Origin of the sequence: Janthinobacterium sp. OK676, from assembly GCF_900103595.1 — a bacterium.
Lineage (GTDB): Bacteria > Pseudomonadota > Gammaproteobacteria > Burkholderiales > Burkholderiaceae_D > Janthinobacterium.
The window spans coordinates 280,937-335,287 of sequence record NZ_FNHA01000001.1 but is presented as its reverse complement, the minus strand read 5'-3'; the positions used below and the strand labels follow the sequence as shown (position 1 = coordinate 335,287).

Sequence of the window (54,351 nt, the reverse complement as noted above, 5' to 3'; positions counted from 1 at the left end):
ACCAAGCGCACGCGCGTCAGCCTGGGCCACGACGTGGTGCTCAAGGATTTCGCCCTGTTCGACCGCCTGACGTCGAAAGTGTATCTGCAGAATGCAAAAACCGAAGACCAGACGCAAGGCCTCTACACCTTCGGCAGCCCGGCCCGCCGTTCCATCGAGACCAACTTCAAGAACGACAGCATCGGCTTGAGCTCGGAAGCGTTCAAGCAGCTCAATGCCGACAACGCGCTGCTGTACGGCGTGCAGCTGGAACAGCTGAAAACGCGCCGTCCGTGGCGCGAAGACCGGGTCATCGTTGCCACGGGCCAGCATCAGGTCACCAACAAGAATCGCATGGCCGACATGGACACGAGCAAGCTGGCCCTGTACGTGCGCGACGATCTCAGTTTCAATCTGGCCGGCAAGAAAGCCGTGCTGACGCCGGGTCTGCGCGCCGATTACCGCAAGAACGAGCCGAAAAACCTGCAAAGTTATGCGATCGCCGTGCCGAACGCGGCCAGGGAAGTGCGCAAGGAAAGCGACACGTATTTCACGCCCAGCCTGAGCCTGTCCGTGGAAGTGCTGCCGCAGATGAACGCCTACGCCACCTTCACGCGCGGCACGCGCCTGCCGACGGCGGCCGAGCGCACGGGCACCTACGATTCCTTCAGCTATACGGGCGCCGGTACCGGTTATGCCGTGCTGGGCAATGCCAACCTGCGCAAGGAAACGAGCAAGGCCTATGAACTGGGCTTGAAAGGCGACGTCGTCAAGGGCTTGAGCATGCACGCCTCCGTGTACCAGACGGAATACACGGACATGGTCGACTATGTGATGCAAAAAGACGATCCGGTGAACTACCCGACCATCACGCGTGGTTTGTTCCGCCCGGAAAACATCGGCAATGCCCGCACCTGGGGCGCCGAGCTGACCCTGCGCGCGGAACTGGGCGTTTGGGCGCCGGCCATGCAGGGCTACCACGTCGACCTGGCGACGGGCGTGGCCAAGGGCCGCTCCTTCAATACGCGGACAGGCGAGAGCGGTGGCCTGAACTCGGTGGCGCCGGCCAAGTCGGCATTGACCTTCGGCTATGACCATGCGAACCAGCTGTTCGGCCTGGCGCTGACGGCCGTGCATGCGGGCGCCAAGCAGGCGCCGGAAAACCTGCTGATCGGCGATGCGGGGCCTTTGTTTACGGTGCCGTCGTACACCATCTTCGACCTGTCGACCTATTGGAACGTGCACAAGAACGCGAAGATCGTCGTCGGCGTGTACAACTTGACGGACCGCAAGTACTGGGATTACGCCGCTTCGCGCAGCCTGGCCGCCGGCACCACGGCCGCCAGCCGCGCCGAGATCGAGCGCTACGCCAAGCCGGGCCGCAATGTGGCGGCCAGCCTGAGCCTGAACTTCTGAATTTTTACCGGGGAGGGGTGCTTGCCCCTCTGTTTTTCCATGTTTGATTGAATGGTCTCTCTATGAAGTTATCCAAACTCGTTCTATCCCTGCTAGGCAGCCTGCTGATCGCAAACGCATACGCGGCCCCAGCCACTTTGGCGGAACGCTGGTCCACCTTGCGCACGGAACAGCCGAAGCTGCAGATACGCGACGCGGCCCGCGCGCTGGGCGTGTCCGAAGCGCAATTGCTGGCAACCAATATCGGCAAGGGCGTCACGCGCCTGCAGGCCGACGGCAACCAACCGCGCGAAATCATGCGTGCCGCGCTGGACCTGGGCATCGTGCAAGCGATCACGCGCAATGAAAACGGCGTCATTGAAACGACGGGCGTCGCCAGCAAGTTCAAGCAGGCAGGCGACAAGTCGGAACAGGCCGACGCCAAGCAGGATCCGGAAACGGAAGCGCGCCAGCGCAATATCGCGGGCGGCTACCTGGGCGGCCAAATCGACCTGCGTTTCCACTTTGAAAACTGGAAATATGCATTTGCCGTGGAACAGGCTGGCCGCGATGGCAAGCCCACGCGCAGTCTGCAATTTTTTGACGCCAACGGCACGGCCGTGCATAAAATCTACCTGCGCAACGAACCCGGCGTGGCCGTCTACGACAAGCTGGTGGCGACGTTCCGCATGCCGCAGCAAAGCGCGGAACTGAACGTGCTGGCCGTGGCGCCGAAAGCGGCGGAAAAGCCGGACGCCGAGATCGACGTCAAGGAATTCCAGCTGGCCTGGAAAGACATGACGGACGTGCACCAGTTTGCGCAAATCATGCGCGAATTCCATTTGTCGCGCGAACAGGCCTTGCGCCTGGCGCCGGCGGGCGTCGTCGAGCGCGTGAAGCCTGAAGCGCTGCGCACGCTGCTGGAAAACGCGGCCAAGGACCAGGTCGCCATCATGGTGTTCCTGGGCAATGACGGCCTGACGCAGATCTACAGCGGCAAGATCGAAAAAACCATGGCCGCCGGCGGCTTCTTCAACGTGCTGGACCCGGACTTCAACCTGCACATCCGCGACACGGCGTTGCGCAGCGGCTGGGTCGTCAAGCGCGGCGGCGTCACCTCGGTCGAATTCTTCGACAACGACGGCACGCAAGTGGTCTCCTTCTTCGGCGTGCGCGAACGGGGCAAACCGCAGCCGCAAAGCTGGGTGAATTTGGCCGATTCCTTGCCTAAGGCCAAGTAAGTTGCAGCACAGTTGCCGCGCGCCGTATCGGCGCGGCAACACTTCAGTGTGAGTGCCGCGTGCCGGTCTCATGTCTGAAGCACAATAGTGGTATGCTGCTTGCAAGGCCGCAGCGATCGTGCCTGCGTGCTGGTTCCTGTAAGAGAGGCAATCATGGCAACCATCATGGCGAACGGCCTCAACATAGCTTATGAAAGCCACGGCGACCCCAACGATCCGTGCGTGCTGCTGGTCATGGGACTGGGCATGCAACTGATTGCCTGGCCGGCGGACTTCGTCGAAGGCATCGTCGAGCAAGGCTTTCGGGTGCTGCGTTTCGACAACCGCGACAGCGGCCTGTCGAGCAAGATGGCGCAGGCGGGCAAGCCGTATCTGCCCCTGGCCTACGTGAAAAACCTGCTCGGCTGGCCCCTGAAAACTTCCTATACCTTGAACGATATGGCGGACGACGCGCTCGGTCTGCTGGCGGCCCTGCGCATTGCACAGGCGCACGTGATCGGCGTGTCGATGGGCGGCATGATCGCGCAGGTGATGGCGGCGCGCGCGCCGCAGCAGGTGCTCAGCCTGACGTCCATCATGTCGAGCAGCGGACGGCGCGGCCTGCCCGGCCCCACGCGGGCCGCGCGCAATGCCTTGCTACAACGCCCGAAACGCAATGCCAGCCGCGCCGAACTGATGGCGCACATGGCGGCCACCGTGCGCGTCATCGGCAGTCCCGCCTATCCCGTGTCGGAAAAGCTGCTGTACCAGCGCATCGAGGCGGCGCTGCAGCGGGGCAGCTGCCCGGAAGGCGTGGCGCGGCAGATGGTGGCCATCGCCGCCTCGGGCGAGCGCACGGCCTTGCTGCCAACCATCAGTTGCCCGGCGCTGGTGATTCATGGCGCGGCCGACCCCTTGATCCCCGTCGCCTGCGGCATCGATACGGCGGCGCTGATCCCGGGCGCCCGGCTCGAGGTGATCGAAGGCATGGGGCACGACATGCCGCCCCAGCTGATCGAGCGCCTGCTCGCCTTGATCGATGTGCATCTGCAAGGTAAGATGGCGCCCCAGATGCGCTCCCAGCCAGCCTAGGCGCGCCACCATTTTTTTAAGGCACGGGCATTTTGAAGACACCTGAGATTGGCATCGCCATCGTCGCGCCGGGCGGTTATGCGCCCGACGCGGCGGCTTTGGAACGCGGCATCGCCCGCTTGCAGGCGCAAGGCGCCACCGTCCACAATTACTACGATCCCGAGCACACATTCCAGCGCTTCGGCGGCACGGATGCGGGCCGCCTGGCGCAGCTGAACGCGGCGGCAGCCGACCCGGACGTGCAAGTGGTGATCGCCTTGCGCGGCAGCTACGGTATCAGCCGCATCCTGCCCGACATTGATTTTCAGGCCATGGCCGATAGTCGTAAATTGTTTGTCGGCTACAGCGACTTCACGGCCTTCCACATGGGCTTGATGGCGAAAACGGGCCGCGCCAGCTTTGCCGGCCCCATGGTGTGCGACGATTTCATCCGTGACGAGCCCGAACAATTCACGCTGGACCAGCTGTGGTCCTGCCTGGCCGGTCCCACGCATACGGTCACGGGTACGGCGGCGGGCAATCCGCAGGTCGAACTGCAAGGCAAGCTGTGGGGCGGCAACCTGGCCATGCTCGTGCATCTGCTTGGTACGCCGTATTTCCCCGAGATCGATGGCGGCATCTTGTTCCTGGAAGACGTCAACGAACATCCGTACCGGGTCGAGCGCATGCTGCTGCAATTGCTGCATGCGGGCGTGGTTCAGCGCCAGCAAGCCGTGGTGCTCGGCGACTTTTCCGCCTATAAATTGAGTCCCATGGATAACGGTTACGATTTCGACGCCATGCTGGCCTACGTGCGCGAACGCCTGCCCGTGCCCGTGCTGACGGGACTCGAGTTCGGCCATATCCGCCGCCGGGTCACCTTGCCGTTTGGCGGCCATGCGCGGTTGCAATCGGATGCGTCCGGCTTCAGCCTGCAGATCACCGATTACCCGACCCTGGCGCGGCCCTGAACTCACTGAGCGTCAAGCCCGGCAGGTTGCTGCAGCTCGACGTGCTGCGCGGCATCGCCGTGTTCGGCATTTTGCTGGTGAATATCTGGGGCTTTGCCTGGGGCACCTTGTCCCTGCGCTACGGCACCTTGCCGGCAGAGCCGCCCGTGCTGGACCAGCTCGTCATTTTTGGTGTGGCGGCGCTGGCGCAATTCAAGTTCTATCCCATCTTCGCGTTTCTGTTCGGCGCCGGCTTTGCCCTGCAGACACGTTCCCTGCAACGCCAGCTGGGCAGCTGGGAGCAGGCGCAAGCGGCCTATCGGCGCCGGCTGCGCTGGCTGCTTGTGTTTGGCCTGCTGCATGGTTTCCTCATCTGGAGCGGCGACGTGCTGACCTCGTATGCGGTGGCCGGCATGCTGATCCTGCCGCTGGCAGCGGCCAAACTGAGCCGCATACGCAACCGCGCCTGGCTGGTGGCGGCCGGTTTTCTGCTGTTCATGTGCTTGCTCATTCCCGTGGGCCAGCAGGGCGGTGCGCCGGACATCGCGCGCGACCTGCAAGGCTTCGCGGAACGTTACGCGATCTACACGCAAGGCGGCGCTTGGGCCGTGGCCAGGCTGCGCGCCAACGATTTCCTCGTCTCCCTGCTGTACGCGGCCGTCATGCTGCCGCACATCATCGTGCTGTTCCTGCTGGGCATCTTGTCCGTGCGCTTGGGCTGGCTCACGCAGCCGCAGCGCCACCAGCGCCTGTGGCGCCGCGTGCGTGCCGTGGGGCTGGGCGTGGGCTTGCCGTTCAACCTGCTGGCGGCGGGGGCCGTCGCGTGGCAGGTGGCCGATCCATATCAGACCGTGCTCGATACGGCCCTGTTCGAAGTGGGCCTGTTCGCCGGCGGCCCCGTGCTGGCGGCCGGTTACGTGGCGGCGCTGATGCTGGCCGGCCCCTTCCTGCTGCGCTGGCTGGCCGCATGGCTGGCGCCCGTGGGACGCATGGCGCTGAGTAATTATCTGCTGCAATCGCTGATCGGCACGTGGCTGCTGCAGGGGCCTGGCCTGGGCTGGGGCGCAAGCCTGCGTCCGGCCGAGATGCTGGGCCTGGCGATCGTGATGATGGCAGGGCAACTGCTGCTGAGCCGCTACTGGCTGCGGCACTTCCGCCAGGGGCCGATGGAAGCGCTGTGGCGCCGCCTGGCGCGCTTACCTTAATCCGTTCCCCAGTCGAACGCGCCTTGCGCCGCGGCCGGTGGTGGCGGCTTGGCCTTGGCCGATGGCACGAGGGGATTATCGACGGCATGCCACTCGAACAGTTCCGCATCGAGCATGCAGGTGCGTGCCAGGTGCAGCGCTTGCTCGGGTGTCAATGCGGGATCGAGCCAGCGCTGCGCGTCTTCGCGGCTGACGGCGACGGGGCGGCGGTCGTGGATGTCGACCATGCCGCCCAGGCTGTCGGCCGTCACCAGCACGAAGCCCGCTTCCTCGCGATTGACCTTGTAGGGACCGAACTGGGCCAGCGCCAGCAGGAACAGGGGCGCGCGGTCCTTGCGGTGGATGTGCCACGGCTGCTTGCTGCCTTTTTCTCCCGTCCATTCATACCATCCGTTCACGCAGACGATGCCGCGCCCCGCGCGCAGCAAGGGCTTCCAGTAGGCGCCCGCCAGTTTTTCCAGGCGGGCATTGATGGCGATGGGAATTTTTTTCTTGCCGGGGGCGGGCACGGCTTGCGCGGCCCAGGCGGGGCGGTAGCCCCAGAACACGTCGTCGACCTTGTGCACGCCATCCTGGACGTGCAGCACGGGCCGGTAAGTGCCGGGCGACACGTTCAGGTGCGGCTCGGCCTCGCTGTTGAACACCGCGTCGGTCCAGCCGAACGAGGACGCCAGCACGGGCGCCGTGTCATGTTGATCGAGTCGTCCACACATGGCCAAATCATACCTGATCGCCGAAAGCCGCGCGGGCAGGCGTGCGTGCTTCCTGTGTGTGATCAAACGTACAGACTGCTTGGACGCACGGGCGCACAGTAGGCTCTCGCCTCGGAGGAAATATGTCTTTTGAAAATCCCACCATCCACAAAGGTTTTATCATCAGCGCCACGGCCAGCCAGCGCCGCGATGGCCGCTGGGTCGGCTCGTATATCAGCCAGAACCAGGCGTGCGGCGCGTATGCGGATACCTGCGATTACGACGATTGCAGCAACGAGAAAGAGGCGCAGCAACTGGCCCTGTCGATCGGCTGGCGCCTGGCCGATGGCGTGCAGCTACGCTAAAGCGGCCTTAGCGCTTGCCTCGCAGGGCCAGCAGCAGACCTGCGAGCGGGAACAGCAGGGCGGCACCCAGGCGTACGGCGGTCAGGGAAGCCGTCTCCACGCCCAGCACATGGGGCAAGACCAGCAGTAAAAAGGGAGCGGGCACGGCAATCGCGAAGAAAAACAGATACCACGAGTAGCCGTTTTTCTTGGCCAGCAAGGCGATCAGCGCGCAGCCGACGAGGAAGACGAGCGGTAAATTCACAAATTCCATGGTGTTGAGTTTTCATCCGGGAAAGCGCGTCATTATACGCGCCGCCCTGGCGGAACCAGCGTCAGTTGCCGACGAAATCCGGCGGCTGCGGCGCCTGTTTTCCGGCGGCCGGCGCCTCGGCTGGCAGCAGCGCCTGGATGGCGCCGTTATAGATCAGTTCCTGGGCATACGCCGATGCCTCGATCAAGGCCGCATGCACGGACTTGAAACTGCTCGGTGTTTCAATCAGCACGGGCTTCGCATACACCTGCTGCGTATCGCCGCGCTTGCTGACCAAAATCATGCCCCGGTACCGCCCATCCTTCTCCAGCGCCCCCGCCACATGAAATTCATACCCCCTGATCTGGTGCTTTTGTTCCTGATCCATGTCTCCCGCCTCCAGACCTGATTGTGGTGGCCCAGACCTTGTTAAGCGTATCGAACAGCTGAGTGTTTGATCTGAATCAATGCCCACATTCTTGACCACCTTCCAACGTACGTCACGACGCTTGCTGCAAGCGTAGCGAGCGTCGGTGATGTGTGGCCGAGAAGCGCAACCGCACTTTGGTGCGGTGAGCATCGCCAGCCGCAAAGCGCCCCGCGCAGTAGCTTGCGGCAAGCGTCATCACCCAGCGCGAATGGCGCGGATCTGTTGTGCGGTTTCTTCGATCTCGCGATACGCTTCCTGGATATAGCCATTGATCGGGTGCCCATCCATCCACTCGAAATAGGCGCGCTCGTCGTGTTTGATGGCAAAAGGGACGTGGTGGTCGCGTATCGATTCGGCCGTTTCGCGCACCAGCGAGGCAAAAATCAGCTCAATAGTTTCCATGATGGTCACCTTGTGAGACAGGAATGCAGAGTGTTGAATGTAGCACAAAGCGCGCCGCCGGGGCCGCGCGCATCGGCCCAGGCTTCAGGCCGGGTGACCGATATGCTCGTATAAGATCACGCAGCCGATGACGATCAGTACCAGGCCGCCCACCAGTTCGGCGCGCCGTCCCGCCATCGTGCCCAGCACGCGGCCCAGCATCACGCCCAGGGTGACCATGACGAAGGTGGAAAAACCGATGGCGGCGGCCGTCACGACGATATTTGCCCCCAGCAAGGCCAGGCCGGCGCCCACGACCATGGCGTCGATGCTGGTGGCCAGGCCCGTGACGGCCAGCACCCAGAACGAGTGCGATTGCGCCGGCGCTTCCTCCTCGTCGCCATCGCCCAGGGCGTTGCGTATCATCAGCAAGCCGATGATGCCCAGCAGGCTGAAGGCGATCCAGTGATCCCACGCTTCCACGTAGGGCGCCGCCACGCTGCCCAGGGCCCAGCCGATGATGGGCGTGATGGCTTCGATGACGCCAAAGATCAGCCCCGTGCGCAGCGCCTCGCGCCATTGCGGCTTGTGCAGGGCGGCGCCCTTGCCCACTGCGGCCGCGAAGGCATCGGTGGACATGGCAAGGGAGAGGGCGGCGGTGGCGGCGAAATTCATCGTTGGCTTTCTGTAAAACTTGGCTGGGATGGTAAGTTGCAAACTATAAACCCGGCGATTTTACCCTACGTACAAGACGACCAAGGAAGCGGCCAGACAATACGCGCCAAAGAAATGCCAGCGGCCCTGTTCCAGCCAGCGCGACAGCCAGCGCAGGGCCAGCAAGCCGGCCAGGAACGAGAGCAGCATGCCCAGCAGGCTGGGGCCGAGCAGGTGCAGCACGCTGTTGCCGTGTTCCAGGTGATCCAGGCTGCCGTTTGTCACGGCCTGGTAGAAGCGCCAGCCTTCCTTGACCAGCACGGCCGGCGTCAGTACGACGGCCAGGGCAAAGCTGAATTCTTCGGCGCGGCGTTGCGGCACGCCCATGGCGATGCCGGCGGAAATCGTGGCGCCCGAGCGGGAAAAGCCCCGGAAGGGCAGGCACAGGCCTTGCACGGCGCCGATCACCATCGCCTTGCCGACGGACAAGGTGCCATGCTGGCGCGCCTGCTGGCGCGACGACACAATGATCAGCACGCCTGCGGCGGCCAGCGCGGCGGCCATCAGTTTCGCGTTGCCGAACAGGTGTTCGATTTCAAAACCGGGCGCATCCTTGCTCATGACATGCGTAATACCCTTCAGCAAGCCGAAGCCGACGATGCCCGTCAGGGCCGTGGCGGCCACGAGCAGCAGGATATTGCTGCGGAAGGCGCTGGCCGAACTGAAATACGTGGCGCGCCAGGATTTCCAGAAATACACGATGACGGCGAACATGGTGCCCGTGTGCAGCATCACCAGCAGCATGGTCAGTTCTGGCGACGTGGGGTCCAGGCCCATCAGCTTTTCCGCCATGATGACGTGGGCGGAGCTGGACACGGGCAGCAGCTCGGCGAAGCCCTGGACGATGGAAAGGATAAATAATTGAAGAAAACTCATGGATATCTGTAATCGGGCGGGGAAAGAAGGGCCGCCGATTTTACCCGCCAGAAGTGGCGGGCACGCCCGTGCCAGATTACAGTTTGTCCATGTCTTGCTGCCCGGCCGCTTATTGCGGTTTGAACACGGCGCGGAAAGCCTTCAGGGCGGCCGGGTGATAGATGGTGCCGTGTGTCTCTTCCGACATCTTTTCCACATGCCATTGCAAGCCGGGTGGCGCCTGTTTCTGCAGCACCTCGGCCAGGCGCTGCACTTCGATGGCGATGCCCGCTTCGCTGCTGGCTGCCAGGTACAAGCTGTGCTTGCCTGGCTTGCCCCTGGCCATCAGCGTGGCCGCCTGGCGCGGCAGGGCGCCCTGATTCCACCACAGGCTGGGGTCGAACGCCAGGTAATGGTTGAACAGCTGCGGTTCCAGCAGGTACGTTTCCACCACGAACAGGCCCGCCAGCGATTCGCCGACGATGGCCGTCTCGCCCGTCGTGCGGTAGCGGCGCTTAATTTCCGGCATCAATTCATCGCGGATGAAGGCCCGGTAGGCCGCCGCGCCACCCACCACGGGGGCGATCTTGCGGTCTTCGGCGCTGTCCGTCGGCCCCGTCAAATCGCGCCGGCGCTGCGTGTTTTGCATGCCCACCAGCATGAAGGGACGCATCGTGCCATTCGCTACCGACACCTGCAGCAGGCCGGCCACGTGCAAAAAATCTTCCGCCACGCCGCCGTCCGGCATGTACAGCACGGGCAGCGGTGCATCGGGCGGCGTATCCCAGGCGCGCGCCATGTACACATTGATGTGGCGCTTTTCCTGCAGCGCTTGCGAATCGATGCTGAAACTTTCGCCGATGACGAGCGGCGTGGCCGCGCTGGAGGTCGCGGTAGCGGCGGGCGCGGCAGTGGCGAGGTGGAAGGGGCAAGACAGCAGCAGGGCGGCGGTGAGGTGCAGTGCAAGGCAAGAGCGGCGCATGTTTTCCCGTGATAAGAGTTTGATCGATGACATGTACGCGTATGGACATGCCATCGGGCGATTCTATCTTATCTTTGAGGCAGCATTATTTTATCGTCAAGAGTTGCCGATCGCGCACAATACCGGCCTTGTCGATCGTGTAGGCGACCAGCAGCGCACCATCCTCGGCGCAGGCGTGACAGGTGATCAGGGGCGTGGAAAACAGCAGGCGCTGGCCGCCATCGTCGGTAGCCGTGCTGCCGATGAAATCGGCGGGCGCAAACGGGACGGAGTCCGGATGGGCGGCGGTAAACGCGCGCCAGGCCGGTGTGGCGCGGTCTTCCTCGCGCACGGAATCTTCGTCGACGTCGATGGCCGCGCCATCGCTGCCGATCAGCAAGGTGCCTTCATTCGTGTTGGCGCGGAATGGATAGGTGACGGTGGCCAGAGCCGCCTTGCCCATCGGGCGCCAGTCGGAAATGAAACCGGCCTTGTTTGCCTTGATCAGCATCCTGGCGGCGGCGATGGCTTGCGGACGCGCGCCGCTGCGCTGCATGGTGCGCAACAGGCAGACGTCGGGCGCCGTGGCCGATTGCTCGCTGCGGCAAGCCGACAGCGAACGCTCCTGCCAGACGGCGCGCGCGTCGACGGGGCCGATGGGCGGGAGGTCGGCCGCCTGCGCGGCCGCCAGGCAGGACAAGGTCAGCATGGCGCAGCTGACTGCGTGGCGGGAAAATCGTGTGGACATGGCGTCTTTCAATAGCGGAAGCAAGAGTTGCCGATTATAGGAGGGAGCCGGCGTGCCTGCGCGCACGGAACGTCCGGCTTGCGCCTCGATCAGCGCTTCTTTGCCGCCGCCTGGCGCAGGGCCTTCGCTTCCTGCTTGTTGGGGATGTGCGGGCGCGTGGCCAGCTCGGCCTTGACGGCGGCGATGGCGGCGCCGAACTGTTGTTCGGCCTGCTCGACGCTGGCGCCCGCATAGTGCTGCTGGTTGGACTGGGCGGCGCGCAGCCGGCGCAGCAGCGCCAGCAATTGCTTACCGTGCAGGGCGTGCAGATCCTGCGCCAGCACTTGCGCGCCCAGCGTGACCTCCACATGCTCGGGGGCTAGCATGCGCAGCAGGGCCAGGCCTGCGGGCTGTGGTGCCGGAGTCAATTTATCCATCCAGCCATTGTAAACGAGGCCACGATTACAGGTATTCCCAGATTTCATCGAACGTTTCGCGCGCGAAATCGTTGCGCCAGGCTTCCGAGTTCTTTTCGCGGCTGACGGCAAACACGGCGCGCCACGCCTGCTTTGGCGAGCTCGTGTAGGTGGCGGCGATCTTTTCCAGGCCGGCCTTGCATTGCTCGAGCTTGCAGCCGCTCTTTGCCAGTTGCTGTGCGGCGGTCGCCCATGTCACGGGCACCTTGACGACCTGGCATTCGAAGCTGACGGCGGCCGTCTGGATGCCGTTTTCCACCGTCACCGGGGCCGCCTTGGTAGCCTGGCATGCGGCGCCATTCTTCGCGGCGATGACGTTCGCCGCCAGCTGTTCGGCGGCCGGCGTCACGGCCGCGCGCATGGCGGCGGGGAAGAGGTCGGCGATCAGCTTGCCCGTTTGCGTTGGGAACTTGGCATCCGCTTCCTTCAAGCCGCTGTACGACGCGTATTCTGCGCTTTGCTGGCCCGCCAGGCGGGTGGGGCGCAGGTAGGCGTTGAGCTTGGCGACGCTCGCTTCATCCTGGTTGATGATGGTCTTGATGTACAGGTTGGCCACGTCGACTGGCGCCAGTTCCGCGGTTTCGGCGGCGACGGCGGGCTGCATCAGCGCTGCGGCGAAGGTAGCGGCCAGCATTCTGGCGGCAGGAAATTGCTTGTGCATGTATGTTCTCCACGATTCGATGTCAGGCGCCAAAAAATGCTTTTCAGCAACTCTGGCGCGCGCATTATAGATGGTGAGATTCATAATGTTGCGCACATCAGGCGTCGGTCTTGTTGGCCGCTTCCAGCAAGGCCAGCAGCAACTCCTTGCGCCGGCCATCGGCCTTGCGCGCCAGGGCCGCCAGTTTTTCCAGCTTGCCCCAGATCGGATACAACATGTGCTCGACCAGATAGCCTTCCAGCCCTTGCAGTTGCTGGCAGAACAGTTCCAGTTTCTCCAGCTCTTCCAGTTCCGCCTGGATCTTGACCTTGGCGTTGTCCGTGCACGCGCGCAGGCAGGCCGCCAGCACGGAGACGGAGTCGCGCGTGACGCCATGCTTTTCAGCAAAGGCCGCCGTGAACTGGTCCTGCACGCACTGGTGCTCCTCGTCGACATTGGCCATATAGTGCTGCACCAGCGGGAAATGGCGGGCATCGAGCAAGCCCAGGCCGAACACGGCGTAACTGCCTGGCATGCAATTCTTTTCGCCTTCCGTGTCCGCATAGAACTCGAAATGCTCGATGGCGGCGCGCGCATAGTCTTCCAGCTGCGGCTGCAGGGACGCATGGGCGAGGGCGTTGGCAAAGAAGCGGTGCGTGTCGGATTTCGCCAGGCCCTTGAGCGGCAAATATTCCTTGACCCTGGATTTGAGCTTGATCTGGTAGCTTTTCGGGAAGCCGTTCTTCAGCAAATGCGTGACGAACGCCAGCGCCTGCCCATACGCCTCTTCCTCTTCCCTGGCAATCGTGATGCTGATCGTGGCAAACACATCGTTGGCGCGGCATTCCAGCAGCGCATTTTTCACGTGGATGGCGTCGTCGGGGAAGGTGCCGCTGCCTTCCTCGAGCATGCGCGCGGCCCGTTCGCTGCCCAGTTCGCGCGCGATTTCCAGGAATTTCAGGCCCTTCGATTTGGCGTAGCTGGCGTCATGGCGCAAGATCATCACCGCGCCATACAGCAGCAGGTCGATCGGCTGCAGTGTCCGTGCATTGGGCGCCGCGTCCGCTTTCAGCGTGTATTCGGTGGCGCGGTAGGCAGACAGGGCGCGGTCATAAAACTGCGGCAGGAACACGTTTTCCGCCCATTCCGTGATGGCGCGGATGATGTCGGCGCGGTGCTCGACCAAGGTATCCGGCCGGGTCTTGTTCAAGGTCTGGATGCGGTCGTACTGGGCGATGGTCCAGGCCACGTCGAGCTGCGGGAACAGCTGCGGGTCGAGCAGGTGGCGCGCGAGGAAGAACGTTTCCAGCGGCTTCGTCGGAAGGTTGCCATGCGTGAGCTTTTGTCCGATGTACGCGTGTATGTTTTCCAGCAAGGCCTGGCGCTTGCCATCGTTGACGTATTCCAGCAACACCAGGTGCAGCTTGCCCTGCGCCGTCTGGAACTTGCCGCGGCAGGTGAAGCGGTAATCGATCATCGGCGTGTCCGCCAGCGGCGCCAGGCGGGCCTGTAGCACGGCCGTCAGTTGTGGTACGACGTCCTCGCGCATTTGCGCATCATCAAGCCTGGCCTGCGTCCTGGAGCGTGGCGCGTCGTCGCTATCCAGGCCCAGGTCGATATCGTCGACCATGGTGCGGCCCGGCTTGTAATCGAGCATCAAGTCGTTGAAGATGCCTGCTTGCAAGGTCGTGCGCTTGACGGCCTGCTCCAGGTCCGTGCGTTGCAGTCGTTCATCGAACCAGGCGTGGATGGCCGCGCTCATTTCTTCCGTTATGTGCTCTTGCAAGGTAGTCATCGTCTGTTGCCTCTCCATTCATGTTGCGTTTGGATCATTCTTGCGCGGCAGTATAAAACAAGACGTTGCAATGCGCCGTGCGTACCGGTGTGCGGACGGCGGGACGGAAAGGTGATCTTTCGCGCAATGTTGCATGGCTGGCCGCTGTGCGGCCCGCACCGATACCGCTTTTGTATTTCCGCACAGATCGTCAAGTAAATGCAGGTATGGCTGGACGGAAATGTTACATCTGGGTATTCTGCGCATGATACTTATTTCTATACAGTTATTTCTATACAGAAAAAGGTAAGAGGGCGGTTCGTGCCGGCGGCAACGTGGCGCGCGCAGCCACGCAAGGTCAGGCATGCAAAGGTGAAGTCGTCCGCCTGCTGAGCGAAACGTCATGTTTCGGCTCGCGACGGGCAGGGAAACGGTGCTGTCATCTTTAAAATAGTAGGAGAGGTTGCTCATGGATGCAGAAAAGGATGTTGTGTACGGTACAGAAGATTTGTTGATGAGTTTGTGCAACTCGGTGGTTCGGGTGCTCAACGTTGCAACGCAAAGCAAGGTCAATTATTCGGGCATGGTGCAGCGCATCACCAAGACGGGTTTGAAGCCGGATATCGGCTGCTTCGTGATGTTCGATGGCGGTTTTACTGGCCTGGTCGTGCTCAATTTTGCCGCCGATACGGCGATGGAAATCTACGAACGCTACATGTTGCACATGGGTATGCCGAAGTCGGAGCTGGCCAGCTTCTACACGTCGGACGAAGTGTCGAACATCATGGGCGAGCTGATGAACCAGATCGTGGGCGACTTCACGGGCAAGGTACGGCGCGAGCTGCAAACGAACATCACCCAGAGCCAGCCGAAGATGCTGGTGCTGAACAAGCAGGTGATGCTCAGCGTTGACACGCCGCTGGACCGCCCGGAAATGCGCCGCGTCACTTTCTATACGGAAAAGAATAATATTTTCTATCTGGAACTGGCGATCGACCGTACCGAGTTCATCAAGCTGCACGATTTCGATTCGCGCGAAGTCGACGCCGACTCGCTGATGGATAGCGAATACGCGAACCGCGAACGGGATGCCGCTCCGGCACCTGCGGCGGAACCGGAAGACGACGACAACGCCGACCTGCTCAAGTCGCTGGGCATGTAAGCGGTGCTTGTCGACCGAGGCTGGCGGCAATTTTGTCGCCAGCCTCGGTACGTTTACAGCCTGCAAGGTCTTGAACTTCCGACGCTGGCCTGCAGGGAGCCGTGTTATCGCGGCAACGTCAATGTTTCCATGCGGCGAGTGCCAACCATGCCGCCTTGCTGGCTGTCATCGAGCGACCAGTATTCGAGCGCAAAGGCATAACTGCCGTCGATGATGGTCAGCGATTCTCTCTGGCGCCCGTTGGGCGCCTTGTAATACAGGCGCCGCGCGGGCCTGCCGTCCACAGTCTGATTGAACGATTGCAGCGAGATGCTGGCGCGCTTGCCCGCCTTGCCCGCCATCGACATTGCCGTGATCGTCACATAGGCCCGTTCCGGGCAGCGGGCCAGCAGGTGGGCGCCGCTCAGGATGGTCGGCTGCGCCTGGTCCAGCGGGAAGCCGAACGGCTGCGCGCCGACAATGTCCAGGCAGCCCATCTGTTGCGCAAGGCTGGACAGTACGGCCGGATCGAGCGCGCTCGTATGGTGTTTTTCAGCGGCCTGCGCCTGGCCCAGCGCCAGACGGCGCTCCAGTTCGGCCAGCGAGATGTCGCTGGGCACGGGCAGCGGCGCGGGGGCGTCCGGATCGGAGGCTTTTGGCGTTTCCGCCCGCATGCGCGAGCCGACAGAGTGGCTGCTCCCGGCTGTGCCATCGAGGGCATGGGCGAGTGGCGCGGCGCTGGCAAGGGCCATGCCCAGCGATATGGCCGTATATTTCAGCATGAAATCTCCCGCAATCTGATACAAATGGCGCGTATTGTGTCTCAGATTGCCAGCGTATGCGCGTTCCTTGGCGGTCCTTGTTAACGTGCGACCATCGCCGACGCAATCTCGATCGAACTCAGTTTCCAGCCCCACACGCCATGGCGCTGCAAGACCAGGGCGCCATCCTGGGCATTGCCATCCTTCGCGCGCACGACGAAGGTGTTCAGGCCGGCATAGCCTGCGGAATAGTCGGCCTTTTTGCGTGCGCCATCGGCGGGCGCATCGGCACTGGTTTCGGCCTGCGGGCTGACGGCGCTCTTGTTGACCAGCGCCACGACGCCGGCGGGCGAGACCATGGTGTCGACCATCTTGCCCAGCATGGCGCTGGCGATCGACTGGCCCAGCGCGGCCAGCGGGTTGCCGCTGCCGGCGGTCGCCTCGATGCTGCGCGCCATGCTGGTCTCCAGCTGCGCCTTGACGCTGGTGCGCAGGGCGGGGAAGTCCACGTGCTCGGCCAGCGCTTCGGCGTTGCGCTCGGCCAGCGCTGTCTTGATCTGGTGCAAGGCATAGTAGGGCGAAGCGTAGGCGGTGGCAGCGATGACAATGACGGCCACGGCGGCGGCGATGGTGATTTTCTTCAAGTGATGCCTGTGAGGTGGAGGGTAGAAAACGGATGCCACGCAGCGTATCTGCTAAAGGGGAATACGGCAATCGTATTTTCTTGCCATTTATTTCTTTGTATTTGACTTCCAACGTCCTGACCGGGCCACTATAGAGGGAAGAGGGTGGGTGCTGTATAATGGGAGAAAAGTACTTAACTAGCTGTTTTAACTGAATAAAGACCCAATATCACATGCTATCTACAGCAAATATTACGATGCAGTTTGGCGCCAAGCCATTGTTTGAGAATATCTCCGTCAAGTTCGGCGACGGCAACCGCTATGGTTTGATCGGCGCGAACGGCTGCGGCAAGTCGACGTTCATGAAGATCCTGGGCGGCGATCTGGATCCTTCGGGCGGCAACGTCATGCTCGATACCAACGAACGCCTGGGCAAGCTGCGCCAGGATCAGTTCGCCTTTGAAGACATGCGCGTCCTCGACGTCGTCATGATGGGCCACACGGAAATGTGGGCCGCCATCCAGCAACGCGACGCGATCTACGCGAACCCGGAAGCGACGGACGACGACTACATGCAGGCGGCCGAGCTGGAAGGCAAAGTGTCCGAATACGACGGCTACACGGCCGAATCGCGCGCCGGCGAACTGCTGCTGGGCGCCGGTGTCGCCATCGACCTGCATCAAGGCCCGATGAGCAACGTCTCGCCAGGCTGGAAACTGCGCGTGCTGCTGGCGCAGGCGCTGTTCTCGAATCCGGACATCCTGCTGCTCGACGAGCCGACGAATAACCTGGACATCAACACGATTCGCTGGCTGGAAGACGTGCTCAACGAGCGCAACTCCACCATGATCATCATTTCCCATGATCGCCACTTCCTGAACCAGGTCTGCACCCACGTGGCCGACATGGACTATGGCACCCTGAAGATTTATCCAGGCAACTACGACGAATACATGTTCGCCTCGACCCAGGCGCGCAACCAGCAACTGGCCAACAACGCGAAAGCGAAAGACAAGGTTGCCGAGCTGCAGGAATTCGTGCGCCGCTTCGCCGCAAACAAATCGAAGGCCCGCCAGGCGACGTCGCGCGCCAAGCAGATCGAAAAGATCAAGGTCGACGACATCAAGCCATCGTCGCGCGCCTATCCGTTCGTGCGTTTCGACGGCGAAAAGAAATTGCACCGCCTGGCAGTGGAAGTCGAGAACATCTCGAAAGGTTTCGACCGCCAGCTGTTCAAGAACTTTTCCATCATGGTGGAAGCGGGCGAACGCATCGCCATCATCGGCGCCAACGGCGCCGGCAAGACCACCATGCTGCGCTGCATCGCGGGCGACATCGCCGGCCTGCAGCCGGACCAAGGCCGCGTGAAGTGGGCGGAAAACGCCAACGTCGGCTACATGCCGCAAGATCCGACGGAAGATTTCGCCAAGGACACGAACCTGACCGACTGGATCGGCCAGTGGACGAAAGAGGGCGACGACGACCAGGCCGTGCGCTCCATCCTGGGCCGCCTGCTGTTCGGCGGCGACGATGTCAAGAAGGCCGTCAAGGTGTTGTCCGGTGGTGAAAAAGGCCGCATGATGTACGGCAAGCTGATGCTCGGCCGCCACAACGTGCTGATGCTCGATGAGCCGACCAACCACATGGACATGGAATCGATCGAGTCCTTGAACATCGCGCTGGAAAAATACGCGGGCACGCTGATCTTCGTGTCGCATGACCGCGAATTCGTCTCATCGCTGGCCAACCGCATCATCGAGATCAAGGAAGATGAAGTGGTCGATTACCGTGGCAATTACGAGGATTACCTCAAGAGCCAGGGTATTGATTAATTTGTAGGGTAACGTTGCGTCGGATTACGCGCTGTGCGCTAATCCGACCTACGCTAGTAGGCAGGCCATGTAGGTCGGATTAGCGGAGCGTAATCCGACAATTCCGGCCAGCGAAGCCACCCAGCACCACACCGACGCGCCGCGGTCCATTCGTTCCGGCGCACCTGCTTTATTGCAATCGTGCCGGTCTATCCCGTTTTTGTTTGACACAGCCATGCAAACTTTAGCCATCAAATCCGTCGAGTACGAACATCCACAAGACGGAGCCAGCTGCACTGCCCACGCCTGGGCACGCACGCCAGCGACGCCGTCCCCGGCCGAAAAAGCCGAATTGATCACGCGCATCAAGCGCCTGCTGATCGAGCGCGAAGCCGTGCTCGTTGCCCACTATTACGTTGATGCCGACCTGCAAGACCTGGCCGAAGCCACGGGCGGCTGCGTCTCCGATTCCCTGGAAATGGCCCGCTTCGGGCGCGACCATCCGGCCAAGACCCTCGTCGTGGCCGGCGTGCGTTTCATGGGCGAAACGGCAAAAATCCTCAGTCCCGAGAAAACGGTATTAATGCCCGACCTCGACGCGACCTGCTCGCTCGACCTCGGCTGTCCGGTCGATGAATTCACGGCCTTCTGCGATGCCCATCCGGACCGCACGGTCGTCGTCTACGCCAACACCAGCGCGGCCGTCAAGGCGCGCGCGGACTGGATGGTGACGTCGTCCATCGGCCTCGATATCGTTGCCCACCTGCACGCGCAGGGCAAGAAAATCCTGTGGGCACCCGATAAACACCTGGGTTCGTACATCCAGAAGGAAACGGGCGCCGACATGCTGCTGTGGCAGGGTAGCTGCCTCGTGCACGACGAATTCAAGGGTATCGAACTCGATTTGCTCAAGGAAGAGTATCCGCAAGCCAAGGTGCTCGTGCATCCGGAGTCGCCCGCGAACGTGGTGGCGCTGGCCGACATGGTGGGTTCCACGTCACAAATGATTGCGGCAGCGCAAACCATGGACACGGACACTTTTATTGTCGCCACCGACAACGGCATCCTGCACAAGATGCGCGCGGCTGCGCCAGGCAAACGCTTCATCGAAGCGCCCACGGCCGGCAACAGCGCCACCTGCAAGAGCTGCGCGCACTGTCCGTGGATGGCCATGAACGGCTTGCTGAACCTGGCGCAAACGCTGGAAAACATGCATAACGAAATCCACGTCGATCCCGCCGTCGGCCAGCTGGCCGTGCGCTCGATCAACCGCATGCTCGACTTCGCCGCCGCCAAGAAGGCGGGCCTCAAGCCGGGTGCGGATCTGGCAAAAGAAACTAAATTGTTCCAAGGAATCGGTCCAGCATGAGTACCCTCGTCAATTCTTTCGCTCCTTTCGATCCGGCCCTGGCGCGCGCCTTCGAAGGCAATTTGCTCGCCGCCCTGCTGGAAGACGTGGGCCAGTGCGACCTGACGGGCGAGCTGGTACCGCCCGACCATATCGTCACGGCGCGTGTGATCGTGCGCGAAGCAGCCGTGCTGTGCGGCGCGCCGTGGTTCGAAGGCATCATGAAAAGCCTGGACCGCAGCATCGATATTGCCTGGCATTACGCCGAAGGCGACATGATGACGGCCGACAGCGTTGTCTGCACGATCGAGGCGCCGGCGCGCGCCTTGCTCACGGCCGAGCGCAGCGCCCTCAATTTCCTGCAACTGCTGTCCGCCGTGGCCACGGCCACGCGCCAGTATGTCGACGTGATCGCCGGCACCAAGGCGTCGATTCTGGACACGCGCAAGACCTTGCCGGGTCTGCGCCTGGCGCAAAAGTATGCGGTGCGCGTGGGGGGCGGCAAGAACCAGCGCCTGGCCCTGTACGACGGCATCCTGATCAAGGAAAACCATATCGCGGCCGCGGGCGGCGTCAGCCAGGCCCTGGAAAACGCGCGCAACCTGGACGCGGGCGTGCCCGTGCAAATCGAGGTGGAAACCCTGGCGCAATTGCGCGAAGCGCTCGATGCGGGTGCCGTCTCCGTCTTGCTCGATAACTTCAGCAACGACATGATGCGCGAAGCCGTGGCCTTGACGCAGGGCCGCGCCTTGCTGGAAGCGTCGGGCGGCATCAATGTCGACACCGTGCGCGCCATCGCCGAAACGGGCGTGGACCGCATCTCGATCGGCAGCCTGACCAAGGATGTGCGGGCCACTGATTACTCCTTGCGCATCGTCGGCTGATGAAAAAAGCAGGGCTGCGCCTGCTGGCCCTGGCGCTGCTGTGGCCCGCGCTGGCCATGCCATCGCAGGCGCCAGCCCGGGAACTGCTGGCCGTGGGCGCGCAGTTCGAGCGTGTGTTCGAGTATCAGGATGGCGGCGAGTATGGCGGACTGGGCGCGGAACTGCTGCGCCTGATGGCCGCACGCACGGGTAACACCGTGCGTTTTCGCATGGTGCCGTGGGCGCGCGCGCAAGCCATGCTGGTGCAGGGCCAGGCCGATATCCTGATCGGCCCCTACAAGACGCCCGATCGCATTGCCAGCATGGCGTTTTCCGACAAGCCGTTTTACCAGGACCAGATGGTCTTTTATACGCGCCAGAACGCCAGCTTCAGCTGGGACGGCGACTACGCGGTGCTGAAGAACCGCAGGGTGGTGCTGCTCAATGGCTGGGCGTATGGCGCGGAATGGGAGCGCGTGCGGCCCGGCTTGCAGGTCAGCGTGGCCAATAATGTGGAAAATGGCTTGAAGATGCTGGTGCACAATCACGTCGACGTCTTCGTCAGCAACCGCCGCAATACCGATCCCGTCATCGCCCGCCTCGGCTATGGACGTCAGGTGAAACCCCTGCCCAGAATCATCGAACTGCAGAACGGCTATTTTGCCTTTCCCCGCTCGCCCACTTTCGACAAGCTGCGCCTGCAGTTCGACCAGGAATTGAACAGCCTGATCGACAGCGGTGAACTGAAAAAGCTGGGCAAGCGCTACGACGTCGCCGTGCCCTGATGGATGCGCATGCCGGCCCGCAGGGCGGCATGCGTTGGTGCCCGAGGGTGCCCTTTACAACTGGCGTGCCTCGAACGTATTGCACTGGGCAATCTGGCCGCTCTCGATGCCCTTGGTAAACCAGCGTACGCGCTGCTCCGAGGTGCCGTGCGTAAACGAGTCGGGCACGACATGGCCTTGCGACTGGCGCTGCAGTGCGTCGTCGCCGATGGCCGTGGCCGCTTTCAGGGCCGCTTCCACGTCGCCCTGTTCGAGGATCTTGCGGTCCTGGTTCGCGTGATAGGCCCACACGCCGGCAAAGCAGTCGGCCTGCAATTCCAGGCGCACGGACATGGCGTTGGCCTGGCGTTCTGAGGCAGTGCGGCGCGCATTGTCGACCTTCTCGGACAAGCCCATCAGGTTTTGCACGTGGTGGCCCACTTCATGCGCGATGACGTACGCTTCGGCAAACTCGCCCGACACCTTGAAGCGCTGCTGCATCAGGTTGAAGAAATCGAGGTCCAGGTAGACTTTCTGGTCGCCTGGGCAATAGAAGGGGCCGCTGGCGCTCTGGCCCGTGCCGCAGGCGGTCGGCGTGCTGCCCGAGAAAAGCACCAGCTTGGGTTTCACGTAACTGCCGCCTTCGGCCTTGAACAGGGCGCCCCACGTGTCTTCCGTATCGGCCAGCACGGTTTTCACGAAGCGGGCCATCTCGTCCGATTCGGGCGGCTGGCGCGCCGGGGCCTGGCTTTGCTGGGGGCTGACCTGGCCGCCGCCGCCGCTGAGCAGGTTCAGCAAGGTCAGGGGATTGACGCCCAGCACATACGAGCCGACGAGGGCGATGACGATGGTGCCGATACCGATCGAGCGCCCGCCAAAACCAAAGCCGCCCCCGCCGCCGCCCCCACCGCCATCTTCGCCACGGCGATCTTCCACATTGTCGCTTTCGCGATTGCCTTCCCATTTCATGATATTTACTCCTGCTGCGATTTGCGATTGATTGGTGACGTCTGAATATGTTTCTTGCGACGAATCTTGTTATTATCGCAGTAAACTGCGCCGCGACAGGAGTGACAATGTTACCCTTTGCAACTTTCCACCCACTCCACAACAGGTACACGCATGGCGCTTGCCAACGATACACTCATTTCGCCAACGGCGGTGGTCCAGGCGCAACTGGACGCCTATAACGCGCACGACGTGCCGGCCTTGCTGGCCATCTATGCCGATGACGCACAGCAATTCCAGCACCCCGATACCTTGTTGGCGCAGGGCGGCGCGCAGATCGGTCCCCGTTTTACGGCCCGTTTCTCCACCAGCCGGCCCCGGGCGCAGTTGCTCAACCGCATAGCCTGCGGCAAGCTGGTGATCGACCATGAAATCGTCCATGGCGACACGGACGATGGCGTGTCGGCACAGGAACTGGTGGCGACGTATGAAGTGGAGCAGGACCGCATCAGCCGTGCCTGGTTCAGCTTCGGCTCATTGACCCGCCTGCGCGTGGCGCTGCCGGCCGACGTGCCCGCCATGAATGCGCTGATCGCCCGCTCCGGCGTGGCGCTGAGTGCGGGGTTTTACACGCGGGAACAGGCCGCGGCCGTGACGCGTCACGTGTTCGGCGTCGATACGCAGCTCGTTGCCGACCGGACGTATTCCGTGATCGAGCGCGACGGCGCCATGCTCGCTTGCGGCGGCTGGAGCCGGCGCGCCACCCTGTATGGCGCCGACCGCGCCAAGAGCGGGCCGGACCCGCTGCTCGATCCGGCCAGCCAGCCGGGCCGCATCCGCGCCTTCTTTGTCGAGCCAAGCGCCGCCCGCCAGGGCCTGGGCAGCATGCTGATGCGCCATTGCGAACGCCAGGCCCTGGCCGCCGGCTTTACCGCCCTGGAACTGGCCGCCACCTTGCCTGGCATGCCGCTGTACCTGGCCAGCGGCTTTGCCGTGACGGAAGAGTTTCATCTCGACTTGCCTGATGACATCAAGCTGCCGCTGGTGCGCATGCACAAGCGGTTGTAAAACCATGTTTTACCAGGGCAGCGGCGCCTTTTCCCCATTGGCGTGCTCGCCGTAGTACAGCGACGGTAAAAAGCGCGAAAGATAGGTAAATTCACTGTAGCAATGGCGCAGCAAATTCAGGCCCAGCACATCGGGCACGTCGCGCACGGGGTTCAGGCTATTGCGGCCCAGCAAGAAGCGGCTGCGCAGCACGCAGCCCGTGGGCGTGTCGCGCGTCAGGTGCAGCATTTCGCCATCGAGCGGGTCGCCGTGCGGGTCCATCTGCACGTGCTCGCCAAAACCGATGCGCGCGCAAATGGCGGCCGACAGGGCGCCGCTCTCCTTGGCCTGCTGCAGTTGCGCCGGATCAAACACGTCTTTCGGGTCATGGAACTTCAGCTTGGCTTTTACGGGCGGAATGTCGCCCAGGGATTCCACGGCCTCGATCGAGGCGCCATAGTAACTATCTCCCTTTTTCCACGCGCTGTTCCAGCCGTGATGGGCCACGTGGTCGTGCGGATGCCACCATTTGATGTGCTGCGTCGTCTCGAAAAACGTAAACCACCAGTCCAGCATGCGCCCGCTGCAGCCGTGCAGTTCCGTGCGCGCCGCCACCAGCAGGCAACCGTCTTCCAGGCGCGTAATGCCGGTTTCCAGGGGCAGGGGAAACGGGTCGAGCAAGTCGCCCGTGCTGGTGATGTTCCATGGGAATTCCATATGCTTCGTCATGTCGTTCTCCTTTGTTGGGGTGAGCCAATTATATATTAAAGAAACGTATAACGTTTCCTAAATATGTTTCAGTGTAAAATTGTCCATCGATCAAGTTTGGAGCCGGCATGCAGGAAGAAGAGAGCAAGGCTGTGCGTGGACGGGGCCGTCCGGCGCGCCCGCCCGAGGAAGCGCGCGAGGCGGCTGTGCAAGCGGCCACCTGGCTGCTGCTGCACGAAGGCTATGCGGCCACGACCATGGAAGCGGTGGCGCGCCACGCGGGCATGGCCAAGAAGTCGCTGTATCACTATGCGGCCAACCGCGAGGAACTGGTGGCCCTCGTGGTGCGTGGCTGGACGGATGCGTTCCTGCCGGCCATGGCGCACGATGCGGCCGCACCTGGCGACGTCTTGCCAATGTTAAAAGAGATATTGCAGGCGATGGTGGCACGCGTGCTGACGATGGATGCCGTAGGGCTGTTCCGCCTGCTGTGCACGGAGTTTCCCGCACGCGCGGACTTGCTGGCCGTGTATCAGCGCAATGGCATCGAGCGGGGCACGGCCCTGCTGGCGGAATGGCTGGGCCGCCAGGCCGCGCGCGGCCACATCAAGGTCGGCAACGCGCCTGAACTGGCCGGCTTGCTGCTGGCCATGGCGATCGCCGAGCCGCTGCGCCAGATGGCGCTGGGGCTGCTGGCGCCCGTACCGGCCTGGGATGCCGGTGCCCGCATCGATGCGGCGCTGCGCCTGCTGGGCGGATCGTCGTTCAGCTTGGCTGGTGCTTCAGCGCTTCGCGGTAGCTGAGGGGAGAGAGCCGCTGGCGGTGCTGCGTGGCAAAAGCCAGCACGGCAGCAGGCGCGTGGCGCGCGTAATCGCGCAAGGCCCAGCCGATGGCCTTGCGGATGAAAAACTCGTCTTCATGGGCCAGCGCCAGCGCCGCGTCAAATAACCAGGCGCCATCCGTGTCGGCGCGCCAGCCCAGCTGGTGCAGCAGGGCGATGCGGCGCAGCCAGAAGTCTTGGTGGCGCAGCGCGTCATCCATGTGCGCGTGGCCGTCGCCGCCGCGCTGGTGCTCCGGCTGCAGCACCTCGCCGACGATGCCCGCCATGCCGTCGACGCTGTCCCACCACGCGCGCTGGCGCGCCAGGCCGAGCAGGGCGGGAATGTGCCCGATGTTCAGCTGGCGCCGGTGCAGCGCCAGCATGTCGAGCGCCACATGCTGGTATTCGCGCTGCGGCTGCTGCCACAGCAATTGCGCGTGTTCCAGCAAGGTCGCGGCATCGATGCCCGTCAGGCTCGCCAGCAAGCCCCTGGCGGCCAGCCGCCGCTGCGGCGCTGCCACGCCCAGGAAAACGAACCGGTCGCGCATATAGGCCTGCATGGGCGCTACACGGCCCGGTTCGGCAACCGCTTCCAGCGCGGCTTTCAATTCTGCATGTAGATCCATTCCATCTCGCATTCTTCAGGCGTAAAAAAAGCGCTCCAATGAGCGCTTTATATCCGGGCAGAATGCCCGATAAAACCGTAGCGAGCGGAAGTGAATTGTGGCCGAGAAGCGCAACCGTACTCTAGTACGGTGAGCATCGCAGGCCGCAAGTCACGACGCGCAGTAGGTTTGATCGGGTATTCTTATTGGATTTTGGCTTTTTTCATCAACTCATCGCGGTAGGCGGCGAGTTTCTTCTGTTGCAGCGACTCGGCCACCTGGCCCTTGACTTCTTCCAGTGCCGGCAGTTTCGTCGGACGGGTTTCTTCCAGCTTGATCACGTGGAAGCCGAATTGCGATTGCACCGGCGTTTGCGTGACCTGGCCTGGTTTCAGGGCAACCATGGCGTCGGAGAATGGTTTCACGTACGAAGCAGGGCTAGCCCAATCCAGGTCGCCGCCATTGGCTGCGGAACCGTCTTTCGATACTTTGGCCAGTTCTTCGAACTTGGCGCCGCCTTTCAGCTTGGCGATGATGTCTTTCGCTTCCGCTTCGGTGGCGACCAGGATGTGGCGTGCATGGTATTCCTTGTCGCCCGCTTGTGCCTTGAACTTGTCGTACTCGGCCTTGATTTCAGCATCCTTGACGGGGTTCTTCTTGACGTAGTCGGCCAGCAGGGCGTTGATGATGATGCTTTGACGGGCATTGTCGATCTGCGACTTGACTTCCGGACGCGTGCCGTAGCCTTGCTTGTCGGCTTCCTGGATCAGCACTTCGCGGCCGATCAGGTCTTTCTTGATGGCTTCGCGCAATTGCGGCGAATCGGCTTGCTTGCCTTGGGCGACGACTTGCTTGACGACCTGGTCGACGCGCGACGATGGGATGGCCTTGCCATTCACGGTGGCGACGTTTTGCGCGAACGCAGGGATCGCTACGACGGCGACCAGGGCTAAGATCAGGCGGGCTGGCTTCAAAATCATGTTCATTCCTAATAAATATACTAAAAATCGATATGCGCGACTGTCGCGCAGTGCGCATTCAGGCGCAGAATACACGACCGGCGCCGAAAAGGGCGCCGGGGAGGTCAGTTCTTACTGAACTTTCGCTTTTTTGATCATTTCTTCCTGATACGCTTGCAGTTTCTTTTGCTGCAGCGCTTCGGCGATCTGTGGCTTGACTTCTTCCAGGGTCGGCAGTTTTGCCGCGCGGGTGTCGTCCAGCTTGATCACGTGGAAACCGTTAGGCGTTTGCACCGGGGTGTCGGTGACCTGGCCTTTTTGCAGTTTCACGAAGGCGTCCGAGAACACTTTCGGGAACGACGATGGGGCTGCCCAGTCCAGATCGCCGCCGTTGTCGGCCGAACCGGTATCTTTCGATTGCTTGGCCAGGTCTTCGAACTTGGCGCCGCCTTTCAGCTTGGCGATGATGTCTTTCGCTTCCGCTTCCGTGCCGACCAGGATGTGGCGCACGTGGTATTCCTTGTCGCCGGTCTGGGCCACGAAACGGTCGTATTCGGCCTTGATTTCAGCGTCGTTGACCGGGTTCTTTTTCAGGTAGTCGCCGACCAGGGCGTTGATGACGATGGCCTGGCGTGCGTTCTCGATTTGCTGCTTGACTGCTGCATCTTTACCGAAACCTTTGTTTTCCGCTTCTTGCATCAGCACTTCACGGCCGATCAAGTCTTTCTTGATCATTTCGCGCAGTTGCGGCGAATCCGGTTGCTGGCCTTGGGCGACGACTTGCTTGACGACTGCATCAACGCGCGACGATGGGATAGGCTTGCCATTGACGACGGCAACATTTTGCGCAAAAACAGGTACCGCGACAACGGCGAGTAGTGCGATCAGCAAGCGGGCTGGCTTAAAAGTCATTATTAAATCCTGTTAGGGAAAGTTTCGTAAAAAACGCATGGAAAGAAATTGACAACATGGCTCGGGTACGCCAAAACGCCATCCTTACACTACTTCGGATGGCGCCAGGGCCACAATCGCCAATGCATGTATCTCATTATGCATCATATCGTGCACGGAATCATACACCAGTCGATGACGCATGACGAGCCTGAGCCCCTCAAATTGACTAGAAATAATCCGCAGATTGTAATGGCCTCCGCCCGAGGCGGCGCCCGCATGGCCCCGGTGGCGCGCCGAGTCGTCTTCCAGCACGCATTCCAGAGGGGAAAGTGCCGTTTCCAGGCGGGTACGAATGCGTTCCATGCGCGTTGTCGTGTCGTTCGTCATCATGCGTCTTCCTTGATATGTTTTGCCAGGAACAGGGTTTGCGCCACGATGAAGGCAAAGAAGATGCCCGTCGCGCCAAACGCTTTGAAACTGACCCAGGCAGCCATGTCGCCCTTGTACAGCACGAAGGCCACGAACAGGTTCAGCGCGCCGATGGCGCCAAAGAAGATGATCCACGCGGCCAGCAACTGGTTCCACACGGCATCGGGCAATTGCACTTGCGCTTCCATGGTCTTGCGGATCAGGTTTTTCTTGAGCCCCACGTGGGCGATCAGGAGGGCCAGGCCGGACAGCCAGTAGATCAGGGTCGGCTTCCATTTCAGGAAGAAATCGTCATGCAGGTAAATGCTGGCGCCGCCAAACACGACAAAGATGAACAGCGACAGCCACAGCATGCCGTCGACCTTGCGTCCGCGCAGCAGCAGATAGCTGACCTGGCAAGCCGTGGCGACGATGCCGACGAGGGTGGCAAGTATCCACGGCGCCTGGTCGGCCTTGATCAGGCCGCCTGACACGAAGCCGGAGAGATATTGCTGCACGAAATCGTGCGTGGCCGCTTCATACATGCCGCCCAGTTTGAAGGCGGCGAAGAAGGCGAGCAGGGGGAATATGTCGAATAGAAATTTCATGGCGAGACTTTACACGGGTCTTGTTACATTCATCTTAGGAATGGCTTAGGAGCAATGTCCCAAGCCATTGCCAGCATCAAGGCTGGGGATCGAAGCGCAGCGATGCCGAATTGATGCAATAGCGCAAGCCGGTCGGCGGCGGGCCGTCCGGGAAGACGTGGCCCAGGTGGGCGTCGCAGACGGCGCAGATAATTTCCGTGCGCACCATGCCGTGGCTGCGGTCGACAATCTCCGTCACGTTGGCCGGGTCCAGGGCCTGGAAATAGCTGGGCCAGCCGCAGCCCGAGTCGAACTTGGTGTCCGAAGCGAACAGGGGCGTGTTGCAGCAGACGCAGGTGTAGACGCCATGTTCATGGTGATCCCAGAACTTGCCCGTGAAGGCCCGTTCCGTGGCCGCGTGGCGCGTGACTTCGTATTGCATCGAGTCGAGCATGGCGCGCCATTCGGCGTCGGTTTTCTTGACTTTATTCGTGGTCATAATGACTCCTCAGGATGAGCAACTGACTTCAAGGTGGCTGGCCCAGTCGGGCGGCAGGGCCGCATAGTGCTGGTGTTCGGGCTGTTCGTCAAATGGCTTTTGCAAAACTGCCAGCAATGTCGCCACTTCCGTGTAGTCCTGCTGCTGGGCTTTTTCGATGGCCACTTGCGCCAGGTAATTGCGCAGCACGTATTTCGGGTTGACCTGGTTCATGGCCGCTTGCCGTTCGGCATCGACGCTGTGCTCCTGCCGCAGGCGCGCGCGGTATTGTGCCGCCCACGCATCGAAGGCGGGGCGGTCGATGAACATGTCGCGCAGCATGGTGTCGTGCTCGGGCGCGGCCACTTGCAGCGTCGACAGGGCGCGGAAAAAGTTCGTGAAATCCACGTGATCGGCTTGCATCAGCGCAAACATGCTGTCGAACAGCTGCGTATCGTCGTCCTGGCTCGTTTGCAAACCCAGCTTGGCGCGCAGCAAGGCATTCATCTTCTCCGCAAAGGCCGGCTGGTAACTGTCCAGCGCCGCCTGCGCTTCGCTGACCTCCCCGATCAGGGGCAGCAGGGCCTGGCCCAGCGCATAGCAGTTCCAGTGGCCCACCTGCGGCTGGTTGGCATAGGAATAGCGGCCCTGCTGGTCCGTATGATTACAGATGTGCTCGGCGTCGAACGCTTCCATGAAGCCGTAGGGACCGTAATCGAGCGTCAGGCCCAGAATCGACATATTGTCCGTATTCATGACGCCATGCATGAAACCGACGGCTTGCCACTGCGCAATCATGTGCGCCGTGCGCACGCACACCTCGGCCAGCAGGGCCTGATATGGATTTGCTGCGGCGCGCAAGTGGGGGTAGAAGCCGTCGATGACGTAATCGGCCAGGATTTTCAGCTCGTCCGGCTGCTTGCGGTAAAACCAGTGCTCGAACGAGCCGAAACGCACAAAAGTGGGCGCCATGCGCGTCACGACGGCCGCCGTCTCGACGGTTTCGCGCATGATGCCTTGCTGCGAACCCATGATGGACAGCGCGCGCGACGTGGGGATGCCCAGCGCCGCCATCGCTTCCGAGCACAGGAATTCACGGATGGACGAGCGCAGCACGGCGCGGCCGTCGCCCATACGCGAATACGGCGTGGCGCCCGCGCCTTTCAGCTGCAGCTCCATCGGACCATCGGCCGTGGCGATATTGCCCAGCAGGATGGCGCGGCCGTCGCCCAGCTGGCCTGCCCAGACGCCGAACTGGTGGCCTGAATACACGGCCGACAACGGTTGCGAGCGTTCTGCCACGGCATTGCCGCTCAGCAGCGCCACATAGTCGGGCTCGGCCAAGCGCGCCGCATCGAGGCCGATGAGGGCTGCGGCTGGCGCGCTGGCGGCCACGAAATACGGGGCGGGCAGGGGCGTGGGCATCAAGCGCGTATAGAACGCGGGCGGCAAGGCCGCAAAGGCGTTATCCAGTGGTAAGGTATGAGCGGTGATGGCAATTCCATTCAAAGTAGATATGGCGGCAAGTGCGCCAGCCTGGAATGCGATTTTACCGCACAGCGCCAAGGCATGTGGCGGGCGCGCTGGCGGGTGTTCGCACAGCAAGAAACGGAATCGAAAATTCCATGCTGCATCGCAATATCGAAATGCGTTGACGATTTCCGCACGACCGTACGAAACTAAGGAAAGTCTTTGAATTCCAACAATAAGCCAGTATCCACCCCAGGAGAGACGATGTCGGCATTTCCCTTGAGTCCAGTGATGGGCCAGATGATGAATCAGCCCCTGCTGATTTCCACCATTATCGAGTTTGCAGCGCGTCATTATGGGGGCAGCGAAATCATTTCGCGGCGGGTGGAGGGCGATATGCACCGCTATACCTACCGCGATTGCCACCAGCGCGCGCGGCGCCTGGCGAACGCCTTGCACGGCCTCGGTGTCGGCATGGGCGACCGCGTCGCCACCCTGGCCTGGAACGGTTACCGTCACCTGGAAGCGTATTACGCCGTGTCCGGCTCGGGCGCCGTGCTGCACACGATCAACCCGCGTTTGTTTCCCGACCAGATCGCCTATATCTCGAATCACGCGGAAGACCAGGTTTTATTGTTCGATTTGACCTTTTTGCCCGTGGTCGAGAAAATCGCCGCCGACTGCACCTTCGTGCGCCACTTCGTGCTGATGTGCGACCGCGAACGCATGCCCGCCAGCAACACGATTCCCGATCTGCTGTGCTATGAAGACTTGATCGCCACGCATTCCGACGATTACGCCTGGCCCCTGTTCGACGAGAACGCGGCCGCCACCCTGTGCTACACGTCGGGCACGACGGGCAACCCCAAGGGCGCCCTGTATTCGCACCGCTCGACCGTGCTGCACGCATATGCGTCGGCCATGCCCAGCGCCCTGAACGTGCGCGCCTCCGACACGGTCTTGCCCGTCGTGCCCATGTTCCACGTGAATGCCTGGGGCTTGCCGTATTCCGTGCCCCTGTCCGGCGCGCGCATGGTGTTTCCCGGCGCGGCGCTCGACGGCAAGTCGCTGTACGAACTGTTCGAGGCGGAAAAAGTGACGTTCTCGGCCGGCGTGCCCACCGTCTGGCTGGGCCTGCTCAATCATGCCGTGCAAAACAATCTGAAATTTTCCACCTTCCGCCGCACCGTGATCGGCGGCGCGGCGTGCCCGCCAGCCATGATGGATACCCTGATCGACCAGTTCGACGTGGAAGTCATCCACGCCTGGGGCATGACGGAAATGTCGCCGCTGGGCACGACGGGCGGCTTGCAGACCCGGCACCTGGACTTGCCGAAAGAGGCGCAGCGCAAGATCCTGCAAAAGCAGGGCCATGCGATCTACGGCGTGGACATGAAGATCGTCGACGACGACGGCAAGGAATTGCCGTGGGATGGCGTGGCCTACGGCCATCTGCTGGTGAAAGGGCCGTGGATCATTTCTTCGTACTATAAGAACGAGGGCGGCGACGTGCTGCAGGACGGCTGGTTCCCCACAGGCGACGTGGCCACCATCGACGCGGACGGCTACATGCAGATCACGGACCGCAGCAAGGACGTGATCAAGTCGGGTGGCGAGTGGATCGGCACGATCGACCTGGAAAACCTGGCCATGGCCCACCCGGCCGTGCTGCAGGGGGCCTGCATCGGCGTGTTCCACCCGAAATGGGACGAGCGCCCCGTGCTCGTCGTCGTGCTGCGTCCCGGCATGACGGTCACGCGCGAAGCGTTATTGCAATTTTTTGAAGGCAAGATCGCCAAGTGGTGGACGCCCGACGACGTGCTCTTCATCGACGCCTTGCCCATGGGCGCCACGGGCAAGATCCAGAAGAACAAGCTGCGCGAGCAGTTCAAGGGGCATCAGTTGCCCGGCATGTAGCGCTACGCCGCCTGCGGCAGCGCCGCCCCCAGTTTTTCCAGCAGATGGTCGCACTGGAAGACGGACAGGGTCTGGCGCTGCGCATCCGTGCCGATGTCGATCATCTCATCCATTTCGCTGCGCAAGTCCTCATGCTCTCCCGTGCGGATGATTTGCGGCGCCGCAAAGCGCTGGCTGTCGGAGATGGTCATGATGTTGTCGACGTGATCGACGAGAAAGCCATAGCGCTCGGCGCCCCGCTCCACGATCAGAATCTTGCCGGTGTTCGCATCCGCCAGGGGCGGCATCGCGTACAGCTGGCGCAAATCGATGATGCTGATCATTTGCTGGCGCAGGTTGAGCAAGCCGCGCATGCAGGCCGGCATGCCGGGCGGCGTCGTGATGGCGCCGCTGAAATCGATGATTTCACGCACTTGCCCGATTTCCACGGCGAAGCGGGTTTCTACGGTGAACGTGATGTAGACGCGGCGCTGCGCCTTGCGCGTGGCGGCCGTGTTCGCTTCTGCATCGGCCGGATACAGGCGCGCGTGGCCGTCGCGCATCTCGACGATCTCGGCCTGTGACAGGATGCCCTTGTGGTCGAGGAAAATGATGTCGCCCAGGCCCTCTTTCGTGATGCAGCCGGCAAACATGGCGGCGCGTGCCTTGCTCAGCAGGGGAATCGGCAGCACCTCGTCGCCAAAGAAATGCACGATGCTGTCGACGGAGTCGACGAGGAAGCCCACGGTCGTGTCCTCAAGGCGCACGACGATGATGCGCTGGTCGCCTGTCGCCGCCGTGCCGGACGCGGGCGCCTGCAGCAGGGCGCCGAAGTCGACGACGGCCACCTGGCTGCCGCGAAAATGCATGCGCCCCAGGCACAGCTCACTATTCAGCAGGGAGCTGTGCAGTTCCGGCACCCGGATGATTTCCTGAATGGCCAGCATTTCAAAGGCAAACGTGGCGCCTGCCGCGTGGAAGCTGACGCACTGGCGGCGTTCGCTTTGCGCGTGGTAGCGGGCCGTGCTCAGCTTGGCGCCCGTCGCCTGCAGGGCCAGCACATGGGGCACGTTTTCAATACGCAGCAGGGCGTGCGGGTCGAGTACCTGCAGCAGGCGCGCGCCGCCTTCGAGCAGGATGGTGCCGGCGATCACGGCGTGGCTGTCGCCAGCCGCATATTGCAGGGCGCTGCGGGCGCTGGCGGGCACGCGCAGGATTTCGCCCGTATCCTGGAAGACGATGCCGATCAGCACTTGCTGGAAATCGAGGATGGCGATCTTGTCCGTGGCCACGGCGCGCGGCGCATCGGTGCGGAACAAGCGGCCCAGGTTGACCACCGGAATGACGCTGCCGCGCAAGGTGAACATGCCTTCCAGATACGCGGGCGACAGGGGCAGGGCCGTGACTTTCGCGGGGTAGTTCACCACTTCGCGGATGCAACTGGCGGGCAGGGCGAATTCATCGTCTCCCAGGTGGAAGGAGCCGAACAGTTCGGTGGCCGTGTCGCCGCTGGCCTGCGCTTGCAAGCCCGTCGCTTCATGCATATCCATATGCGCCTTCCTTGCGTGGAATCAATTCGGGTTGTGTCACCACATCGGTGACGGCGTAGCTGCGGCTGGCGCAATCGATCAGCAACTGGCGCCCGTGGCGGCCGCCCAGCGCGCAAAAGCTGACATGCAAGCCGCACTGGTCCAGGTATTTTTGCGCCGCTTCCGCGTTTTGGCGACCTATCTGCAGCCGGCCGTTGCGCGGACCAAACATGCTGGCGCCGCCCGCCAGCACCACGTCGATATCGGCGTAATCGGCCTGGCGCACGCCCATCAGGCGCAGCAGCGAAGGCACGGCCTGGCTCACATAGCGAGCGCCAAGGGCGTTGTCGGCACCGGGCGCTTCCGGCAGCAGGCAGTGGGCCAGGCCGCAGCATGGGCCATTCTTCCAGATGAAGCCGATGCCGATGCAGGAGCCGAGCAAGGCTTGCAGCTGCTCGCCATGCGTGCCTACGCTCAGTTGGCCCATGCCGACATGGTGCGGCGGCAGGCCATGGTCGATGATGATGCTCATGCGGTACCCGCCTTGTAAATCATGGGAAACTCGAATTGGTAGCCGGTACCGAGGCGGGCGATGGTTTCCGATTCGCCCAGGATCAGCCGGCCCTCATCCTTGAGGCTCAGGCGCGCCTGGCGCAGCACGGTTTCCTGGTGCTCGGCGTCGAAATAAATGAGCACATTGCGCAGGAAGACCAGGTCGAACTGCCGCGCCGGACGCAGCGCTTCGAGCAAATTATGCTGGGCAAAGCTGACGTGTTGCCGCAATTCCTCGTTGACCTGGACGCCAGACGGCGCGGGCGTGAAATATTTGCGCAGCAAGTCCGGGTGCGACAAGCGGATGCGTTCGACGGAGCGCCCGCTGTACTGGCCCGCGCGCGCCGCGCCCAGGATCTGCTGCGAAATGTCGCTGGCCAGGATCTGGTAGCGGAAAGACGGCGTTTGCAGCTTGAATTGCTCGCACAGCATGGCGATCGAATACAGCTCTTCGCCGCTGGCGGCCGCCGCCGACCAGATGGCCAGGCAATCGCCCGGATGGGCGCGGGCCCAGGCGGGCAGGTAGCGGTCGCGGAAGTAATCCCAGACCTGCGGCGTGCGGAAGAACAGGGTGTCGTTGGTGGTCACCAGGTCGATGAAATGGGGTACCTCATCGCGGTCGCTGGCCACGCGCTCCAGGTAAGCCTGGTAGCTGTGCAGGGACAGCGCCTGCAGCCGTGGCTGCAAACGCCGTTCCAGCAGGATGCTCTTGCGCGCCGTCATGGCGATGCCCGTATGCTGGCGCACCAGCGCGATCAGGGTCGTCAGCACCTCGGGCGTCAAGGTGGCCGCGTGGCTCATCGCTTACACCACGAAGCCGGAGACAGTCTGGTTCAGGCTGCCAGCTCGCTCGTTCAAGCCGTCCGTCGAGCGGGCGATGCTGTCGCAATTGGCGGCCGATTTTTCCGTTTCCTCGGCGATGTACTGGATCGCCGTCGACACTTCGCGCGCCGTCAGCAGCTGCTCGTTGGCCGCCTTCGAGATATCGGAGATGGCCACGGTGGTCTTCGCCACGCCCGAGACGATCTTGTCGAAGGCGTCGCTGGCCTGGCGCGAAATCTCGCTGCCCGTCGACACGCGCTTGACGGATTCGTTGATCAGCTTGGAAATTTCCTTGGTTGCCTGCGAGGAGCGCTCGGCCAGCTTGCGCACCTCGTCGGCGACGACGGAAAAGCCCAGGCCGTGCTCGCCCGCGCGCGCCGCCTCGATGGCCGCGTTGAAGGCCAGCATATTCGTCTGGTTGGCGATCTCGCTGATGACCTTGACGATTTCGCCGATGTCTTCCGACGAGCGGTTGATCAAGTCCATCGCCTCGATCGACTTGGCGACGGCGCGCGCGCCTGCTTCCGCCTCCTGCTGCGTGGCTTTCGCCAGCGAATCGGCATTCGAGGTGTTTTCCGCGATGGAATTGATGGAAAAGGTCAGGCCGTCGATGGACGCGTTCATTTCTTCCACCGTGGCGCCCAGCGCCTGCGTGCCCACGGCCACGCCCGAAGCCCGTTCGGCGATGGCGTTCGACGCGTCGGCAAAGCCGTTGGCCGCCGATACCACATTGCCGATCACGCCGCGCAAGTCGACGATCATCTTGCTGATGCCGCCGGCCAGCAAGTCGATCGGCTCGCCGCCTTCGGGCACGATATTGCAGGTCAGGTCCCCTTGCGCCGCGCGCGCCACCGAGTCGAGCAGGGCATCGACCTTGCGGCTGTCGCTGGATGCCTTGGCCTGGATGCTGTTTTCCAGGTTCACCTGGTCCGTAATGTCGATGGCGAACTTGACCACTTTGTAGGGCTTGCCGTTCAGATCCAGGATGGGGTTGTAGGTGGCCTGTATCCACACCACCTTGCCATGGTTGCCCAGGCGTTTGTAGCGGCCCGCGTCGAATTCGCCCCGGTTGAGCTTTTGCCAGAATTTCTTGTACTCGGCGCTGCCGGCATACTCGGGCTCGCAGAACATGCGGTGGTGCTCGTCCTGGATATCGCTCAAGTCGTAGTCCATGACCGCGAGGAAATTGTCGTTCGCGTCCAGCACCTTGCCCTGCATGTCGAATTCGATCACGGCCTGCGCCTTGCCGATGGCGCTGACCTTGCCTTCGTATTCGGCATTGCGCTTTTTCAGGGCCGTGATGTCGCTGGCGAACTTGACCACCTTGAAGGGCCGGCCTTCCGCGTCCAAAATCGGGTTGTACGAGGCATTGAGCCAGATTTCGCGGCCATCCTTGGTCATGCGCTTGTATTCGCCCGCGTCGAACTCGCCACGGCCCAGCTTTTGCCAGAACTGCGTGTATTGCTCGCTCCTGGCGTACTCGGGTTCGCAAAACATGCGGTGGTGCTTGCCTTCGATCTCGTCGAGCGTGTAGCCGACGGACTTGAGGAAGTTGTCGTTGGCGCGGATGATGGTGCCGTCGAGCTGGAACTCGATCACGGCCTGGGTCTTGCTGATGGCGTCGATTTTGCCTTCGTAATCGGCATTGCGGCGCTTGCCGGCCGTGATGTCGGTGGCGAACTTGATGACTTTATACGGCTTGCCGTCCGCGTCGAGGATGGGGTTGTAGGAAGCGTTGATCCACACTTCGCGGCCATCCCTGGCGCGGCGCTTGTATTCGCCCTGGTCGAATTCGCCCCGCGCCAGCTTGGCCCAGAAGTTGGCGTATTCGGCCGTTTTGACATACTCGGGGTCGCAGAAGATGGCATGGTGCTTGCCTTGCACTTCGGCCAGGCCATAGCTGACGACGCGCAGGAAATTGTCGTTCGCATGCAGGATGGTGCCGTCGAGTTCGAATTCGATGACGGCCTGGACACGGTTCAATGCAGTATTTATCGCTTGTAAGTCCAGATCCTGCGAGTGGCTGACATGGCTGGCTGCGTCCATAGTATTTCCTTCGGGGTGAGAAGAGGAATGGGGGCAATAAGGCTGCTGTTATTATTTTTTCTGCTATCGGTTTAAGGCAGGGATTAAGGAGGCGATGTTATTGCATCGCCAGCATCTGGTGATAATCGGTGAGAATGTGCGCGATCAACGACCGCCAGAGTTTGCGCTGCGATTTGCCTTATAGTAGATGGATAAATTGTAGAGTATTGATTTGAATCAATAATTTTATTATTCCCCAGCGTCTGACGAAAAACAAGGGGCGGGAATAAATAATGTAAAAACTGTCGTAATTGCCCCATGTCGGCATATAACAAACCCATTCTTTTAAATAATAAAACGTTGTTATTATTATTGTTGTTTTATTATTTAAATGAATATCCAAGTGATAGCTTCTACTAAAGCTTGGCGCTTGCAGCAGAATCTTTCCGCAAATGATGTTGTACCATGGCGTACCATGCTGGCGGCCGCGTAGCCGAGCACGCGAACGATAAAAATAATACGAGCGTTCTTTTATGCGGTATAGTAAAGCTTCATCCCTTGCAACCACCTCATCGCTGAGCAAAAACCAATAAGGAAGAGACATGAGTGCTGAATATCAAGTGAACGGCACCGTTGCCGTCATTACCCTGGCCAACCCTCCCGTCAATGGCCTGGGCCTGGCGACGCGCACGGCCGCCGTGGCCGGTATCCGCCAGGCGCTGGCCGACGATGCCGTGAAAGCCATCGTCATCACGGGCGCCGGCAAGGCCTTCTCGGGCGGCGCCGACATCAAGGAATTCAATTCGCCCAAGGCGCTCACGGAACCGACCCTGCACACCCTGATCAATGTCGTCGAACAATCGACCAAGCCCGTGGTGGCGGCCATCCACAGCGTCTGCATGGGCGGCGGCCTGGAGCTGGCGCTCGGTTGCAACTACCGCGTGGCCGCGCCGGGCGCGCAGATGGCCTTGCCGGAAGTCAAACTCGGCATCTTGCCGGGCGCGGGCGGCACGCAGCGCCTGCCCCGGGTACTGGGCCTGGAAATGGCCTTGAACATGATCGTCTCGGGCACGCCCGTCGTATCCGAAAAACTGGCCGGCACGGCCCTGTTCGATGAAGTCATCGCGCCGGGCGCCGACTTGCTGGCTGCCGCCGTCGCTTTCGCGACGAAAGTGGCCGACGTGCGTCCGCTGCCGAAAGTGCGCGAGCGCAAGGTCGATTACCCGAACCATGAAGCGTTTTTGCAATTTTCGCGCAATACCGTGAAAGCCATGTCCGGCCCGTTCCCCGCGCCGCTCAAATGCGTCGATGCCGTGGCGGCCGCCGTGACGATGAAATTCGACGAGGGCTTGAAGTACGAGCGCGAACTGTTCATGCAGCTGGTGCAGTCGCCTGAATCGAAAGCCCTGCGCCACGCCTTCTTTGCCGAACGGGTCGCCAGCAAGGTGCCCGACGTGCCATCCGACACGCCCGTGCGCACGATCGCCAGCGCGGCCATCGTCGGCGCCGGCACCATGGGCAGCGGCATCGCCATGAACTTCGCCAACGCGGGCATCCCCGTGATGCTGCTGGAAACGAAGCAGGAAGCGCTGGACAAGGGCCTGGCCACCATCCGCAAGAATTACGAGAACACGGTCAAGAAGGGCAAGCTGACGCAAGAGAAGGCCGAGCAGCGCATCGCCCTGGTCAGCGGCACGTTAGCCTATGCGGATATCGCGCAGGCCGACATCGTCATCGAAGCCGTCTTCGAAGAGCTGGGCGTCAAGGAAACCGTGTTCAGGCAGCTCGATGCCGTCATGAAGCCGGGTGCCATCCTTGCGTCGAACACGTCCACGTTGGACCTGGACAAGATCGCCGCGTTCACCCAACGGCCGCAAGATGTGATCGGTACGCATTTCTTCAGCCCCGCGAACGTCATGAAGCTGCTGGAAATCGTCCGCGGCAAGGAAACGGGCAAGGACGTGCTGGCCACGGCGCTGGCCCTGTCGAAAAAGCTCAAGAAGACCGGCGTCGTCTCGGGCGTGTGCGACGGCTTCATCGGCAACCGCATGATCGAGCAATACAGCCGCCAAGCCGGTTTCCTGCTGGAAGAAGGCTGTCTGCCGGAACAGGTCGACAAGGCGGTGGAGAAATTCGGCTTCGCCATGGGCCCGTTCCGCATGGGCGACCTGGCCGGCAACGACATCGGCTGGGCCATCCGCAAGCGCCGCTACGTGGAAAAGCCGGACGTCACGTATTCGAAGACGGCCGACCTGCTGTGCGAACTGGGGCGTTATGGCCAGAAGACGGGCGCCGGCTGGTACGACTACAAGCCGGGCGACCGCAAGGCCTATCCGTCGGAGCAGGTCAATGCCATGATTATCGAGCACTCCGCCGATATCGGCGTGGCGCGGCGCAAGATCAGCGACCAGGAAATCGTCGAACGGCTCGTGTATGCACTCGTCAACGAAGGCGCGCGCATCCTGGAAGAGGGCATCGCCTTGCGCGCCTCGGACATCGACATGGTGTATTTGACGGGCTACGGCTTCCCGCTGTTCCGCGGCGGCCCCATGTTCTACGCGGACACGGTCGGCTTGCCGAACGTGGAGGGCACGATTGCCGGCTACGCCAAAGGCCGCCACGGCGAAGCGTGGACGCCGGCGCCGCTGCTGGTCAAGCTGGCGGGCGAGGGCAAGGGCTTTAATAGCTAGAAAACCCAACGGCAGAGACCGGGGTCGGACCCTCAGGGTCCGACCCCGGATTTTGCTGCTGGGGTTAAATGCCCGCGATACGTACTACTTCTTCTTCGCCACCATCTTGACCGCCTCGTTGACGATGACGGGGTTGTCCTTCTGGATGTAATAGCCGGCGCCCGTGATGCGCTCGATGGCCGGCGCGCCGGACAGGCGCTGCCAATCCTTTTCCTGGGCCCGCACCACGTTCTCGAACGAACCCATTTCCTCGATGCCGAACTTGTCGCGCACCAGCAGCATGGCGGGCACGCGCAGCGGGCTGCTCATGTCGACGTGTTGCAGGCACTGCGTCTGGGCATCGAATTCGGCCGATTCCGTACTGTTGAACATCAGTTTGCGCCGCGTTTTGACGAGCATGGCGTAGGTGGACGCGTCCGTCTGCAGACGGTTCCACTGCTGCGGGTGCGTGGGATCGAGCAGGACGAGACCGGCCACGTCCTGCGGGTACAGCCTGGCATACACATACTGGTACAGCCCGCCCAAGCCATGGCCGACGAGCACGTACGGCGGCTTCAGGCCCGCCTGCGCCAGCAGGGCACGCTGCTGGGCGGCGATGGTGCAGGGGTCGCGCGGCGTGGTGGTTTTCTGGCTGTCGCCGTAGCCGGGACGGTCGTAGACGAGCACACGGTGCTGTTTCGCCACTTCGGGCACGACCTTGGCCCACACGTCCTTGCCATCGCCCATGGCCGACTGGAAGACCACGGGCAAGCCGCCCTGGCCGCTCAGGGTGTAGGCGATGCTGGCGTCGGGCAGGGCGGCCGTGGCGGGCACGCCTGGCGTGGCCGGGGTGGATGGCAGCAGGGAGCAGCCGGAAAAACAGCCGGCCAGCAGCAAGCCGGCGCTGGAGAGGAGCATGGTGCGCGCGGGGCGGCCGACGAATAGATGATGCATGAATCTCCTTCTTGGTGCAGGGACCGGGGAGCGGTATGGCTTGCCAGCCATTATAGGCAAATCGCCGTGAAGTGGAAATGCCGAACAGAACCGTATTTCCCGTCCTGTCAGTCTGCTTCGGCGCGATGGCAGACGGCTTCGATGCGGTTGCCGTCCGGATCGAACAGGAAGGCCGCGTAATAGCTGGCGTGATAGTGGCGCAGGCCGGGCGCGCCCAGGTCGATGCCGCCGTGCGCCAGCCCCGCGTGCCAGAACGCTTTCACGGCCGCGCGCGAGGACGCCTTGAAGCAGCAGTGGCGGCGCGGCGCGTCGTCGGGCGCGGGACCCAGGCGCACGGAAAAATAGCTGCGCTCAGGGTGATCCGCATCGCTGCGCTCGCCGTAGCCTATCCAGGCGTTGGCATGGTCGCTGCCCACCTTGGGCACGCCCAGCGCGGCAAAGATGGCATCGTAGAAGCGCTCGGCGCGCTCCAGGTCGCTGACGGTGAGCGAAACGTGATCGAGCATGGACACTCCGCAGTAAAAACAAGGACGGCCATAGCATAGCCCGGATCAGGGCGGCCGTGGGCGGGAGTGACCGAGTGGTATCGCCGGTGGACGACTACCGGTCAAGCGCGGCTGGCGAGCCGGGCCACGATGCTGCGGCTCATCAGCTGCACGCGGGGGGCGAACAGCATCACGGCGCAGAAGGCCACGGGCCAGGCGGCAAAGAAGGCATGGCGCCAGCGGGGCAGGAAGTCCGCCTGCAGGCCGATATTGAGCCAGGTGACCCAGGCGCTCATCAGCAGGGTCATGAGCAGCGACATCAGGAAGGCAAATACGCAGCGCAAACGCAGGGCTTCGGACATGGAGTACTTTCAAATGATGAGGATATGGCAGCGTAACGACTTGCAGCAATCTATACTAGAGCCATATTTTTAATTTCAAATTCCGAAAATGCAATCATGCTCGACGATTTAGCCTTATTTGTTGCCATTGTCGAGGCGGGCAGCCTGCATGCGGCGGCCGTCAAGGAAGACTTGCCCGCCGCGACCGTCACGCGCCGGCTGCAGAAGCTGGAAAGCCAGCTCGGCTACCGCTTGCTCAACCGCAGCGCGCGCCGCCTGCAGCCGACGGCGGAAGGCTGGCAATACTACGAGCAGTGCCGTCCCCTGGTCCACGCCCTGCGGCAGGCGACGCAGCAGCTCGACGCCAGCCTGTCGGCCGTCTCGGGCAGCATCCGCGTGCTGGCGCCCGTCAACTTCGCCAGCGGCTTGCTGACGCCGGCCTGGGTCAGCTTCATGCAGAAGTACCCGGACATCCGCCTCGAGCTGGAACTGTCGAACCTGCTGCAAGACCTCGTGGGCAGCGGCGCCGACCTGGCCATCCGCGTGGGCGCGCTCGACGATTCCTCGCTGATGCAGCGCCGGCTGGGCAGCGCTTCGCTGGTGATGGTGGCCGCGCCAGCCTACCTGGCGCGCGCCGGCGTGCCGCGCGACTTGCAGGAACTGGAACAGCACGAGCTGATCGTGGCCGAGCCGCTGCGCACCTGGCGCTTGCGCCGGCCCGGCGACGGCGCCGAAATGGTGATCGAACCGCAGGCGCGCCTGCGCGTCAACGAAATGCGCCTGGCCGTGGAGATGGCCGACGCGGGCATCGGCATCCTGTTGTGTCCGCTTCTGCAATGCCGCGACGAAGTGGCCAGTGGCAGCCTCGTGCGCGTCCTGCCCGACTGGATGCCGCAGCCGCGCCACGTGTACGCCGTATGGACGCAGCGGCGCTACCTGCCGGCCCGCGTGCGCGTGCTGCTCGAGCACCTGGCGGCGTTCGCGGCGGACAATCCGCTGCTCGGCGAGGAGGCCGGCGTTGAGCTCGTTGCGCCGGCAATCCTTTCTATTTAGTAATACCGAGCGCTTGTACTTTTCGCCGGGATCGCGTTAAGATAAAGCTGCCTGCTTATCCAGCGGGCAATCTGGTGTTTTTTCGCGCAATCCGTTCCTATCCATGAGAGTAGCAATGAAATATCTGATCGTTCCCTTCTTGCTGGCGATGACCGGCTGCGAAGTACTGTATGACGCGAACCGGGACAAGATCGGCGAGTATTGCAACAGCCTCAATAATTTCGACGACCGCAATGCCTGCCGCAAGCGCAACCAGACCAGCTACCAGGAATACGTGCAGCAGCGCGACCAGCTGAAAAAGGGCAAGAGCGACAAATAAGCTCGCCGCAGTATAAAAAAAAACGCCGCTGAGCAGTCAGCGGCGTTTTGCTTTGCGGACCCCGGTCTTGCGGCCGGGGCTTCATCGGATCAGTCGTCGGCGTAGATATTGTTGTCCTTGGTTTCCTTGACGAACAGGGTGCCGATCACGACCGTCGCCAGGGCGACGACGATCGGATACCAGAGGCCATAATAGATGTCGCCCTTGAAGGCCACCAGCGCGAAGGCCGTGGTTGGCAGCAAGCCGCCGAACCAGCCGTTACCGATATGGTAGGGCAGGGACATCGAGGTGTAACGGATGCGGGTCGGGAACATTTCCACCAGCATGGCGGCGATCGGACCATACACCATGGTCACGTACAGCACCAGGATGAACAGCAGCAGCACGACCATCGGCTTGTTGATCTGCTCGGGGGCGGCCTTGGCAGGATAGCCCGCTTCCTTGATGCCGGCGCCCAGTTCTTTCTTCAGCGCCGCTTCGTGGGCCTTGCTGTCCGCATCGAAGTTCAGGCCGTCCGGTGTCATGACGGCGTTAAACGACGTAAATTCCTTCGTACCGATGCGTACCTTGGCGATGCTGCCGGCCGGCGCGTCTTCCTTCGTGTAGTTGACCGAGCTGTTCGACAGGAAGCCGGTGGCGATGTCGCACGACGATGGGAACTTCTTCGTGCCCGTCATGTTGAACTGGAAGTGGCAGGAAGCGGGATCGGCCACGACCACCACTGGCGAGTTCTTCAGCGCCGCTTCCAGTTGCGGGTTGGCGAAGTGGGTCAGGCCGTTGAAGATGGGGAAGTAGGTTGCCGCGGCGATCAGGCAGCCGCCGAGGATGATGTACTTGCGGCCGATGCGGTCGGACAGGCTGCCGAAGAACAGGAAGAACGGCGTGGCCAGCAGCAGGGCGATGGCGACGAGCACGTTGGCCGTTGCCAGGTCCACTTTCAGGGTCTGGATCATGAAGAACAGGGCATAGAACTGGCCCGTGTACCAGACGACGGCCTGGCCGGCGGTCAGGCCGATCAGGGCCAGGATGACGATCTTCAGGTTTTTCCACTTGCCGAACGCTTCCGTCAACGGCGCCTTCGAAGTCTTGCCTTCGGCTTTCATCTTGGCAAACGCCGGCGATTCATTCATGGCCAGGCGGATCCACACGGAAATACCCAGCAGGATGACGGAGACGAGGAAGGGTACGCGCCAGCCCCAGGCTTCGAACTCTTTCTCGCCCGTCGCCAGGCGGGTGCCCAGGATGACCATCAGCGACAGGAAGAAGCCCAGGGTGGCCGTCGTCTGTATCCACGCCGTGAACGCGCCGCGCTTGCCTTCAGGCGCATGTTCGGCCACGTAGGTGGCCGCGCCGCCGTATTCGCCGCCCAGCGCCAGGCCTTGCAGGATGCGCAGGATGACGAGGATGATCGGTGCGGCGATGCCGATGGAGGCATGTCCCGGCAGCAAGCCGACGATGAAGGTGGAGCCGCCCATGATCAGAATGGTGATCAGGAAGGTGTACTTGCGGCCGATCATGTCGCCCAGGCGGCCAAAGACCAGCGCGCCGAATGGACGCACGATGAAGCCGGCGGCAAAGGCCAGCAGCGCGAAGATGAAGGTGGTGGTGGGGTCGCCGATGAAGAACTGCTTGGCGATGATGGAAGCGAGCGAACCGTACAGATAAAAATCGTACCATTCAAAGACGGTGCCGAGCGAGGACGCAAAGATGACCTTGCGTTCCTCGGGCGTAATCGGCGTTCCCTTGGTGGAAATTTTCCGTACGTCGGCCGAGCCGGATGATGACGCCATGGTTTGTCTCCCTATGTTTTATAGTGAACCATTGCCGCGGTCTTTTTGACCATTCTTGCAACAGCTGGAGCCGAGTGTGTTCTCCGAACCTTACGTCATGCTTGCTTCAAACTTACACCAAGCTTACAAATCAGCGATCATTGCAACTTTGCGAACGACCGTACTTAAATGTGCTATTCTCATTCCGCAGATACCCCCCAATAAATATTCCCACAAGGAGACACAGCATGAATGAAGCCGTCATCGTATCGACCGCCCGCACGGGCCTGGCCAAGTCCTGGAAGGGGGCGTTCAACATGACGCATGGCGCTACCATGGGCGGCCACGTGCTGGCGGCCGCCGTCGAGCGCGCGCGCATCGAGGCGGAGGAAGTGGAAGACGTGCTGGTCGGCTGCGCCTTTCCCGAAGGCGCGACGGGCGGCAATATCGCGCGCCAGGTAGCCTTGCGCGGCGGCTGTCCCGTCACGACGGCCGGCATGACCGTCAACCGTTTCTGCTCGTCGGGCTTGCAGGCCATCGCCCTGGCGGCGCAGCGCATCATCGCCGGCGAAGGCGATATCTATGCGGCCGGCGGCGTGGAATCGATTTCCTGTGTGCAAAACGAAATGAATACGCATATGTACCGCGAAGTCTGGCTGCAGCAGCACAAGCCGGAACTGTACTGGCCCATGCTGCAGACGGCCGAAACCGTCGCCAAGCGCTACCAGATCTCGCGCGAGCGCCAGGATGCCTATGGCGCGCAAAGCCAGCAGCGTGCAGCAAGCGCCCAGGCCGCCGGCCTCTTCGACGCGGAAATCGTGCCGATGACCACCACCATGGGCGTGGCCGACAAGGCCAGCGGCATGCTGGTATCGCGCGAAGTGACGATTGCCGCCGACGAAGGCATCCGCGCCGACACCACCTACGACGGCGTGGCGAAGATCCGCCCGGCCGTGCCTGGCGGCGTCATCAGCGCGGGCAATGCCAGCCAGTTTTCCGACGGCGCGTCCATGGCCATCGTCATGAACGCGAAAGTGGCCGAAGCGAAAGGCTTGCAGCCGCTGGGCATCTTCCGCGGCTTTGCCGTGGCCGGCTGCGAACCCGATGAAATGGGCATCGGCCCCGTGTTTGCCATTCCGAAACTGCTGAAAAAGGCGGGCTTGACGGTGGCCGACATCGGCCTGTGGGAACTCAACGAGGCATTTGCCGTGCAAGTGCTGTACTGCGCCGACACGCTGGGCATCCCCATGGACCGCCTGAACGTCAACGGCGGCGCGATCGCCGTCGGCCACCCGTACGGCGTGTCGGGCGCCCGCCTGACGGGCCATGCCTTGATCGAAGGCAAGCGCCGCGGCGTCAAATACGTGGTCGTGACCATGTGCATCGGCGGCGGGCAGGGCGCGGCCGGCCTGTTCGAAGTGCTGTGATGTTTGCGTGACCCAGTCTGCGGGCGGCTTCCAGGGCCGCCCGTTTGCATTGCGCGCCCCGTTCCTGCAAGACGCGCCGATAGCGGTTACAGTAATGCTTCATTAATAAACAAGCAGCTCGCCACCATGATCAAGCACATCGTTTTCTGGAAACTCAAAGACCACGCCGAAGGCGCCGACCGCGCCACGAATGCGTTGAAACTGAAAGCCTTGCTCGATTCCTGTTCCGGCCTCGTGCCCGGCATCCTGAAATTCGAAGCCGCCGTGGCCCAGTCGGGCCTGGAAGCGACCTACGACATCGTCCTGTACAGCGAATTCGTCAGCCGCGAAGCGCTCGACGCTTACCAGAACCATCCCGAGCACGTGAAAATCAAGCCGTTTTTTGGGGCGGTGCGGGAAGCACGGCAGTGTATGGATTATGAGATTTAATGATTGAGTGACCCCAAGCGAAGGGCTGGGGTCAGACCCTGAGGGTCTGACCCCGGTCTTTGCTCTGGGGTTTAGATTGTTCGTCAGAGAAGGAGCATTCATGACCACCTACCAACGCATCGTCCTCGCCTCGCGCCCCGCCTCTAATGAGGAAGTGCAGCCGGCACATTTTCGTCTGGAAACTCAAGAGATTCCCGCCATCACGGATGGCCAGTTGCTGGTGCGTAACCACTACCTGTCGCTCGACCCTTACATGCGCGGGCGCATGAGTGCCAATAAAAGCTATGCGGCGCCGCAGGCGCTTGATGAAACCATGATAGGTGGCACGGTGGGCGTGGTGCTCGAATCGAAGCATCCGAAGTTCGCCGTGGGCGACATGGTCGTGGGGACCCTGGGCTGGACGGAAGTGGCCGTGTCGGACGGCACGATGCTGCGCAAGGTCGATACGACGCACATCCCGGCTTCGGCCTACCTGGGTTCCGTCGGCATGCCAGGCATGACGGCCTGGTATGGCTTGAACCAGATCATGGCGCCGAAAACGGGTGAAACGGTGGTGGTGTCGGCCGCCAGCGGTGCCGTGGGCAGTGTCGTGGGCCAGCTGGCGAAATTGAAAGGCTGCCGTGTCGTCGGTATCGCGGGCGGGGCGGAAAAATGCCGCTATGTCGTCGAGGAACTGGGTTTCGACGCCTGTGTCGATTACAAGGCGGGCAATCTTGAGGCCGATTTGGCGGCGGCCACGCCGGACGGCATCGACGCCATCTTTGAAAACGTGGGCGGCGCCATTTTTGACGCGGCCCTGGCGCGCACCAACGCGTTTGGCCGCGTGGCCGTGTGCGGCTGGATCGCCGGCTACAACGGCGAACCGACGCCGCTCGACAATGCGCGCCTGATCCTCACCAACCGCCTGACCGTGCGCGGCTTCATCGTCTCGGAGCAGCCAGAATTCTGGCCGCAAGGCCTGGCGGAACTGGGCTCCCTGGTGGCGACGGGCAAGCTGAAATTCCGCGAATCCGTGGCCGAGGGCCTGGCCAGCGCGCCCGAGGCCTTCATCGGCCTGTTGAAAGGCCGTAACTTCGGCAAGCAGCTGGTCAAGCTCAGCTGATCTCTCTGCGGAAAGGCAGGTCGTGCGACAATAACGGCCTGTCTCTTTCTACATTACACCATGACCAAGCACACCATCCGCCTCGGCGACTGGGCCACCCTGGGCCCTGACGCCACCGCCATCCGTTTTGAAGTCTTCGTCGATGAACAGAAAGTGCCGGCCGAGATCGAACTCGACGACATGGACGCCGTCTGCCTGCACGCCGTTGCCTATGACAACGCCGGCAACGCCATCGGCACGGGCCGGCTATTGCCGGACGGCCACGTCGGCCGCATGGCCGTGCGCCAGCCGGGCCGCGGCACGGGCGTGGGCGGTGCCATCCTGCAATTGTTGATGGAGAAAGCCCGCGAGCGGGGCGACAAGGCGGTGGTCTTGAACGCGCAAACCGTGGCCGCGCCATTCTATGCGCGCCACGGTTTCGTGCAGCAGGGGAAACAATTTGAAGAGGTAGGGATTGCGCATGTGGAGATGCGGCTGGTGCTCTAGGGGGGTGCCGGATTACGGCCTGCGGCCTAATCCGACCTACGCCGACCTGTTACGTCTATGGTAGGTCGGGTTAGCGCAAAGCGCGTAACCCGACACACCACGTCACAATCAGTTCTGCGCGTGCGACTGGCGCCATTTGTCGAGGATCACGGCCAGCACGATCACGACGCCTTTCGCCACGTACTGCCAGAACGACGACAGTCCCAGGATCGTCAAGCCGTTGTTCATCACGCCGATGATCAGGGCGCCGATGACGGTGCCCCAGACGGAACCGACGCCGCCCATCAGGCTCGTGCCGCCCAGCACGACGGCCGCGATCGCATCAAGTTCATAGCCCGTGCCCCAGTTGCCGTTGGCCGCATACAGACGGCTGGCCGACATGGCGCCGCCCAAACCGGCGAACAGGCCGCTGATCGTGTAGACAAACATCAGCACGAGGCCGACCTTGATACCTGTCAGGCGGGCTGCCTGGATATTGCCGCCGACGGCGTAGATATGCAGGCCCAGGGTGGTCTTACGCAGGATGAACCAAGTCAGCAGCACGACGGCGGCGGCCAGCCAGATCAGCCAGGGCACGGCCAGGAAGCTGCCGTTACCCATCCATTCGAAGCTGGGGATTTCCGTGTTCAGCACACTGGTGCCGTCCGCCAGCAGGTAGGCCGCGCCGCGCAGGGCAGTCATGGTGCCCAGGGTCACGACGAAGGGGTTCAGGCCGACGAGGGCGACGAGCACGCCGTTCAGCGCGCCCAGCAGCAGGCCGACGATGAGGAAGGCGGGAATCGAGAAGCCGGCGAACTGCGCCGACAAGGACATCAGCATGCCTGCCACGGCCGAGACGGCCAGCACGGAGCCGACGGACAGGTCGATGCCGCTGGTCAGAATGACGAAGGTCATGCCGGACGCCAGCACGATATTGATCGACACCTGGCGGAAGATGTTCATGGTGTTGGTGCTGGTCATGAACGTGGACGTGCCGTCGGCCGAGAAGTACACGGTCAGGCCGTACATGGCCAGGTAGAGCACCACCAGCACGGGCAGCATGCCCAGGCGGCGCATCAGGTTCGAGGCATTGAAGGGTTCGCCGGCGCGCGCCGCGCCGCTGGTGGTACTCGTTGTCATGTTAATTCTCCTGAATAATTATGCTAATGCGTATTTTTATGCCGCTTCCAACTGGGTGGCGTAAGCAAGGATGTTTTCCTGCGTGATGTCGTCGCCCGTCACTTCGCCCGTCAGGCGTCCTTCGCACATCACCATCACGCGGTCGCAGATGCCGACCAGTTCGGCCAGTTCGCTGGAAATACACAGCACGGCCGTGCCCGCATCCGCCAGCTGGTGGATGATCTTGTAGATTTCGCTCTTCGCGCCCACGTCCACGCCCCGCGTCGGTTCGTCGAGGATGAGGACTTTCGGGGCGATGGCCAGCCAGCGCGCCAGCAAGACTTTCTGCTGGTTGCCGCCGGACAGTCCGCCGACGATGCCGTCCGGTCCCGACACTTTCACGTTGAGGTTGGCAATCGCCTCGCGCGTGAGCTGGGTCAGGGCGCCACGGTTGACGACGCCCGCCGTCGCATGCTTGGACAGAATATTCATCGACATGTTTTCCATGGCCGACAATTGCATGAACAGGCCCAGGCTCTTGCGGTCTTCGGGCAGGTAGCCGATGCCGTGGCGGATGGCCGCCAGCGGCCGATGGATGTGCACTTCCTGGCCGTCGAGCCACACTTGCCCCGTTTGCTTCTTGTCCGCGCCAAAGATCAGGCGCGCCAGTTCCGTGCGGCCCGCGCCGACGAGGCCGGCAAGACCCGTCACTTCGCCCGCATGCAGGGCGAATGAGGCAGGCTTGACCTTTCCGCCGCCCACGTTTTCCACGCGCAAGCGTTCGGCGCCGCGCGTGGTGCGCCGCTGGTGCGAATAAAAGTCGTCGGCGGGGCGGCCCACCATCATTTGCACGACTTTCTTTTGATCGAGTTCATCCTTGCCCAGCTCGCCCACATAGGCGCCGTCGCGCAGCACCGTGATGCGGCGCGCCAGGCGCTCCACCTCGGCCATGCGGTGGCTGATGTAGAGCACGGCCAGGCCCTTGTCGCGCTGTTCTTCGATGATGCGGAACAATTGTTCTGTTTCCCGGTCAGACAGGGCGGCAGTGGGCTCGTCCATGATCAGGATGCGGCTTTCGTGCACGAGGGCGCGGGCGATTTCCACCTGCTGCTGCTCGGCGATCGACAGGGTCGACACCATGGTGTCGGCGTCGAAGCGGGAACCGAGGTCGGCCAGGATGGCGTTCGTGCGCGCGCGCATTTCGCCGGCCTTGACGGTAAAGAACGGTCCCTTCGGCTCGCTGCCCATGAAGACGTTCTGCGCCACCGTCATGTTCTTGGCCACGCTCAATTCCTGGTAGATCAGGTTGATGCCCAGCGCGCGTGCCTCGCCCGGGTTGCGGATGCGGATGGGCTTGCCGTCGAGGATGATCTCGCCCGCGTCCGGCGTGTACACGCCCGAGAGGATTTTCATCAGGGTGCTCTTGCCGGCGCCGTTCTCGCCCATCACGGCATGGATTTCGCCGCTGCGCACCGTCAGGTGCACGCCGCGCAGCGCGCGCGTGGCGCCAAAGCGCTTCTCGATGCCGCGCATTTCAAAAATAATATTGTCGCTCATGACTGTCCTTCCTTGCTTTTGAAACTGTTGCCCGCCCTTGGGCCGGGGCCGGGGCGGGCAACACGTGGTTCAGGTCAGGCAGATCAGTTCTTTACCCAGCCCGTGTAGGTGGCCACGTTTTCCTTGGTGATGGCCGGGGTCGGCAACAGCACCATCGTTTGTTTCGGCGTGCGGCCGTTCATGATGTCGTAGCCCATCTGCACGGCGTCGGTCGCCATGCGGTACGGGTTTTGCGCCGAGGTGGCGGCAAACAGGCCCGCCTTGTTTTTCAGGGCGTTCTGGCCATCGGGCGCGCCATCGACGGCCGTGATCAGTTTGACGTCCGTGCGCTTCGATTGCTTGATCGCCAGTTCGGCGCCGATGCCCGTCGGGTCATTGATGGCGAACACGCCGTCGATCTTCGGATGGGCCGTCAGCAGGTTCGACATCACGGTCATGCCGCCGTCGCGGCTGCCGCCGGCGTTCTGGTTGTCGGACAGGATCTTGATATCCTTGAACGCGGCCAGGGTTTTCTTGCAGCCGTTGACGCGGTCGATCACGGACGTGACCGGCGGGCCGTTCAGGATCACGACATTGCCCTTGCCGCCGATCTGCTTGGCCAGGTAGGCGCACGAGACGTCGCCAGCCATGGTGTTGTCGGACATCACGGTGGCCGACGCGCCCACGGCGCCCACGTCGACGGCGATCACCACCACGCCAGCATTGCGCGCTTTCTTGATGGCCGGTGCGATGCCCTTGGAATCGACGGCGTTCAGGATGATGATGTCGGTTTTATTGGCAATAAAGTTCTCGATCTGGTCCACCTGGGTGTTCAGGTCATACTTGCTGGACACCGTGGTGACTTTCACGCCAGGACCGCCCAGTTTTTTCGCGCTTTCTTCCGCGCCGCGGCCGATGGCGACAAAAAACGGGTTGGCCAGGTCGCCCACGCTGACGCCGATCGATTTCAGCGGTTTGTCGGCGGCGAAAGCGCCGCAGGCGGCGGACAGCAGCAGGGAGGCGGTAATGACTTTTTTCATGAGGATCTCCAAGGGTTTTATTGTGAAAAACAAACGGTGCTACGGTGAAACTTATTGATTGCGTAATTTCTCGATCATGGCGTCCAGCTTGCCCGCATCGACGGCAAAGCCGCGGATGCCTTCGGCAAGTTTCTCTGTTGCCATCGCATCGTCGTTCAAGGCATAGCGGAAAGCGGCCTCGTCATACGTGACGGCCGGCTGCGCCGCGCCCAGGTCGGCGCCCAGGGCGCGCTCGAACGGGGCGTCAAGCGCTTCCAGCTTGGCCAGCAAGTCGGGGCTGATGGTCAGCAAGTCGCAGCCGGACAGGGCCGTGATCTGGCCCACGTTGCGGAAGCTGGCGCCCATCACTTGCGTGGCGATGCCATGTTGTTTGTAGTAATTGAAGATGCGCGTGACCGACTGTACACCCGGATCGTTGGACAGGCTGCGCGCCGCTTCATCCCATGCCGCGCCCATCGATTTCTTGTGCCAGTCGTAGATACGGCCCACGAATGGCGAAATCAGGCGCACTTTCGCGTCGGCGCAGGCGACGGCCTGGCAAAATGCGAACAGCAGGGTCAGGTTGCAAAAGATGCCGTCTTTTTCCAGCTCGCGCGCCGCCTGGATGCCTTCCCAGGTGGCGGCGACCTTGATCAGCACGCGCTCGCGTTCGATGCCGGCTTCTTCGTACAGGGCGATCAGGCGGCGTCCGCGGGCGACGGTGGCGTCGCGGTCAAAGCTCAAACGGGCATCGACTTCCGTCGATACACGGCCCGGCACGACCTTCAAAATTTCCAGGCCGAAGCGCACCAGCACCTGGTCGACGATGTCATCCAGCGACGCATGCTTGTGGGCGGCGACCGTGCTTTCCAGCAATGGCGCGTAATCGGGCTGCAGCACGGCTTTCAAAATCAGCGACGGATTGGTGGTGGCGTCCTGCGGCGCGAAGCGCGCCAGTTGCAGGAAGTCGCCCGTGTCGGCGACGACGGTGCTGTGTTGCTTCAGTTGTTGCAATTGATTCATTGCTGCTTATCCTTTGCTGAGTTGGTGCAAGGCTTGCACGGCGGGAAACAGGCTACGGTAGCGACCGTAACGGACGCTCAATGCTGCGCCGTGCGCGGCATCGGGCAGGAAAGTGTTTTTGATGGGCAAGCTGGTGGCCAGCAGCTGGCGCTGGCCGAGGGCGGCAAAGCCCAGCTTGGCCGCGCCCAGGCTGGCCGACAGCTCGCTGTTGTGCAAGGTGCGCATTTCGCGGCCCAGCACATTGGCCAGCAATTGCGCCCAGTACTGGCTGCGCGCGCCGCCGCCCACCAGCATGCAGTGGGGAACGACGGCGCCCGTCGACGTGACGGCCGCCATGGCGTCGCGCAAGGCAAAGGCCACGCCTTCGAGCACGGCGTAGCCGAGCTGCCCCGGCGTGCTGTCGTGGCCCAGTTGCAGGAAGGCGCCGCGCACTTGCGGGTCATTGTGCGGCGTGCGCTCGCCCGACAGATAGGGCAGGAACAGGGGGGCGGACGGCGCGATGGGGGCGTCGAGCGGCAGGGCGCTTTCCACCAGCGCCAGCAGGGCTGCCTCGTCTGGCTGGCCCAGCACGCCCGTGGCCCAGCGCAAACAGCTGGCGCCCGACAGGATCGCGCCCATCGCATACCAGCGGCCGGGCAGGGCGTGGCAAAAGCTGTGTACGCCGCCGGCCGGGTTGCCCAAAGGCTGTTCCGTGACGGAAACGATGGCGGCGCTGGTGCCCAGCGAAATGAAACTGTCGCCGCCGTTGACGGCGCCGATGCCCACGGCCGAGACGGGGTTGTCGCCGCCGCCGGCCGCCACCACCACGTCCGCCGGCAAGCCCAGCTTGTCTGCGACGGCGGCCAGCACCATGCCCGTGGCGGCATCGCCTTCGGCCAAGGCCGGCATCTGTTCCGGCGCCAGGCCGCAGGCGGCCAGCATGGGGGCGAACCAGGCACGCTTGGCCTCGTCCAGCCACAGGGTGCCGGCCGCGTCGGACATGTCGGTGACCTTGTTGCCAGTCAATTGCAGGCGCAGGTAATCCTTGGGCGACAGCAGGCAGGCGATGGCATTGAAAGCGTCAGGCTCGTGCGTTTGCAGCCACAGCAGTTTCGGCGCCGTCAATCCCGCCATGGGCAGGCTGCCCGTCACGTCCGCATACGCGGGATAGTCGCGCGCCAGGGCAGCCGCTTCGGCTTCGGCGCGCGCATCGTTCCACAGGATGGCGGGACGGATCACGTTGTCGTTGCTGTCGAGCAGTACGGCGCCATGCATCTGGCCCGACAGGCCGATGCAGGCGATCTGCGCATATTCCTGTGGCCAGCCGGCGCGCAGCTGGGCCAGAGCGTTGACGCAGGCGGCCCACCAGTCCTGCGGCGCTTGTTCGGACCAGCCCGGCTGCGGGCGGCTGGTGTCGACGCGTACGGACGCCTGGCCGCGCACGGTGCCCGCGCTGTCCATCAGCACGGTTTTCAGTTCGGAGGTACCGAGGTCGATACCGAGGGAAATGGCTGGATGCATGTTGATGTACTGTAA

At 62.4% G+C, this 54,351-nt stretch carries 57 protein-coding genes (1 of these 57 running past the window's edge); 21 read left to right on the top strand and 36 right to left on the bottom strand.

From position 1 onward, the window contains the following. The 5 genes from BLU39_RS01590 to BLU39_RS01570 form a co-directional block, all read left to right on the top strand. Nucleotides 1-1,395, top strand: the 3' portion of a protein-coding gene (locus BLU39_RS01590) for a TonB-dependent hemoglobin/transferrin/lactoferrin family receptor (RefSeq protein ID WP_092708738.1). 969 nt of this gene lie to the left of the window's left edge; only the last 1,395 of its 2,364 coding nucleotides appear in the window; its start codon lies beyond the left edge, outside the window; it ends in the stop codon at nucleotides 1,393-1,395. Between the two features lie 62 nt (nucleotides 1,396-1,457). Further along, nucleotides 1,458-2,615, top strand: coding sequence for a hemin-degrading factor (locus BLU39_RS01585; RefSeq protein ID WP_092708735.1), 1,158 nt, complete (start codon nucleotides 1,458-1,460; stop codon nucleotides 2,613-2,615). A gap of 153 nt (nucleotides 2,616-2,768) precedes the next feature. Next, nucleotides 2,769-3,686 (top strand): alpha/beta fold hydrolase, encoded by a 918-nt coding sequence (locus BLU39_RS01580; protein WP_092708732.1) that lies wholly within the window; start codon nucleotides 2,769-2,771, stop codon nucleotides 3,684-3,686. Nucleotides 3,687-3,718: 32 nt separating this feature from the next. Further along, the gene (gene ldcA / locus BLU39_RS01575) at nucleotides 3,719-4,636 is read left to right on the top strand and encodes a muramoyltetrapeptide carboxypeptidase (protein WP_092708729.1); all 918 of its coding nucleotides are present in this window, start codon (nucleotides 3,719-3,721) and stop codon (nucleotides 4,634-4,636) included. 26 nt (nucleotides 4,637-4,662) lie between these two features. Further along, nucleotides 4,663-5,820, top strand: a complete 1,158-nt coding sequence (locus tag BLU39_RS01570; protein WP_232731089.1) for a DUF418 domain-containing protein — start codon at nucleotides 4,663-4,665, stop codon at nucleotides 5,818-5,820. Here the strand turns inward: BLU39_RS01570 and BLU39_RS01565 are convergent. Next, nucleotides 5,817-6,533 (bottom strand): SOS response-associated peptidase, encoded by a 717-nt coding sequence (locus tag BLU39_RS01565; RefSeq protein WP_092708722.1) that lies wholly within the window; start codon nucleotides 6,531-6,533, stop codon nucleotides 5,817-5,819. The genes BLU39_RS01570 and BLU39_RS01565 overlap by 4 nt on opposite strands. A 122-nt stretch (nucleotides 6,534-6,655) precedes the next feature. Between BLU39_RS01565 and BLU39_RS01560 the strand changes: the two genes are divergently transcribed. After that, nucleotides 6,656-6,877, top strand: a complete 222-nt coding sequence (locus tag BLU39_RS01560; RefSeq protein ID WP_092708720.1) for a hypothetical protein — start codon at nucleotides 6,656-6,658, stop codon at nucleotides 6,875-6,877. 7 nt (nucleotides 6,878-6,884) lie between these two features. On the opposite strand, the gene BLU39_RS01555 is transcribed toward BLU39_RS01560, so the two are convergent. From BLU39_RS01555 to BLU39_RS01510, 10 genes are all read right to left on the bottom strand, one after another. Then, nucleotides 6,885-7,130 carry a hypothetical protein gene (locus BLU39_RS01555; protein ID WP_092708717.1) on the bottom strand — a complete coding sequence of 82 codons (246 nt, stop codon included), beginning with the start codon at nucleotides 7,128-7,130 and terminating at the stop codon, nucleotides 6,885-6,887. Nucleotides 7,131-7,191: 61 nt separating this feature from the next. After that, complete coding sequence (locus BLU39_RS01550; RefSeq protein ID WP_139178115.1) at nucleotides 7,192-7,497, bottom strand: hypothetical protein; 306 nt, start codon at nucleotides 7,495-7,497, stop codon at nucleotides 7,192-7,194. Nucleotides 7,498-7,734: 237 nt separating this feature from the next. After that, on the bottom strand, nucleotides 7,735-7,941 hold the full coding sequence (locus BLU39_RS01545) for a hypothetical protein (protein WP_092708710.1): 207 nt from the start codon (nucleotides 7,939-7,941) through the stop codon (nucleotides 7,735-7,737). A gap of 84 nt (nucleotides 7,942-8,025) precedes the next feature. After that, nucleotides 8,026-8,595, bottom strand: coding sequence for a manganese efflux pump MntP (gene mntP, locus BLU39_RS01540; RefSeq protein ID WP_092708707.1), 570 nt, complete (start codon nucleotides 8,593-8,595; stop codon nucleotides 8,026-8,028). Nucleotides 8,596-8,655: 60 nt separating this feature from the next. Continuing rightward, nucleotides 8,656-9,510: an undecaprenyl-diphosphate phosphatase gene (locus tag BLU39_RS01535; protein ID WP_092708704.1), complete on the bottom strand. Its 855-nt coding sequence runs from the start codon at nucleotides 9,508-9,510 to the stop codon at nucleotides 8,656-8,658. Nucleotides 9,511-9,619: 109 nt separating this feature from the next. Beyond that, on the bottom strand, nucleotides 9,620-10,471 hold the full coding sequence (locus tag BLU39_RS01530; protein ID WP_092708701.1) for an alpha/beta hydrolase: 852 nt from the start codon (nucleotides 10,469-10,471) through the stop codon (nucleotides 9,620-9,622). Between the two features lie 85 nt (nucleotides 10,472-10,556). Further along, nucleotides 10,557-11,198 (bottom strand): hypothetical protein, encoded by a 642-nt coding sequence (locus tag BLU39_RS01525; RefSeq protein ID WP_092708698.1) that lies wholly within the window; start codon nucleotides 11,196-11,198, stop codon nucleotides 10,557-10,559. 89 nt (nucleotides 11,199-11,287) lie between these two features. Continuing rightward, entirely contained in the window at nucleotides 11,288-11,614 is a 327-nt protein-coding gene (locus tag BLU39_RS01520; protein WP_092708695.1) for a hypothetical protein, read from the bottom strand. Between the two features lie 25 nt (nucleotides 11,615-11,639). After that, nucleotides 11,640-12,314, bottom strand: coding sequence for a hypothetical protein (locus tag BLU39_RS01515; RefSeq protein ID WP_092708692.1), 675 nt, complete (start codon nucleotides 12,312-12,314; stop codon nucleotides 11,640-11,642). Between the two features lie 97 nt (nucleotides 12,315-12,411). Further along, nucleotides 12,412-14,088: a DUF6138 family protein gene (locus BLU39_RS01510; RefSeq protein ID WP_092708689.1), complete on the bottom strand. Its 1,677-nt coding sequence runs from the start codon at nucleotides 14,086-14,088 to the stop codon at nucleotides 12,412-12,414. A 448-nt stretch (nucleotides 14,089-14,536) separates the two neighbouring features. On the opposite strand from BLU39_RS01510, the gene BLU39_RS01505 reads away from it, so the two are divergent. After that, nucleotides 14,537-15,229, top strand: a complete 693-nt coding sequence (locus BLU39_RS01505) for a DUF3334 family protein (protein WP_092708686.1) — start codon at nucleotides 14,537-14,539, stop codon at nucleotides 15,227-15,229. A 104-nt stretch (nucleotides 15,230-15,333) separates the two neighbouring features. On the opposite strand, the gene BLU39_RS01500 is transcribed toward BLU39_RS01505, so the two are convergent. Further along, nucleotides 15,334-15,990, bottom strand: coding sequence for a hypothetical protein (locus tag BLU39_RS01500; RefSeq protein ID WP_139178113.1), 657 nt, complete (start codon nucleotides 15,988-15,990; stop codon nucleotides 15,334-15,336). A gap of 80 nt (nucleotides 15,991-16,070) precedes the next feature. Then, the gene (locus BLU39_RS01495; protein WP_157808746.1) at nucleotides 16,071-16,613 is read right to left on the bottom strand and encodes a DUF2939 domain-containing protein; all 543 of its coding nucleotides are present in this window, start codon (nucleotides 16,611-16,613) and stop codon (nucleotides 16,071-16,073) included. A 212-nt stretch (nucleotides 16,614-16,825) separates the two neighbouring features. Here BLU39_RS01495 and BLU39_RS01490 point away from each other — a divergent pair, with 212 nt between their 5' ends. The 4 genes from BLU39_RS01490 to BLU39_RS01475 all read left to right on the top strand — a co-directional run bounded on the left by BLU39_RS01490 (nucleotide 16,826) and on the right by BLU39_RS01475 (nucleotide 21,399). Next, on the top strand, nucleotides 16,826-18,424 hold the full coding sequence (locus BLU39_RS01490) for an ABC-F family ATPase (RefSeq protein ID WP_034756044.1): 1,599 nt from the start codon (nucleotides 16,826-16,828) through the stop codon (nucleotides 18,422-18,424). Between the two features lie 214 nt (nucleotides 18,425-18,638). Further along, entirely contained in the window at nucleotides 18,639-19,772 is a 1,134-nt protein-coding gene (nadA, locus tag BLU39_RS01485) for a quinolinate synthase NadA (RefSeq protein WP_092708677.1), read from the top strand. After that, on the top strand, nucleotides 19,769-20,635 hold the full coding sequence (gene nadC / locus BLU39_RS01480; protein WP_092708674.1) for a carboxylating nicotinate-nucleotide diphosphorylase: 867 nt from the start codon (nucleotides 19,769-19,771) through the stop codon (nucleotides 20,633-20,635). The genes nadA and nadC overlap by 4 nt, the downstream gene beginning before the upstream one ends. After that, nucleotides 20,635-21,399, top strand: a complete 765-nt coding sequence (locus BLU39_RS01475) for a substrate-binding periplasmic protein (protein ID WP_092708671.1) — start codon at nucleotides 20,635-20,637, stop codon at nucleotides 21,397-21,399. Before nadC ends, BLU39_RS01475 begins: the two co-directional genes overlap by 1 nt. Before the next feature lie 54 nt (nucleotides 21,400-21,453). Here the strand turns inward: BLU39_RS01475 and BLU39_RS01470 are convergent, their stop codons facing one another. Continuing rightward, entirely contained in the window at nucleotides 21,454-22,347 is an 894-nt protein-coding gene (locus BLU39_RS01470) for a KPN_02809 family neutral zinc metallopeptidase (protein WP_092708668.1), read from the bottom strand. Between the two features lie 153 nt (nucleotides 22,348-22,500). Here BLU39_RS01470 and BLU39_RS28835 point away from each other — a divergent pair, with 153 nt between their 5' ends. Continuing rightward, nucleotides 22,501-23,394, top strand: a complete 894-nt coding sequence (locus tag BLU39_RS28835; protein WP_092708665.1) for a GNAT family N-acetyltransferase — start codon at nucleotides 22,501-22,503, stop codon at nucleotides 23,392-23,394. 9 nt (nucleotides 23,395-23,403) lie between these two features. Here the strand turns inward: BLU39_RS28835 and BLU39_RS01460 are convergent, their stop codons facing one another. Continuing rightward, on the bottom strand, nucleotides 23,404-24,102 hold the full coding sequence (locus BLU39_RS01460) for a DAPG hydrolase family protein (RefSeq protein ID WP_092708662.1): 699 nt from the start codon (nucleotides 24,100-24,102) through the stop codon (nucleotides 23,404-23,406). Nucleotides 24,103-24,209: 107 nt separating this feature from the next. Here BLU39_RS01460 and BLU39_RS01455 point away from each other — a divergent pair, with 107 nt between their 5' ends. After that, a complete protein-coding gene (locus BLU39_RS01455; protein ID WP_092708659.1) occupies nucleotides 24,210-24,884 on the top strand; it encodes a TetR/AcrR family transcriptional regulator in 675 nt (224 codons plus the stop codon). Here the strand turns inward: BLU39_RS01455 and BLU39_RS01450 are convergent. The 7 genes from BLU39_RS01450 to BLU39_RS01420 all read right to left on the bottom strand — a co-directional run bounded on the left by BLU39_RS01450 (nucleotide 24,847) and on the right by BLU39_RS01420 (nucleotide 30,305). Beyond that, complete coding sequence (locus tag BLU39_RS01450) at nucleotides 24,847-25,527, bottom strand: DNA alkylation repair protein (protein ID WP_092708656.1); 681 nt, start codon at nucleotides 25,525-25,527, stop codon at nucleotides 24,847-24,849. The two genes, BLU39_RS01455 and BLU39_RS01450, sit on opposite strands and share 38 nt — an antisense overlap. 182 nt (nucleotides 25,528-25,709) lie before the next feature. Beyond that, nucleotides 25,710-26,486 carry a peptidylprolyl isomerase gene (locus BLU39_RS01445; protein ID WP_034756072.1) on the bottom strand — a complete coding sequence of 259 codons (777 nt, stop codon included), beginning with the start codon at nucleotides 26,484-26,486 and terminating at the stop codon, nucleotides 25,710-25,712. Nucleotides 26,487-26,597: 111 nt separating this feature from the next. After that, on the bottom strand, nucleotides 26,598-27,377 hold the full coding sequence (locus tag BLU39_RS01440) for a peptidylprolyl isomerase (protein ID WP_070218374.1): 780 nt from the start codon (nucleotides 27,375-27,377) through the stop codon (nucleotides 26,598-26,600). A gap of 84 nt (nucleotides 27,378-27,461) precedes the next feature. Next, entirely contained in the window at nucleotides 27,462-27,749 is a 288-nt protein-coding gene (locus BLU39_RS01435) for a BolA family protein (protein WP_035819127.1), read from the bottom strand. Beyond that, entirely contained in the window at nucleotides 27,746-28,375 is a 630-nt protein-coding gene (locus BLU39_RS01430) for a septation protein A (RefSeq protein WP_092708653.1), read from the bottom strand. The genes BLU39_RS01435 and BLU39_RS01430 overlap by 4 nt, the downstream gene beginning before the upstream one ends. 76 nt (nucleotides 28,376-28,451) lie before the next feature. Beyond that, nucleotides 28,452-28,853 carry a peptide-methionine (R)-S-oxide reductase MsrB gene (gene msrB, locus BLU39_RS01425; RefSeq protein WP_092708650.1) on the bottom strand — a complete coding sequence of 134 codons (402 nt, stop codon included), beginning with the start codon at nucleotides 28,851-28,853 and terminating at the stop codon, nucleotides 28,452-28,454. Nucleotides 28,854-28,862: 9 nt separating this feature from the next. Beyond that, the gene (locus BLU39_RS01420; RefSeq protein WP_092709835.1) at nucleotides 28,863-30,305 is read right to left on the bottom strand and encodes a protein adenylyltransferase SelO; all 1,443 of its coding nucleotides are present in this window, start codon (nucleotides 30,303-30,305) and stop codon (nucleotides 28,863-28,865) included. 261 nt (nucleotides 30,306-30,566) lie between these two features. On the opposite strand from BLU39_RS01420, the gene BLU39_RS01415 reads away from it, so the two are divergent. Continuing rightward, nucleotides 30,567-32,219: a 3-(methylthio)propionyl-CoA ligase gene (locus BLU39_RS01415; protein ID WP_092708647.1), complete on the top strand. Its 1,653-nt coding sequence runs from the start codon at nucleotides 30,567-30,569 to the stop codon at nucleotides 32,217-32,219. 2 nt (nucleotides 32,220-32,221) lie between these two features. Here BLU39_RS01415 and BLU39_RS01410 read toward each other — a convergent pair whose 3' ends face one another. From BLU39_RS01410 to BLU39_RS28060, 5 genes are all read right to left on the bottom strand, one after another. After that, nucleotides 32,222-33,748, bottom strand: coding sequence for a chemotaxis protein CheW (locus BLU39_RS01410; RefSeq protein ID WP_254788851.1), 1,527 nt, complete (start codon nucleotides 33,746-33,748; stop codon nucleotides 32,222-32,224). Next, nucleotides 33,735-34,259 (bottom strand): chemotaxis protein CheD, encoded by a 525-nt coding sequence (locus tag BLU39_RS01405; protein WP_092708644.1) that lies wholly within the window; start codon nucleotides 34,257-34,259, stop codon nucleotides 33,735-33,737. Before BLU39_RS01405 ends, BLU39_RS01410 begins: the two co-directional genes overlap by 14 nt. Further along, nucleotides 34,256-35,080, bottom strand: a complete 825-nt coding sequence (locus BLU39_RS01400; RefSeq protein ID WP_092708641.1) for a CheR family methyltransferase — start codon at nucleotides 35,078-35,080, stop codon at nucleotides 34,256-34,258. Before BLU39_RS01400 ends, BLU39_RS01405 begins: the two co-directional genes overlap by 4 nt. A 3-nt stretch (nucleotides 35,081-35,083) precedes the next feature. Continuing rightward, nucleotides 35,084-37,147: a methyl-accepting chemotaxis protein gene (locus tag BLU39_RS01395; protein WP_092708638.1), complete on the bottom strand. Its 2,064-nt coding sequence runs from the start codon at nucleotides 37,145-37,147 to the stop codon at nucleotides 35,084-35,086. A 178-nt stretch (nucleotides 37,148-37,325) separates the two neighbouring features. Further along, nucleotides 37,326-37,730: a hypothetical protein gene (locus BLU39_RS28060; RefSeq protein ID WP_139178111.1), complete on the bottom strand. Its 405-nt coding sequence runs from the start codon at nucleotides 37,728-37,730 to the stop codon at nucleotides 37,326-37,328. On the opposite strand from BLU39_RS28060, the gene BLU39_RS01390 reads away from it, so the two are divergent. Continuing rightward, nucleotides 37,729-39,816 carry a 3-hydroxyacyl-CoA dehydrogenase NAD-binding domain-containing protein gene (locus BLU39_RS01390; protein ID WP_092708635.1) on the top strand — a complete coding sequence of 696 codons (2,088 nt, stop codon included), beginning with the start codon at nucleotides 37,729-37,731 and terminating at the stop codon, nucleotides 39,814-39,816. The genes BLU39_RS28060 and BLU39_RS01390 overlap by 2 nt on opposite strands. An 84-nt stretch (nucleotides 39,817-39,900) precedes the next feature. Here the strand turns inward: BLU39_RS01390 and BLU39_RS01385 are convergent, their stop codons facing one another. From BLU39_RS01385 to BLU39_RS01375, 3 genes are all read right to left on the bottom strand, one after another. Further along, nucleotides 39,901-40,749: an alpha/beta fold hydrolase gene (locus BLU39_RS01385; RefSeq protein ID WP_139178109.1), complete on the bottom strand. Its 849-nt coding sequence runs from the start codon at nucleotides 40,747-40,749 to the stop codon at nucleotides 39,901-39,903. Nucleotides 40,750-40,856: 107 nt separating this feature from the next. Continuing rightward, nucleotides 40,857-41,255 carry a VOC family protein gene (locus BLU39_RS01380; RefSeq protein WP_092708628.1) on the bottom strand — a complete coding sequence of 133 codons (399 nt, stop codon included), beginning with the start codon at nucleotides 41,253-41,255 and terminating at the stop codon, nucleotides 40,857-40,859. 101 nt (nucleotides 41,256-41,356) lie between these two features. After that, a complete protein-coding gene (locus BLU39_RS01375; protein WP_092708624.1) occupies nucleotides 41,357-41,596 on the bottom strand; it encodes a DUF2798 domain-containing protein in 240 nt (79 codons plus the stop codon). A 96-nt stretch (nucleotides 41,597-41,692) separates the two neighbouring features. Between BLU39_RS01375 and BLU39_RS01370 the strand changes: the two genes are divergently transcribed. Together BLU39_RS01370 and BLU39_RS01365 are read left to right on the top strand one after the other, a co-directional pair. Next, nucleotides 41,693-42,628 (top strand): LysR family transcriptional regulator, encoded by a 936-nt coding sequence (locus tag BLU39_RS01370; RefSeq protein ID WP_092708621.1) that lies wholly within the window; start codon nucleotides 41,693-41,695, stop codon nucleotides 42,626-42,628. Nucleotides 42,629-42,743: 115 nt separating this feature from the next. After that, complete coding sequence (locus tag BLU39_RS01365; RefSeq protein ID WP_070302494.1) at nucleotides 42,744-42,947, top strand: hypothetical protein; 204 nt, start codon at nucleotides 42,744-42,746, stop codon at nucleotides 42,945-42,947. Nucleotides 42,948-43,036: 89 nt separating this feature from the next. Here BLU39_RS01365 and BLU39_RS01360 read toward each other — a convergent pair whose 3' ends face one another. Then, on the bottom strand, nucleotides 43,037-44,737 hold the full coding sequence (locus BLU39_RS01360; protein WP_092708618.1) for an MFS transporter: 1,701 nt from the start codon (nucleotides 44,735-44,737) through the stop codon (nucleotides 43,037-43,039). A 227-nt stretch (nucleotides 44,738-44,964) separates the two neighbouring features. Between BLU39_RS01360 and BLU39_RS01355 the strand changes: the two genes are divergently transcribed. From BLU39_RS01355 to BLU39_RS01340, 4 genes are all read left to right on the top strand, one after another. Then, nucleotides 44,965-46,143: an acetyl-CoA C-acyltransferase gene (locus BLU39_RS01355; protein WP_092708615.1), complete on the top strand. Its 1,179-nt coding sequence runs from the start codon at nucleotides 44,965-44,967 to the stop codon at nucleotides 46,141-46,143. A 126-nt stretch (nucleotides 46,144-46,269) separates the two neighbouring features. Then, on the top strand, nucleotides 46,270-46,572 hold the full coding sequence (locus BLU39_RS01350) for a Dabb family protein (protein WP_092708612.1): 303 nt from the start codon (nucleotides 46,270-46,272) through the stop codon (nucleotides 46,570-46,572). Between the two features lie 100 nt (nucleotides 46,573-46,672). Continuing rightward, nucleotides 46,673-47,674, top strand: a complete 1,002-nt coding sequence (locus tag BLU39_RS01345) for an NADP-dependent oxidoreductase (protein ID WP_092708609.1) — start codon at nucleotides 46,673-46,675, stop codon at nucleotides 47,672-47,674. 60 nt (nucleotides 47,675-47,734) lie between these two features. Continuing rightward, nucleotides 47,735-48,160, top strand: a complete 426-nt coding sequence (locus BLU39_RS01340) for a GNAT family N-acetyltransferase (protein ID WP_092708606.1) — start codon at nucleotides 47,735-47,737, stop codon at nucleotides 48,158-48,160. Nucleotides 48,161-48,268: 108 nt separating this feature from the next. Here BLU39_RS01340 and BLU39_RS01335 read toward each other — a convergent pair whose 3' ends face one another. From BLU39_RS01335 to xylB, 5 genes are all read right to left on the bottom strand, one after another. Further along, the gene (locus tag BLU39_RS01335) at nucleotides 48,269-49,279 is read right to left on the bottom strand and encodes an ABC transporter permease subunit (protein ID WP_092708602.1); all 1,011 of its coding nucleotides are present in this window, start codon (nucleotides 49,277-49,279) and stop codon (nucleotides 48,269-48,271) included. A 36-nt stretch (nucleotides 49,280-49,315) separates the two neighbouring features. Beyond that, entirely contained in the window at nucleotides 49,316-50,815 is a 1,500-nt protein-coding gene (locus BLU39_RS01330) for a sugar ABC transporter ATP-binding protein (protein ID WP_092708599.1), read from the bottom strand. 83 nt (nucleotides 50,816-50,898) lie between these two features. Beyond that, nucleotides 50,899-51,834 (bottom strand): ABC transporter substrate-binding protein, encoded by a 936-nt coding sequence (locus BLU39_RS01325; protein WP_077404737.1) that lies wholly within the window; start codon nucleotides 51,832-51,834, stop codon nucleotides 50,899-50,901. Nucleotides 51,835-51,885: 51 nt separating this feature from the next. Beyond that, on the bottom strand, nucleotides 51,886-52,836 hold the full coding sequence (gene tal / locus BLU39_RS01320) for a transaldolase (RefSeq protein WP_092708596.1): 951 nt from the start codon (nucleotides 52,834-52,836) through the stop codon (nucleotides 51,886-51,888). 6 nt (nucleotides 52,837-52,842) lie between these two features. Next, nucleotides 52,843-54,336, bottom strand: coding sequence for a xylulokinase (gene xylB, locus BLU39_RS01315; protein WP_092708593.1), 1,494 nt, complete (start codon nucleotides 54,334-54,336; stop codon nucleotides 52,843-52,845). Between the last annotated feature and the right edge of the window lie 15 nt (nucleotides 54,337-54,351).

What these genes read in the sequence shown, in the direction of transcription:
- xylB (WP_092708593.1), bottom strand. Translation starts at nt 54,336, where the DNA reads ATGCATCCAGCCATTTCCCTCGGTATCGACCTCGGTACCTCCGAACTG.
- BLU39_RS01505 (WP_092708686.1), top strand. Translation starts at nt 14,537, where the DNA reads ATGGATGCAGAAAAGGATGTTGTGTACGGTACAGAAGATTTGTTGATG.
- BLU39_RS01330 (WP_092708599.1), bottom strand. Translation starts at nt 50,815, where the DNA reads ATGAGCGACAATATTATTTTTGAAATGCGCGGCATCGAGAAGCGCTTT.
- nadA (WP_092708677.1), top strand. Translation starts at nt 18,639, where the DNA reads ATGCAAACTTTAGCCATCAAATCCGTCGAGTACGAACATCCACAAGAC.
- BLU39_RS01565 (WP_092708722.1), bottom strand. Translation starts at nt 6,533, where the DNA reads ATGTGTGGACGACTCGATCAACATGACACGGCGCCCGTGCTGGCGTCC.
- BLU39_RS28060 (WP_139178111.1), bottom strand. Translation starts at nt 37,730, where the DNA reads ATGTCTCTTCCTTATTGGTTTTTGCTCAGCGATGAGGTGGTTGCAAGG.
- BLU39_RS01445 (WP_034756072.1), bottom strand. Translation starts at nt 26,486, where the DNA reads ATGATTTTGAAGCCAGCCCGCCTGATCTTAGCCCTGGTCGCCGTCGTA.
- BLU39_RS01365 (WP_070302494.1), top strand. Translation starts at nt 42,744, where the DNA reads ATGAAATATCTGATCGTTCCCTTCTTGCTGGCGATGACCGGCTGCGAA.
- BLU39_RS01390 (WP_092708635.1), top strand. Translation starts at nt 37,729, where the DNA reads ATGAGTGCTGAATATCAAGTGAACGGCACCGTTGCCGTCATTACCCTG.
- BLU39_RS01360 (WP_092708618.1), bottom strand. Translation starts at nt 44,737, where the DNA reads ATGGCGTCATCATCCGGCTCGGCCGACGTACGGAAAATTTCCACCAAG.
- BLU39_RS01520 (WP_092708695.1), bottom strand. Translation starts at nt 11,614, where the DNA reads ATGGATAAATTGACTCCGGCACCACAGCCCGCAGGCCTGGCCCTGCTG.
- BLU39_RS01440 (WP_070218374.1), bottom strand. Translation starts at nt 27,377, where the DNA reads ATGACTTTTAAGCCAGCCCGCTTGCTGATCGCACTACTCGCCGTTGTC.
- BLU39_RS01490 (WP_034756044.1), top strand. Translation starts at nt 16,826, where the DNA reads ATGCTATCTACAGCAAATATTACGATGCAGTTTGGCGCCAAGCCATTG.
- BLU39_RS01545 (WP_092708710.1), bottom strand. Translation starts at nt 7,941, where the DNA reads ATGGAAACTATTGAGCTGATTTTTGCCTCGCTGGTGCGCGAAACGGCC.
- BLU39_RS01385 (WP_139178109.1), bottom strand. Translation starts at nt 40,749, where the DNA reads ATGCATCATCTATTCGTCGGCCGCCCCGCGCGCACCATGCTCCTCTCC.
- msrB (WP_092708650.1), bottom strand. Translation starts at nt 28,853, where the DNA reads ATGACCACGAATAAAGTCAAGAAAACCGACGCCGAATGGCGCGCCATG.
- mntP (WP_092708707.1), bottom strand. Translation starts at nt 8,595, where the DNA reads ATGAATTTCGCCGCCACCGCCGCCCTCTCCCTTGCCATGTCCACCGAT.
- BLU39_RS01370 (WP_092708621.1), top strand. Translation starts at nt 41,693, where the DNA reads ATGCTCGACGATTTAGCCTTATTTGTTGCCATTGTCGAGGCGGGCAGC.
- BLU39_RS01560 (WP_092708720.1), top strand. Translation starts at nt 6,656, where the DNA reads ATGTCTTTTGAAAATCCCACCATCCACAAAGGTTTTATCATCAGCGCC.
- BLU39_RS28835 (WP_092708665.1), top strand. Translation starts at nt 22,501, where the DNA reads ATGGCGCTTGCCAACGATACACTCATTTCGCCAACGGCGGTGGTCCAG.
- nadC (WP_092708674.1), top strand. Translation starts at nt 19,769, where the DNA reads ATGAGTACCCTCGTCAATTCTTTCGCTCCTTTCGATCCGGCCCTGGCG.
- BLU39_RS01345 (WP_092708609.1), top strand. Translation starts at nt 46,673, where the DNA reads ATGACCACCTACCAACGCATCGTCCTCGCCTCGCGCCCCGCCTCTAAT.
- BLU39_RS01510 (WP_092708689.1), bottom strand. Translation starts at nt 14,088, where the DNA reads ATGACTACCTTGCAAGAGCACATAACGGAAGAAATGAGCGCGGCCATC.
- BLU39_RS01530 (WP_092708701.1), bottom strand. Translation starts at nt 10,471, where the DNA reads ATGCGCCGCTCTTGCCTTGCACTGCACCTCACCGCCGCCCTGCTGCTG.
- BLU39_RS01525 (WP_092708698.1), bottom strand. Translation starts at nt 11,198, where the DNA reads ATGTCCACACGATTTTCCCGCCACGCAGTCAGCTGCGCCATGCTGACC.
- BLU39_RS01355 (WP_092708615.1), top strand. Translation starts at nt 44,965, where the DNA reads ATGAATGAAGCCGTCATCGTATCGACCGCCCGCACGGGCCTGGCCAAG.
- BLU39_RS01435 (WP_035819127.1), bottom strand. Translation starts at nt 27,749, where the DNA reads ATGATGACGAACGACACGACAACGCGCATGGAACGCATTCGTACCCGC.
- tal (WP_092708596.1), bottom strand. Translation starts at nt 52,836, where the DNA reads ATGAATCAATTGCAACAACTGAAGCAACACAGCACCGTCGTCGCCGAC.
- BLU39_RS01475 (WP_092708671.1), top strand. Translation starts at nt 20,635, where the DNA reads ATGAAAAAAGCAGGGCTGCGCCTGCTGGCCCTGGCGCTGCTGTGGCCC.
- BLU39_RS01500 (WP_139178113.1), bottom strand. Translation starts at nt 15,990, where the DNA reads ATGCTGAAATATACGGCCATATCGCTGGGCATGGCCCTTGCCAGCGCC.
- BLU39_RS01350 (WP_092708612.1), top strand. Translation starts at nt 46,270, where the DNA reads ATGATCAAGCACATCGTTTTCTGGAAACTCAAAGACCACGCCGAAGGC.
- BLU39_RS01450 (WP_092708656.1), bottom strand. Translation starts at nt 25,527, where the DNA reads ATGGATCTACATGCAGAATTGAAAGCCGCGCTGGAAGCGGTTGCCGAA.
- BLU39_RS01585 (WP_092708735.1), top strand. Translation starts at nt 1,458, where the DNA reads ATGAAGTTATCCAAACTCGTTCTATCCCTGCTAGGCAGCCTGCTGATC.
- BLU39_RS01460 (WP_092708662.1), bottom strand. Translation starts at nt 24,102, where the DNA reads ATGACGAAGCATATGGAATTCCCATGGAACATCACCAGCACGGGCGAC.
- BLU39_RS01340 (WP_092708606.1), top strand. Translation starts at nt 47,735, where the DNA reads ATGACCAAGCACACCATCCGCCTCGGCGACTGGGCCACCCTGGGCCCT.
- BLU39_RS01410 (WP_254788851.1), bottom strand. Translation starts at nt 33,748, where the DNA reads ATGGATATGCATGAAGCGACGGGCTTGCAAGCGCAGGCCAGCGGCGAC.
- BLU39_RS01380 (WP_092708628.1), bottom strand. Translation starts at nt 41,255, where the DNA reads ATGCTCGATCACGTTTCGCTCACCGTCAGCGACCTGGAGCGCGCCGAG.
- BLU39_RS01580 (WP_092708732.1), top strand. Translation starts at nt 2,769, where the DNA reads ATGGCAACCATCATGGCGAACGGCCTCAACATAGCTTATGAAAGCCAC.
- BLU39_RS01535 (WP_092708704.1), bottom strand. Translation starts at nt 9,510, where the DNA reads ATGAGTTTTCTTCAATTATTTATCCTTTCCATCGTCCAGGGCTTCGCC.
- BLU39_RS01335 (WP_092708602.1), bottom strand. Translation starts at nt 49,279, where the DNA reads ATGACAACGAGTACCACCAGCGGCGCGGCGCGCGCCGGCGAACCCTTC.
- BLU39_RS01375 (WP_092708624.1), bottom strand. Translation starts at nt 41,596, where the DNA reads ATGTCCGAAGCCCTGCGTTTGCGCTGCGTATTTGCCTTCCTGATGTCG.
- BLU39_RS01400 (WP_092708641.1), bottom strand. Translation starts at nt 35,080, where the DNA reads ATGAGCCACGCGGCCACCTTGACGCCCGAGGTGCTGACGACCCTGATC.
- BLU39_RS01325 (WP_077404737.1), bottom strand. Translation starts at nt 51,834, where the DNA reads ATGAAAAAAGTCATTACCGCCTCCCTGCTGCTGTCCGCCGCCTGCGGC.
- BLU39_RS01415 (WP_092708647.1), top strand. Translation starts at nt 30,567, where the DNA reads ATGTCGGCATTTCCCTTGAGTCCAGTGATGGGCCAGATGATGAATCAG.
- BLU39_RS01395 (WP_092708638.1), bottom strand. Translation starts at nt 37,147, where the DNA reads ATGGACGCAGCCAGCCATGTCAGCCACTCGCAGGATCTGGACTTACAA.
- BLU39_RS01430 (WP_092708653.1), bottom strand. Translation starts at nt 28,375, where the DNA reads ATGAAATTTCTATTCGACATATTCCCCCTGCTCGCCTTCTTCGCCGCC.
- BLU39_RS01470 (WP_092708668.1), bottom strand. Translation starts at nt 22,347, where the DNA reads ATGAAATGGGAAGGCAATCGCGAAAGCGACAATGTGGAAGATCGCCGT.
- BLU39_RS01455 (WP_092708659.1), top strand. Translation starts at nt 24,210, where the DNA reads ATGCAGGAAGAAGAGAGCAAGGCTGTGCGTGGACGGGGCCGTCCGGCG.
- BLU39_RS01515 (WP_092708692.1), bottom strand. Translation starts at nt 12,314, where the DNA reads ATGCACAAGCAATTTCCTGCCGCCAGAATGCTGGCCGCTACCTTCGCC.
- BLU39_RS01550 (WP_139178115.1), bottom strand. Translation starts at nt 7,497, where the DNA reads ATGGATCAGGAACAAAAGCACCAGATCAGGGGGTATGAATTTCATGTG.
- BLU39_RS01555 (WP_092708717.1), bottom strand. Translation starts at nt 7,130, where the DNA reads ATGGAATTTGTGAATTTACCGCTCGTCTTCCTCGTCGGCTGCGCGCTG.
- BLU39_RS01405 (WP_092708644.1), bottom strand. Translation starts at nt 34,259, where the DNA reads ATGAGCATCATCATCGACCATGGCCTGCCGCCGCACCATGTCGGCATG.